The sequence below is a fragment of the Halorubrum orientale genome (genome assembly GCF_059623105.1).
This window is the reverse complement of the sequence record NZ_JBSPSR010000001.1, coordinates 281,094-334,525: the sequence shown is the minus strand read 5'-3', so window position 1 is coordinate 334,525 and position 53,432 is coordinate 281,094. Positions and strand designations below refer to the sequence as shown.

At 61.9% G+C, this 53,432-nt stretch carries 63 protein-coding genes (1 of these 63 only partly in view); 22 read left to right on the top strand and 41 right to left on the bottom strand.

The features are described 5' to 3' along the window. Nucleotides 1–397: 397 nt before the first annotated feature. Complete coding sequence (locus ACWUI7_RS01715; protein WP_496640434.1) at nucleotides 398–2,449, top strand: DUF7282 domain-containing protein; 2,052 nt, start codon at nucleotides 398–400, stop codon at nucleotides 2,447–2,449. Nucleotides 2,450–2,562: 113 nt separating this feature from the next. On the opposite strand, the gene ACWUI7_RS01710 is transcribed toward ACWUI7_RS01715, so the two are convergent. From ACWUI7_RS01710 to ACWUI7_RS01695, 4 genes are all read right to left on the bottom strand, one after another. Beyond that, nucleotides 2,563–2,727 carry a hypothetical protein gene (locus ACWUI7_RS01710; RefSeq protein WP_496640592.1) on the bottom strand — a complete coding sequence of 55 codons (165 nt, stop codon included), beginning with the start codon at nucleotides 2,725–2,727 and terminating at the stop codon, nucleotides 2,563–2,565. Further along, the gene (locus ACWUI7_RS01705; RefSeq protein WP_496640433.1) at nucleotides 2,700–3,077 is read right to left on the bottom strand and encodes a DUF7718 family protein; all 378 of its coding nucleotides are present in this window, start codon (nucleotides 3,075–3,077) and stop codon (nucleotides 2,700–2,702) included. Before ACWUI7_RS01705 ends, ACWUI7_RS01710 begins: the two co-directional genes overlap by 28 nt. Before the next feature lie 317 nt (nucleotides 3,078–3,394). Beyond that, entirely contained in the window at nucleotides 3,395–3,661 is a 267-nt protein-coding gene (locus ACWUI7_RS01700) for a type II toxin-antitoxin system HicB family antitoxin (protein ID WP_496640432.1), read from the bottom strand. A 57-nt stretch (nucleotides 3,662–3,718) separates the two neighbouring features. Further along, nucleotides 3,719–5,860, bottom strand: a complete 2,142-nt coding sequence (locus tag ACWUI7_RS01695; protein WP_496640431.1) for a bifunctional metallophosphatase/5'-nucleotidase — start codon at nucleotides 5,858–5,860, stop codon at nucleotides 3,719–3,721. Nucleotides 5,861–6,108: 248 nt separating this feature from the next. On the opposite strand from ACWUI7_RS01695, the gene ACWUI7_RS01690 reads away from it, so the two are divergent. Next, a complete protein-coding gene (locus ACWUI7_RS01690; protein WP_496640430.1) occupies nucleotides 6,109–6,282 on the top strand; it encodes a DUF8053 family protein in 174 nt (57 codons plus the stop codon). A 9-nt stretch (nucleotides 6,283–6,291) separates the two neighbouring features. On the opposite strand, the gene ACWUI7_RS01685 is transcribed toward ACWUI7_RS01690, so the two are convergent. Then, complete coding sequence (locus tag ACWUI7_RS01685; protein ID WP_496640429.1) at nucleotides 6,292–6,759, bottom strand: HVO_A0114 family putative DNA-binding protein; 468 nt, start codon at nucleotides 6,757–6,759, stop codon at nucleotides 6,292–6,294. Further along, nucleotides 6,740–7,048 carry a toxin-antitoxin system TumE family protein gene (locus ACWUI7_RS01680; protein ID WP_496640428.1) on the bottom strand — a complete coding sequence of 103 codons (309 nt, stop codon included), beginning with the start codon at nucleotides 7,046–7,048 and terminating at the stop codon, nucleotides 6,740–6,742. Before ACWUI7_RS01680 ends, ACWUI7_RS01685 begins: the two co-directional genes overlap by 20 nt. Before the next feature lie 469 nt (nucleotides 7,049–7,517). On the opposite strand from ACWUI7_RS01680, the gene ACWUI7_RS01675 reads away from it, so the two are divergent. Then, nucleotides 7,518–7,664 (top strand): hypothetical protein, encoded by a 147-nt coding sequence (locus ACWUI7_RS01675; protein WP_496640427.1) that lies wholly within the window; start codon nucleotides 7,518–7,520, stop codon nucleotides 7,662–7,664. Between the two features lie 50 nt (nucleotides 7,665–7,714). Further along, nucleotides 7,715–8,089, top strand: coding sequence for a DUF7718 family protein (locus ACWUI7_RS01670; protein ID WP_496640426.1), 375 nt, complete (start codon nucleotides 7,715–7,717; stop codon nucleotides 8,087–8,089). 465 nt (nucleotides 8,090–8,554) lie between these two features. Here the strand turns inward: ACWUI7_RS01670 and ACWUI7_RS01665 are convergent, their stop codons facing one another. The 9 genes from ACWUI7_RS01665 to ACWUI7_RS01625 all read right to left on the bottom strand — a co-directional run bounded on the left by ACWUI7_RS01665 (nucleotide 8,555) and on the right by ACWUI7_RS01625 (nucleotide 16,463). Then, nucleotides 8,555–9,142, bottom strand: coding sequence for a tyrosine-type recombinase/integrase (locus tag ACWUI7_RS01665; protein WP_496640425.1), 588 nt, complete (start codon nucleotides 9,140–9,142; stop codon nucleotides 8,555–8,557). Between the two features lie 225 nt (nucleotides 9,143–9,367). Beyond that, nucleotides 9,368–13,702, bottom strand: a complete 4,335-nt coding sequence (locus tag ACWUI7_RS01660; protein ID WP_496640423.1) for a beta strand repeat-containing protein — start codon at nucleotides 13,700–13,702, stop codon at nucleotides 9,368–9,370. A 113-nt stretch (nucleotides 13,703–13,815) separates the two neighbouring features. Continuing rightward, a complete protein-coding gene (locus ACWUI7_RS01655; RefSeq protein ID WP_496640422.1) occupies nucleotides 13,816–14,001 on the bottom strand; it encodes a hypothetical protein in 186 nt (61 codons plus the stop codon). A 377-nt stretch (nucleotides 14,002–14,378) separates the two neighbouring features. After that, a complete protein-coding gene (locus ACWUI7_RS01650) occupies nucleotides 14,379–14,927 on the bottom strand; it encodes a hypothetical protein (protein ID WP_496640421.1) in 549 nt (182 codons plus the stop codon). A gap of 133 nt (nucleotides 14,928–15,060) precedes the next feature. After that, nucleotides 15,061–15,336 carry a DUF7563 family protein gene (locus ACWUI7_RS01645; protein WP_496640420.1) on the bottom strand — a complete coding sequence of 92 codons (276 nt, stop codon included), beginning with the start codon at nucleotides 15,334–15,336 and terminating at the stop codon, nucleotides 15,061–15,063. Then, nucleotides 15,329–15,571, bottom strand: coding sequence for a hypothetical protein (locus ACWUI7_RS01640; RefSeq protein ID WP_496640419.1), 243 nt, complete (start codon nucleotides 15,569–15,571; stop codon nucleotides 15,329–15,331). The genes ACWUI7_RS01645 and ACWUI7_RS01640 overlap by 8 nt, the downstream gene beginning before the upstream one ends. Continuing rightward, nucleotides 15,564–16,088: a 3'-5' exonuclease gene (locus ACWUI7_RS01635; RefSeq protein WP_496640418.1), complete on the bottom strand. Its 525-nt coding sequence runs from the start codon at nucleotides 16,086–16,088 to the stop codon at nucleotides 15,564–15,566. The genes ACWUI7_RS01640 and ACWUI7_RS01635 overlap by 8 nt, the downstream gene beginning before the upstream one ends. Then, nucleotides 16,081–16,290: a hypothetical protein gene (locus ACWUI7_RS01630; protein WP_496640417.1), complete on the bottom strand. Its 210-nt coding sequence runs from the start codon at nucleotides 16,288–16,290 to the stop codon at nucleotides 16,081–16,083. The genes ACWUI7_RS01635 and ACWUI7_RS01630 overlap by 8 nt, the downstream gene beginning before the upstream one ends. Then, a complete protein-coding gene (locus ACWUI7_RS01625; protein WP_496640416.1) occupies nucleotides 16,287–16,463 on the bottom strand; it encodes a hypothetical protein in 177 nt (58 codons plus the stop codon). Before ACWUI7_RS01625 ends, ACWUI7_RS01630 begins: the two co-directional genes overlap by 4 nt. A gap of 313 nt (nucleotides 16,464–16,776) precedes the next feature. Here ACWUI7_RS01625 and ACWUI7_RS01620 point away from each other — a divergent pair, with 313 nt between their 5' ends. From ACWUI7_RS01620 to ACWUI7_RS01610, 3 genes are all read left to right on the top strand, one after another. Then, nucleotides 16,777–16,989 (top strand): winged helix-turn-helix transcriptional regulator, encoded by a 213-nt coding sequence (locus ACWUI7_RS01620; protein ID WP_496640414.1) that lies wholly within the window; start codon nucleotides 16,777–16,779, stop codon nucleotides 16,987–16,989. Nucleotides 16,990–17,088: 99 nt separating this feature from the next. After that, nucleotides 17,089–17,712, top strand: a complete 624-nt coding sequence (locus tag ACWUI7_RS01615) for a transcriptional regulator (protein ID WP_496640413.1) — start codon at nucleotides 17,089–17,091, stop codon at nucleotides 17,710–17,712. Between the two features lie 14 nt (nucleotides 17,713–17,726). Continuing rightward, nucleotides 17,727–18,284 carry a PIN domain-containing protein gene (locus tag ACWUI7_RS01610; protein ID WP_496640412.1) on the top strand — a complete coding sequence of 186 codons (558 nt, stop codon included), beginning with the start codon at nucleotides 17,727–17,729 and terminating at the stop codon, nucleotides 18,282–18,284. Between the two features lie 123 nt (nucleotides 18,285–18,407). Here ACWUI7_RS01610 and ACWUI7_RS01605 read toward each other — a convergent pair whose 3' ends face one another. From ACWUI7_RS01605 to ACWUI7_RS01585, 5 genes are all read right to left on the bottom strand, one after another. Then, nucleotides 18,408–20,513 (bottom strand): minichromosome maintenance protein MCM, encoded by a 2,106-nt coding sequence (locus ACWUI7_RS01605; protein ID WP_496640411.1) that lies wholly within the window; start codon nucleotides 20,511–20,513, stop codon nucleotides 18,408–18,410. A gap of 164 nt (nucleotides 20,514–20,677) precedes the next feature. Beyond that, nucleotides 20,678–21,262 (bottom strand): hypothetical protein, encoded by a 585-nt coding sequence (locus tag ACWUI7_RS01600; RefSeq protein ID WP_496640410.1) that lies wholly within the window; start codon nucleotides 21,260–21,262, stop codon nucleotides 20,678–20,680. Next, complete coding sequence (locus ACWUI7_RS01595) at nucleotides 21,255–21,395, bottom strand: hypothetical protein (protein ID WP_496640409.1); 141 nt, start codon at nucleotides 21,393–21,395, stop codon at nucleotides 21,255–21,257. The genes ACWUI7_RS01600 and ACWUI7_RS01595 overlap by 8 nt, the downstream gene beginning before the upstream one ends. Before the next feature lie 288 nt (nucleotides 21,396–21,683). Further along, nucleotides 21,684–21,890: a cold-shock protein gene (locus ACWUI7_RS01590; protein WP_004595330.1), complete on the bottom strand. Its 207-nt coding sequence runs from the start codon at nucleotides 21,888–21,890 to the stop codon at nucleotides 21,684–21,686. Between the two features lie 451 nt (nucleotides 21,891–22,341). Continuing rightward, nucleotides 22,342–23,253 (bottom strand): 1,4-dihydroxy-2-naphthoyl-CoA synthase, encoded by a 912-nt coding sequence (locus tag ACWUI7_RS01585; RefSeq protein ID WP_496640408.1) that lies wholly within the window; start codon nucleotides 23,251–23,253, stop codon nucleotides 22,342–22,344. A 268-nt stretch (nucleotides 23,254–23,521) separates the two neighbouring features. Here ACWUI7_RS01585 and ACWUI7_RS01580 point away from each other — a divergent pair, with 268 nt between their 5' ends. Genes ACWUI7_RS01580 through ACWUI7_RS01570 form a run of 3 tightly spaced genes read left to right on the top strand, consistent with a single transcriptional unit; the run spans nucleotide 23,522 to nucleotide 26,171 of the window. After that, a complete protein-coding gene (locus ACWUI7_RS01580) occupies nucleotides 23,522–24,544 on the top strand; it encodes an ABC transporter substrate-binding protein (protein ID WP_496640407.1) in 1,023 nt (340 codons plus the stop codon). Continuing rightward, nucleotides 24,544–25,371: an ABC transporter permease gene (locus ACWUI7_RS01575; RefSeq protein WP_496640406.1), complete on the top strand. Its 828-nt coding sequence runs from the start codon at nucleotides 24,544–24,546 to the stop codon at nucleotides 25,369–25,371. The genes ACWUI7_RS01580 and ACWUI7_RS01575 overlap by 1 nt, the downstream gene beginning before the upstream one ends. Beyond that, entirely contained in the window at nucleotides 25,359–26,171 is an 813-nt protein-coding gene (locus ACWUI7_RS01570; RefSeq protein WP_496640404.1) for an ABC transporter ATP-binding protein, read from the top strand. Before ACWUI7_RS01575 ends, ACWUI7_RS01570 begins: the two co-directional genes overlap by 13 nt. Before the next feature lie 3 nt (nucleotides 26,172–26,174). On the opposite strand, the gene ACWUI7_RS01565 is transcribed toward ACWUI7_RS01570, so the two are convergent. Continuing rightward, the gene (locus tag ACWUI7_RS01565; RefSeq protein WP_496640403.1) at nucleotides 26,175–26,330 is read right to left on the bottom strand and encodes a hypothetical protein; all 156 of its coding nucleotides are present in this window, start codon (nucleotides 26,328–26,330) and stop codon (nucleotides 26,175–26,177) included. Nucleotides 26,331–26,478: 148 nt separating this feature from the next. Between ACWUI7_RS01565 and ACWUI7_RS01560 the strand changes: the two genes are divergently transcribed. Continuing rightward, on the top strand, nucleotides 26,479–26,877 hold the full coding sequence (locus ACWUI7_RS01560; protein WP_496640402.1) for a helix-turn-helix domain-containing protein: 399 nt from the start codon (nucleotides 26,479–26,481) through the stop codon (nucleotides 26,875–26,877). A gap of 102 nt (nucleotides 26,878–26,979) precedes the next feature. Here the strand turns inward: ACWUI7_RS01560 and ACWUI7_RS01555 are convergent, their stop codons facing one another. Next, complete coding sequence (locus ACWUI7_RS01555; RefSeq protein WP_496640400.1) at nucleotides 26,980–27,204, bottom strand: hypothetical protein; 225 nt, start codon at nucleotides 27,202–27,204, stop codon at nucleotides 26,980–26,982. A 226-nt stretch (nucleotides 27,205–27,430) separates the two neighbouring features. On the opposite strand from ACWUI7_RS01555, the gene trxA reads away from it, so the two are divergent. The 3 genes from trxA to ACWUI7_RS01540 all read left to right on the top strand — a co-directional run bounded on the left by trxA (nucleotide 27,431) and on the right by ACWUI7_RS01540 (nucleotide 29,550). Continuing rightward, complete coding sequence (gene trxA / locus ACWUI7_RS01550) at nucleotides 27,431–27,775, top strand: thioredoxin (RefSeq protein WP_496640398.1); 345 nt, start codon at nucleotides 27,431–27,433, stop codon at nucleotides 27,773–27,775. Between the two features lie 28 nt (nucleotides 27,776–27,803). Continuing rightward, nucleotides 27,804–28,922 (top strand): aminotransferase class V-fold PLP-dependent enzyme, encoded by a 1,119-nt coding sequence (locus ACWUI7_RS01545; RefSeq protein ID WP_496640397.1) that lies wholly within the window; start codon nucleotides 27,804–27,806, stop codon nucleotides 28,920–28,922. A 70-nt stretch (nucleotides 28,923–28,992) separates the two neighbouring features. After that, the gene (locus ACWUI7_RS01540; RefSeq protein ID WP_496640396.1) at nucleotides 28,993–29,550 is read left to right on the top strand and encodes a class I SAM-dependent methyltransferase; all 558 of its coding nucleotides are present in this window, start codon (nucleotides 28,993–28,995) and stop codon (nucleotides 29,548–29,550) included. A gap of 62 nt (nucleotides 29,551–29,612) precedes the next feature. Here ACWUI7_RS01540 and ACWUI7_RS01535 read toward each other — a convergent pair whose 3' ends face one another. The 9 genes from ACWUI7_RS01535 to ACWUI7_RS01495 all read right to left on the bottom strand — a co-directional run bounded on the left by ACWUI7_RS01535 (nucleotide 29,613) and on the right by ACWUI7_RS01495 (nucleotide 35,505). Continuing rightward, a complete protein-coding gene (locus ACWUI7_RS01535) occupies nucleotides 29,613–29,981 on the bottom strand; it encodes a thioredoxin family protein (protein ID WP_496640395.1) in 369 nt (122 codons plus the stop codon). A gap of 90 nt (nucleotides 29,982–30,071) precedes the next feature. Beyond that, entirely contained in the window at nucleotides 30,072–30,530 is a 459-nt protein-coding gene (locus ACWUI7_RS01530; RefSeq protein WP_496640394.1) for a YeeE/YedE family protein, read from the bottom strand. Further along, nucleotides 30,527–31,039 carry a YeeE/YedE family protein gene (locus ACWUI7_RS01525; protein WP_496640393.1) on the bottom strand — a complete coding sequence of 171 codons (513 nt, stop codon included), beginning with the start codon at nucleotides 31,037–31,039 and terminating at the stop codon, nucleotides 30,527–30,529. Before ACWUI7_RS01525 ends, ACWUI7_RS01530 begins: the two co-directional genes overlap by 4 nt. Before the next feature lie 126 nt (nucleotides 31,040–31,165). Further along, entirely contained in the window at nucleotides 31,166–32,368 is a 1,203-nt protein-coding gene (locus ACWUI7_RS01520) for an MBL fold metallo-hydrolase (protein ID WP_496640392.1), read from the bottom strand. A 125-nt stretch (nucleotides 32,369–32,493) separates the two neighbouring features. Beyond that, complete coding sequence (locus ACWUI7_RS01515; RefSeq protein ID WP_496640391.1) at nucleotides 32,494–32,766, bottom strand: DUF7542 family protein; 273 nt, start codon at nucleotides 32,764–32,766, stop codon at nucleotides 32,494–32,496. A 26-nt stretch (nucleotides 32,767–32,792) separates the two neighbouring features. After that, nucleotides 32,793–33,008, bottom strand: coding sequence for a CbaC protein (locus tag ACWUI7_RS01510; protein WP_496640390.1), 216 nt, complete (start codon nucleotides 33,006–33,008; stop codon nucleotides 32,793–32,795). Continuing rightward, nucleotides 33,005–34,822 carry a b(o/a)3-type cytochrome-c oxidase subunit 1 gene (locus ACWUI7_RS01505; protein WP_496640389.1) on the bottom strand — a complete coding sequence of 606 codons (1,818 nt, stop codon included), beginning with the start codon at nucleotides 34,820–34,822 and terminating at the stop codon, nucleotides 33,005–33,007. The genes ACWUI7_RS01510 and ACWUI7_RS01505 overlap by 4 nt, the downstream gene beginning before the upstream one ends. Further along, nucleotides 34,819–35,325, bottom strand: coding sequence for a cytochrome c oxidase subunit II (locus ACWUI7_RS01500; RefSeq protein ID WP_496640388.1), 507 nt, complete (start codon nucleotides 35,323–35,325; stop codon nucleotides 34,819–34,821). Before ACWUI7_RS01500 ends, ACWUI7_RS01505 begins: the two co-directional genes overlap by 4 nt. Nucleotides 35,326–35,331: 6 nt before the next feature. Continuing rightward, nucleotides 35,332–35,505 (bottom strand): hypothetical protein, encoded by a 174-nt coding sequence (locus tag ACWUI7_RS01495; protein WP_496640387.1) that lies wholly within the window; start codon nucleotides 35,503–35,505, stop codon nucleotides 35,332–35,334. Nucleotides 35,506–35,603: 98 nt separating this feature from the next. On the opposite strand from ACWUI7_RS01495, the gene ACWUI7_RS01490 reads away from it, so the two are divergent. Both ACWUI7_RS01490 and ACWUI7_RS01485 read left to right on the top strand, forming a co-directional pair. Next, on the top strand, nucleotides 35,604–35,813 hold the full coding sequence (locus tag ACWUI7_RS01490; RefSeq protein WP_496640386.1) for a DUF8131 family protein: 210 nt from the start codon (nucleotides 35,604–35,606) through the stop codon (nucleotides 35,811–35,813). Between the two features lie 92 nt (nucleotides 35,814–35,905). After that, nucleotides 35,906–38,371, top strand: coding sequence for a heavy metal translocating P-type ATPase (locus ACWUI7_RS01485; protein ID WP_496640385.1), 2,466 nt, complete (start codon nucleotides 35,906–35,908; stop codon nucleotides 38,369–38,371). A gap of 11 nt (nucleotides 38,372–38,382) precedes the next feature. Here the strand turns inward: ACWUI7_RS01485 and ACWUI7_RS01480 are convergent, their stop codons facing one another. The 4 genes from ACWUI7_RS01480 to ACWUI7_RS01465 form a co-directional block, all read right to left on the bottom strand. After that, on the bottom strand, nucleotides 38,383–38,619 hold the full coding sequence (locus tag ACWUI7_RS01480) for an Rdx family protein (protein WP_496640384.1): 237 nt from the start codon (nucleotides 38,617–38,619) through the stop codon (nucleotides 38,383–38,385). A 39-nt stretch (nucleotides 38,620–38,658) separates the two neighbouring features. Next, nucleotides 38,659–40,083, bottom strand: a complete 1,425-nt coding sequence (gene cyoE, locus ACWUI7_RS01475) for a heme o synthase (protein ID WP_496640383.1) — start codon at nucleotides 40,081–40,083, stop codon at nucleotides 38,659–38,661. A gap of 90 nt (nucleotides 40,084–40,173) precedes the next feature. Next, nucleotides 40,174–40,602 carry an FAD synthase family protein gene (locus ACWUI7_RS01470; protein WP_496640382.1) on the bottom strand — a complete coding sequence of 143 codons (429 nt, stop codon included), beginning with the start codon at nucleotides 40,600–40,602 and terminating at the stop codon, nucleotides 40,174–40,176. Then, entirely contained in the window at nucleotides 40,599–41,117 is a 519-nt protein-coding gene (locus tag ACWUI7_RS01465; protein WP_496640380.1) for a Mov34/MPN/PAD-1 family protein, read from the bottom strand. Before ACWUI7_RS01465 ends, ACWUI7_RS01470 begins: the two co-directional genes overlap by 4 nt. A gap of 191 nt (nucleotides 41,118–41,308) precedes the next feature. Between ACWUI7_RS01465 and han the strand changes: the two genes are divergently transcribed. Further along, nucleotides 41,309–43,255, top strand: coding sequence for a Hef-associated nuclease (gene han / locus ACWUI7_RS01460; RefSeq protein WP_496640379.1), 1,947 nt, complete (start codon nucleotides 41,309–41,311; stop codon nucleotides 43,253–43,255). 45 nt (nucleotides 43,256–43,300) lie between these two features. On the opposite strand, the gene ACWUI7_RS01455 is transcribed toward han, so the two are convergent. Next, entirely contained in the window at nucleotides 43,301–44,998 is a 1,698-nt protein-coding gene (locus ACWUI7_RS01455) for a phospholipase D-like domain-containing protein (protein WP_496640588.1), read from the bottom strand. Nucleotides 44,999–45,119: 121 nt separating this feature from the next. After that, nucleotides 45,120–46,511: a HEAT repeat domain-containing protein gene (locus tag ACWUI7_RS01450; protein ID WP_496640378.1), complete on the bottom strand. Its 1,392-nt coding sequence runs from the start codon at nucleotides 46,509–46,511 to the stop codon at nucleotides 45,120–45,122. A gap of 188 nt (nucleotides 46,512–46,699) precedes the next feature. On the opposite strand from ACWUI7_RS01450, the gene dpsA reads away from it, so the two are divergent. Beyond that, complete coding sequence (gene dpsA, locus ACWUI7_RS01445; RefSeq protein ID WP_496640377.1) at nucleotides 46,700–47,248, top strand: DNA starvation/stationary phase protection protein DpsA; 549 nt, start codon at nucleotides 46,700–46,702, stop codon at nucleotides 47,246–47,248. Nucleotides 47,249–47,434: 186 nt separating this feature from the next. Further along, the gene (locus tag ACWUI7_RS01440) at nucleotides 47,435–48,547 is read left to right on the top strand and encodes an RNA-guided endonuclease InsQ/TnpB family protein (protein WP_496640376.1); all 1,113 of its coding nucleotides are present in this window, start codon (nucleotides 47,435–47,437) and stop codon (nucleotides 48,545–48,547) included. 118 nt (nucleotides 48,548–48,665) lie between these two features. Here the strand turns inward: ACWUI7_RS01440 and ACWUI7_RS01435 are convergent, their stop codons facing one another. After that, nucleotides 48,666–49,055 (bottom strand): CopG family ribbon-helix-helix protein, encoded by a 390-nt coding sequence (locus ACWUI7_RS01435; RefSeq protein ID WP_496640375.1) that lies wholly within the window; start codon nucleotides 49,053–49,055, stop codon nucleotides 48,666–48,668. A gap of 106 nt (nucleotides 49,056–49,161) precedes the next feature. Between ACWUI7_RS01435 and ACWUI7_RS01430 the strand changes: the two genes are divergently transcribed. Beyond that, entirely contained in the window at nucleotides 49,162–50,001 is an 840-nt protein-coding gene (locus ACWUI7_RS01430; protein ID WP_496640587.1) for a sulfite exporter TauE/SafE family protein, read from the top strand. 2 nt (nucleotides 50,002–50,003) lie between these two features. Here ACWUI7_RS01430 and ACWUI7_RS01425 read toward each other — a convergent pair whose 3' ends face one another. Next, complete coding sequence (locus ACWUI7_RS01425) at nucleotides 50,004–50,237, bottom strand: hypothetical protein (RefSeq protein WP_496640374.1); 234 nt, start codon at nucleotides 50,235–50,237, stop codon at nucleotides 50,004–50,006. Between the two features lie 128 nt (nucleotides 50,238–50,365). Between ACWUI7_RS01425 and ACWUI7_RS01420 the strand changes: the two genes are divergently transcribed. Further along, nucleotides 50,366–51,451 (top strand): NADH:flavin oxidoreductase/NADH oxidase, encoded by a 1,086-nt coding sequence (locus ACWUI7_RS01420; RefSeq protein WP_496640373.1) that lies wholly within the window; start codon nucleotides 50,366–50,368, stop codon nucleotides 51,449–51,451. A 42-nt stretch (nucleotides 51,452–51,493) separates the two neighbouring features. Next, nucleotides 51,494–52,417, top strand: coding sequence for a DUF7547 family protein (locus tag ACWUI7_RS01415; protein ID WP_496640372.1), 924 nt, complete (start codon nucleotides 51,494–51,496; stop codon nucleotides 52,415–52,417). Between the two features lie 36 nt (nucleotides 52,418–52,453). Here ACWUI7_RS01415 and ACWUI7_RS01410 read toward each other — a convergent pair whose 3' ends face one another. Together ACWUI7_RS01410 and ACWUI7_RS01405 are read right to left on the bottom strand one after the other, a co-directional pair. Next, complete coding sequence (locus ACWUI7_RS01410; protein WP_496640371.1) at nucleotides 52,454–53,203, bottom strand: sugar phosphate isomerase/epimerase family protein; 750 nt, start codon at nucleotides 53,201–53,203, stop codon at nucleotides 52,454–52,456. A 102-nt stretch (nucleotides 53,204–53,305) separates the two neighbouring features. Next, a protein-coding gene (locus tag ACWUI7_RS01405) for a methionine synthase (RefSeq protein ID WP_496640370.1) crosses the window boundary here: on the bottom strand, nucleotides 53,306–53,432 show its 3' portion. 947 nt of this gene lie beyond the right edge of the window; the window shows 127 of its 1,074 coding nt (coding positions 948–1,074); its start codon lies off the right edge, out of view — the gene reads right to left on this strand; it ends in the stop codon at nucleotides 53,306–53,308.

Below are 53,432 nucleotides of genomic sequence, written 5' to 3'. Positions count from 1 at the left end.
TCGCCGTCGTCAGTCTCGCCGATAGCGTCGCTCACGCGACTGCGACACCTCCGGCTGCGGACACACCGATCATGGTGTAGCTCGGCAGCCGTGTCCAGAGCCGCTAAACCCCCATTTTTGGGTAGATTGGGTAGATCGGGTAGACCGGGCTTTCATAAGGTGTTTAACACTTAAGGGGATTGACGTGTTAGGTACGAAGACTAATCATAAAGATGGGTAAAACCGTAGGTAATGTTGGATCAAACACTATTATTTGAAGTCAATAATCTTCTACTGGTGACTATGCAATCAGCAGTAGCAGATAGTCGTAGTATGTCATACAAATCACTGTGGAATAAAAACGAAGACAATCAGATAGGGCAGATAAATCGTAGACCTAGCGCGGAGGCGAGTTGACATGAGTCACCCATCTCGCAGTCGGATACGTACCGTTGCGGTCGGGGTCGGCATCGCTGTAGTGTGTCTTTGCCTCGTTGGAGCCAGTACTGTCACCGCGCAACAGGTTAATGTTGATGCCAACAACCTAGCAGGAAATGGAACAGCCGACGATCCATATCAGATCACAAACGCCTCAGAACTACAGGCTATGGAAGATGATCTGGACGCCCACTACGAGTTAACCACCGATATTGACGCGTCAGATACAGCACAGTGGAATGGCGGAAGCGGATTTGACCCGGTTGGCGATGGGGATGGCGATTTTAACGGCCATCTCGACGGGAACGGATTTCAGATTACGCAGTTAACGATTGATCGCAGTAACTCAAATGAAGAAGTCGGGCTTTTTGGAGAAGTTGATAGCGCAACTATTGAGTCGGTATATCTTGACTCCGTCACTATTGCTGGGAATAGGTCAGTAGGTGCACTCGCTGGATATCTTGAACAAGATACGACTGTGCGTCGTGCGTCAGCAAACGGATCGGTGAGTGGCGGAACTAACACTGGTGGTCTGATTGGCTCTATTGAGGACAGTAGCGTAGAAGTGACATCCACAAGAGGGTCCGTCACTGGCGAGAGCGACGTTGGTGGGCTCGCCGGGCAAAATGTTGGCGGTGTCATTACACAAAGTTTCTCACAAGCAACAGTAAATGCGACAGGTAAGGAACAAAACGGCCGGATTGTCGCCCGAGCTGGAGGCCTCACCGCCGGGAATTTTAATACTGGAATCATTAATCAGTCATATGCAACCGGCGACGTCAGCGGTGGAAAAGTTGGAGGGCTAGCTGGTGAAAACTACAATGGTAGCCAAGTGGTTAACACATATGCTGCAGGACGTGTCGATGGAAGGTTTAATGGCCCCACTGGCGGTGTCATAGGCGATGATTTGAGAACCTGCCCGTTCCAATCAGGGTGCGAGAGTTATCAAGCCACCAGTGTAAGTGATTCATATTGGGATGTAGAGACAGCTAGCCAGTCATCATCTTCAGGGAGCGCAACCGGTCTTACGACTGCTCAGATGACTGGTGAAGCTGCACAAGCAAACATGGACGGGCTTGATTTTGAGACTAAATGGACGACGACTGAGTCATATCCTACGCTCCGTGATCTTTCCAACCGACCTACTCAAGAGGCACAGTCAGTGGCTTCCGTCAGTGCCCCGCCTGACGACTCCTATAGCCCATCTTCTGCATTTACCATCGGAACCGCCCACAACGCTACGGGAACAATTGACAGTAACGACGTTGCAATTAGACTGATAAACGCCACCGCTGACAACGGAACTGTAATCGCACTCAACGATGCGGTGCCGATTGCCGGTCAAGTAAACACCACCATTCCAGCTGGCAGCCTATCAGGTGACATAACAATTGCTGTGCAGCTCTACAATCTCTCGAGTCAACAGGTAGTTGCAAGCGATACGGTTAATCTAACCGCTGAACCTAAGCCGTCGGTAACATTCGATGACCAGACGATTCCGAACGGCTCTAATACGGTAAGCATCGACTCAGCGACCCTCTCTAATGGCGGTTTCGTCGCCATTCGCTCAACGCCTGTCGTTCCCGACAACGGCACGGCCGCCGATAGTGTGGTCGGCGTCTCGGAGTACCTCGAGAGCGGCACCTCCGAGAACATCAGGGTCACGCTCAACGAACCCGTGACGAAGAACCAGACGTTGGTTGCGACGCCGCATTTCGACACTAACGGCGACGAAACGTACGACTTCGTCACGTCTGATCGTGAAGCTGACGGGCCGTACACCGTCAACGGTTCACCCGTGAGTGACACTGCGTCGATCACGGTTGAGCCTGCTTCGATAGACCCAACTGAGCGTGCGCTCCAGCGGTTTGATGATGATGGTGATGGTGATGACACGATCGACCGCGATGAGGCAGTTGGTGCGATTGTCGCGTACAATATCGGTAGCACGATCGGCGGCGAAGAAGTCACGCGGACCCAGGTCGTCCAAGCAATTGTCGCTTACAATACCGGTGAACCGATCGAGGCTTGATATCCACCCACGACTGAACTCCTGTCTTTTAGGCACAAATCATTGCTGTCGAGAGTGATTATCTCGACTGAAAGTACTGCTATTTACAGACTAAACGCAGGAATGGATGGAGTCTATTCCCCACCGTCCGGAACAGGCTTGTCAGCCTGGTAGTCCTCCGGATCACCGCCGAAATCTGCTGCAAGATCTTCACGCACCTCTTCCCGAACCTCTTCAATATCCTCTCGGAGCGTCTCGATCTCCTCACCGGTCATCGGTCGCGCTTGATCTCGTGCCATTCTTCGAATCTCCGTATGAACCCTTTGAGGTTGTTGAATAAATGGTCTTCGGCGCGGTCAAGGGCTCTTTTTGCAGGCATCGGCGGAGCGACGTACTCTGTTCTATGCTTTTCACCCGACCGGTATATGTCGATATGGACCCCTTCTTCGCTGACATCATGCCCGAAGTCACCTCCTGTGTCATGGTCATACCGAACAACGGAATGCCACTCATCATCGATTTTGTACTCTAGCTGGACGACAAAGCGTGTGAGTTCGTCTCTCGTCCGATTGTACCCTAGCCGCTTACGAGCGCAGTTCGAGATTGGTGTTTCGTATTCGCGATCATACTCTCGAGGGGAGTCCGACATCGCCTGTTCACCAATTTATAAGAACCAATCATAAGCCTACGGATTATCAAAAACAGTGAGGTCAGCCACGTCGTATATTTGCTTGAGCTTACGGGGAGTGTAATCCAGATAGTGTTTTTCTAGGACCGAATCTGGGACTCGATCAGCAAATGCGTCGATATAGCTTGAATCGACGCCTAAAGAAGCCATCTCGGAGGCGAACCACCGGCAGAGAGACTGGGGCGTAATCTTCACACGTAAACTACCCTACCCTACTTCGCCACAAATCAACCAGTGAAGCGATGATTTTCTTGCCCAGAAAACGCCTGCCCAACTATTTACCGCAGGAAGTCCGGAAGGCTCCTCTCGTCGCCGTTCGGGTCGATACCTACCTCGCCCAAAAACTCGGTAGGATCCTCGACAGGCTCGCCGTCGCCGGCTTCAACTGCGAGCACTTCTGTGAGCTGTGCGAGTGCCTCCGCACGGGTCTCTCCACCACGGGCAAGTTCTGTTTCGAGATCGCGAGCCGTCATGGTTCCGTCGTCTTCACGGATGAACTCAATCCCGTCAGGACCGTCATCTTCCCGGCGAGTCGCGCTTGCCATATTGCCTTCTAAGCGACTTATCGAAAAGAAACTGGAAGAGGTGTCGATGAGGGGTGGTTACGCGTTGATGGGTTCGCCGGTGTTGTAAGCGACGATCGCTTGGACGACCTGGGTCCGCGTGACTTCCTCACCCTCGATCGTGCTACCAGTGTTGTACGCGATAATTGCGCTGACTGCCTCATTGCGCTCGATCGTACCATCACCGTCATCAAACCGCTGGAGCGCACGCTCAGTCGAGACTGAGTCACCGGTGGCAGTGATGGGGTTCAGCACGGCCGAGTCAAAGTTCTCGTACTGGCTCGAATACACGCTATCGGTGTAGTCGATGTACAGATCAACACTCGAATCCGCTGCAGTCACCGGCGTTGCTAAGTCGTCGAGATCGCTCGCTGGCACCGAGACTGTGATCGTGTCGCTCGCGCCGTCGTAGGTGACGTCCGTCGTCTCGACGTACCCGCCGCTTCGGTCAGCGAAGACAGCGGTTCCGTCCACACCAGTCACACGCGAGGGCGCGTCAACGGTAACCGTCGTCTGGCCGTCGTTGGTCGTCACTTCGACGGCGTTGGCGTCGACCGTCGTGTCGACTCGCCGCATCCGGTCGTTTAGTTCGGTGTCAACTTCCGCAGCCGAGATGGTCGAGCGATTCTGCAGATAGCTGATAACGCCGTCAGCCATCGTCGTTTCGTTCAGGACCGCTACACGCGGCTTGTCGGCGAGCGGGAAGCCGCTACCGCCATCAGCAATGTAGGAGTTGGTCGCTATCGTGTAGGTCGCCGCGTCGTTAACGGGTTCGCCGTTAACCGTGAGGTCCTGAATCGTTGCGTCACCCTCGTCGGGTGATGAACTGTTACTGTGAGGTACCCACTCGAAGGTGACGCCGCTCAGCTGTTGTTGCGTCTGAGTCCCGAACTGATTGTCCATCTCCAGGGGCGTAATTTGACTCTTAACGACGTCGCGGAGTTCCGCGCCAGTCACCTCAACCACGACGATCTGATTGCCGAATGAGAGCGTTGAGGTCACCATGCCACGGGTGATATTGAACTCCTCGCCTGCGGCGTATTTGTCGCTCGGGTAGAGCGTGTCGCGGATGCCACCAGCGTTCGTCATGGCCACGTCGGCGTCGGTGTAGTTGCGGACGCCATCAGTGAGGAGATGGCCCGTCGCGGTGTCGTCGGTGTAGTCGGAGCCAACGCCCGCGTGTTCAGGCATGACCGCTGTCGCGAGCTCTGTGTTGAGATATTCTTCGCGGAGCGGGTCGATATACGTCTTCCACGAGCTGTTACGCGGTACGTCGGTCGTCACGTTGACGAGTTCCCCAGAAGCGTCCGTGACGCTTCCGCTATCGACGGTCAGTTCCATCGTGATGATGGCGTCTGCCGTTCCGGTCGTCTCGCCGATGAGAGCACCGTTCGTCGCCTGTGGCGAGTAGCGCTGTTGGTCGTCGCCTGAGATGAGTGCGTCGATGCCGTCAACGTTCTGTGCGAGGTCCTTCGAGTCTGGAATGCCGAGCGGGGCCAGCGCCACGACTACGTCCACGTTCTCCTCGTTGCGAAGCGTGTCGACGGTTTGTTGAGCGGCTGTGGTCGGGTCAAGGACGGTGTAGCCGTTGCGCTCGATGACGCCGTCGGTCTTTGAGTTGATGGCCTCGTCAGTTACACCGAAGAAGCCGACTGTGACGCCGCCACGCTCAACAATAGTGTAGTTCTGCGTTCCAGGGAGGTTCTCGCCCGTCTCCTCGTCAACGACGTTTGCGAGAAGCCACGGGTACGTCGACTGGTTGGAGAGGGCCTCGAAGACAGCAAAGTCGTTCGTCCCCGCGTCCTCATCGTAATCGAGTTCGTGATTCTGGACGACCTCGGCGTCAGGGTCGATGAGGTTCATCGCCGTCACTGGCGGCTCGTAGCCGTTCTCTAAGCCGTCGTAGTTGCGGAGGGCGTGCGGGCTGACTTCGTCACCACCACCGGCCACGAAGACGGGACCGGAGGCATTCGCGCGCTCGCGATTGATGAGCGTAATCATCCGGCCGAGTTTATCATCGCCAGAACCGGCCGCCGCCTTACCGATATCGTTGAACCCGACGAGTGTGATATTCGTTGCGTTCCCGCCGGCGGTGTCGGCCAGCTGGCCGTTTGAATCGAGTGCGTTTGCGTCTTCTCCCGCCGCGACGCCCGCCGCACCGGCGGGGACCGCCGCGGTCATGAGTACTAACGCCAGTAGCACCGGTATGATACGACTGAAAATTGGTTGTTCTGGTGCGTGCTGTTGCACAATTCGTCATACCGTAGCGGGTGTAATAACCGCTGATAATTGTGTTATGTAGGTGATAACACTTCGATAGAGAGGTCTATACGCCGTGGTAGGTCGCGGTACGCTATGGAAGCTAAGAACGCTCTCACAGGAGTCACAGCACCGAAAGTATAAGTGCGATAGACATGTCTGCCGGGTCGATGCATCAAATCCGGAAGGTGATCCAGACCGGCAATGGCAGCGTCCGCGTGACGATCCCCAAGTCGACGGCCCGAGAGTGGGGGCTCGTCGATGAAGACGGCGATCCAGACGCCACGTACCTGTTGTTTGAGACGACCGACGACGACGCCGTCCGCCTCGAGCCGATCAGCTAACTGGCCGTTTCAGGCCGATGCGGCCGACTCTGACCCTTCGCCGCGCGGTAGGCCGAACTCGACCTCGATCCGGACCGTGTCGTAGGGGACGTACGGCTTCTTCGCGCGACCGTCCTCTTCGAAGTGGATGATGTCGTACTCGGCCAGCAGGTGGAGATCGTCGTGCACGTCGTGCACGTCACGGTCGAGGCGGTCGGCCAGCGCGCGGATACTCTCAGGCGGGTGCTCCATCACCGCTTCGAGCAGCTCCATCCGCCGGTCGGTTAGCAGCTGGCGGAGTCGCGCACGGTCTTCGAAGTTGACGACGTGCGGGACTTCCTCGCCGTCCTCCCACTGTTCGGCGCGCTCGATGGCCGCCGCCTGCGCCTGCTCCGCCGGGAGCGACGTGATGCGGAGGGTCGAAGGGTACTCGACCTCGTCCGGGTCGGGCGTGAATTCGTCGTGCGTGGGTTCGGTGTCAGTCGGTTCGTTGCTCATAGATTTCGGTCACCTCGTTCTGGAAGTCCTCGATCAGGTCGGAGAGGCCTGTGAACTCCAGCTTCGTGATGTCGCCCTCGGGTGGGTGTCGATGATGCCGACCGACATCCAGGTGGTAGGGCGCGTTGTCGTACCGCAGGAGCGTGTCGCCGTCAGCGTCCATGTACTGGAAGCTGTACTTCAGCCCCTGCGGGAAGTCCTCGCTCACCGGGACCTGCCACGCGACCATCTCGTACCGACTCCCGTCCAGTTTCTCGTCTTCTTCCCGGTACACGACCGTCGCAGGCATCGTTCTCCTATGTTGGGACACAACCCCAACAAAAATAAATCTTATTGTTGGGGTCAAACCCCATCAAACAGATTCGCAGTCTTACCCCCTCGTCAGGGTCTTTTCTCTCACTGGTGCATATCGCACCGCCCTTTCCTTTGGACGATTTCGGCGATATTCAACACCGTCTCACGGACTGTGAGCGCCGGAGAGCCCGGTCGGGCTCATTTGAGACTATTTCGAATTGCTCGACGAGAATCCAGAATGGAGGTGCGCCGAAGAAATTGCTCGACCGGTGGGTGAACCTCCCGAAAACGGGGAGTACAGCTCAGAAGTACGGAGGGAGACCTACCCGAGGGTGCCGAACGTGGCCGACCACGAGAAGACGACGACGGCACGCTCGAGGTCCGGCGTGTCGAATAAACAGCGCCCGGCTCGAGGTAGTAGTAGACCATGTAGAGTAATGTGTATAGCGAAGCAAAACGCGGACATGGCCGAGCGCGGACTCCTAACGGACCGTGAACGAGAAATCATCAAAGGTGAAGCAGACGTATCAGACGAGTACCGGTATCGCGTAGCCAGTCGGATTCGGAACAAGATTGAGCGCATCGACGGCGATGTGTCCATCCTTGAATAGAATCGGGCTGATTTGCTCGCAGAGCTATGAGAGGTCGTGTGTGACGAGGAATGACGGACTACGAGGTGACGCCGCCACCAGATCGACTGGCCGACCGCGTGCAGCTGCGCACGGCATTCTCCACGGAGCGCGGCGAGGTGACGCGGTTTATGATCCAGTTGGAGCACTGGCTCGACGGCGACTGGCGCGAAGTGGTTCGGTACGATCACGACCGAGACGCCCCCGGTGGCCACGACGTGACCGAAGAGGGGTTGCACCGTGACGTGTACCGCGACGGCGAGAAATACGACACGAAAGATGTCTCGCCGCCGATCCCGGCGAATGAGGCCTTCGATCACGCCGAAGAAGATTTACGCGAGAACATCGAACGATTCATCAAGAGGGTTGAGAAATGGCACGGAGTGAAAGACAGGAGCGACCTGTGAGCGACGAAGAGTACGAGTCGATGCCTGAGCGCATCAGCAGCCACTTCGACCGGGTGCGCGACCTGGTGGAGCAGGAAACCGACGACTCCGACGCGTGACATCCTCCCACGACTGAAGTCGTGAGCTTCCCGAGGTTCTTATGTTGCTCCCGTCGATTCGGATGGGTGGGAATCTACGGTTTCTGGGCAGTCAGCCAGTGGCTCTGCCACGAAGCCGTTACTCGTACCCGCGGGGGGCTTCGAGCTACCTGATTGGTTACCGACTGTCGGCGTGGTCGGCTTACTTGTTTGGTTTCGGCTCTCGCCGTGGCAAACACCGAGTCAACTGCCAGTTTTTTACGCACGGTAACTTCTAAGATATAATTTGTTAAATATTATCGGGTTCATCCAACGATTAACGTCGTGGGTTTTCTCCTTGATCCTCTGTAAGAGAGAGTGTTGATACCGTCCGCCTCGAGCTGATCAGCTAGAGCCAGTCGACTTTGTCTCGCGCTCGGCGCTGGGCCGCGGGGCTGTGACTGCCCCGATAGTGGTCCAAAAACGTCTCGAGGTCACTCCAGCCACCCCAGTCGAGCACCAGCAGCGGGTCAACTTCGACGTCGGCGAGTGCGGTCGCCCACGTCCGCCGGAGATCATGCGTCGATAGTGAGTGCCAGCCGGCGTCGCCCGTCTCGTCAGCGAGCTGTTCGCGCGCGGTTTGCACCCAGCGTCGGAGCGACCGCGTCGACGAGATCGAGAGCACGGGTTCATCGGCCGGTTCGGGTCGAACATCACCGACCGTCTGGATACGCATCGCGAGTGTCTCGGGGATCGGTGTCTCGCGATATTTGTCGCCCTTTCCGTGATGCACTCGGAGCATCCAGCCGGCGTCCGTCTCGACGATGTCCTGGGGTGCGACCTCGAGGATCTCAGCCGAGCGGAGCCCGCACCGCACGCCGAGCTCGAAGGCGATCCGTTGTTCGGTGTCGGCCGCCGCGTCCTCGAGTGCGTCGACGTCGTCTCGGGAGAGCCACACCTTCTTGCCGTCACCGTCATCGTGCGGTCGGAGGTTCATCGTGTCCGGATGACTCGTCACCCGGTCAAAAAAGTAGCGTGTCGGCGAGATTTGGGCGTGATTCCGGGTCGATCACGGCGGTGATCGGCGTGGTCGTGTCCGACTCTGTGGGGATTCTCGGTCAGACTCAGGTGGGTGTAATGCGGGCAGTTCGAGGAGGCGCGAGGCTATGCAGTCGCTCTCGCGGTGAAAAAAGTGAAAAATCGGAGCCGCTCGGTGCGGTAGTTAGGCTGCGACGGTCTGGCCGGTATTGTAGGCGATAATCACCTGGACCGCCTGGTCCCGGGTGACTTCTTCGCCGCCAATCGTCCCACCAGTGTTGTACGCGACGATAGCGTCAACTGCTTCGTCACGGTCGATGATACCGTCACCGCCGTCGAAGCGAGCGAGCTCTTCGTCGGTACCTTCTCCGACTTCCACGGTCACCGTGACTGTGTCGTTAACGAAGGCCTTGCCAACCGCTGGGCGGTCAGGTTTCTCCGCAGTCACGGTGTAAGTGTCCGCTTCGTCGAACGTAACGGTTGCCGTCTGGTCGATAGCGACCTCGTCGACGACATCGCCGCTCGCGTTCGTAATCGTCAGGTTACCCGTGGTCTGCTGGTTGAAGTCTTCACGCACGAGCGTGAACTCAACGTCGTCACCCGGCTGAACGCTGGTTGCACTCGCATTCAGTGAGAGAGCAGCCTGCTCAAACACGTTCGTCTGGGCGATCTGGATCTCGTTATCGCCGTCGTCGATCAAGTCGACGTCGGTAGATCCAGTTTCCACAGCAGTGAACGTGATCGTGCCGGATTCACTCGTCGTAATATCGAAGTTCACGAACCCTTCGTCCGTGACCTTCGTACGCGTGCTACCGTCGAGGTCAGCACCACTGATCTCGACGCCCATGAGGTCGATCTGATCGCCGTTGGCGTCAACCGCGTTCAGAACGAGTGACTCAGTAGTCTCTGGACTGAGATTGTCCGGAGCACCCTCGAGAGTAATGTTGCCAGCATTGATAGCGACTTCACCGAACGTGCCACTGCCGGCTTCAAGACTCGTCGAGAGGTTCAGCGTCTGTGGTGCAGCCCCAGCAGATTCTGCCAGAGGCACGACTGCGATTGCTTTCGTCCCGTTTGCGTTGACAGTGACATCGGAGTCGAGTGTTCCTCCAAGGTTGACACTGTCATCACTGAGCTCGGTATCGGACTGGAAGGTCGCGTTGACAGCGTTGATATCGACAACTGCACTGTCGATACCAGTGTTGTCACGCGGGTCCTCCACAGTAACGTTCATCTCAGAGACGAGACCGAACGTTAGGTCACCACCGAGCGTGGTGGTGATCTCCGGCTCGACAACTTCAAGGGCCGCGGAGCCAGTCTGCGCGCCGTTCGGGTTGATCGAGATGTTCACCGCATCAGACGCGCTCTGGTCCGGAAGGACATCGACCTGGACGGTTTCGACGGTACCGTCATTGTCGAAGTCTTCGTAGGTCAGCCCAGACTCAGTAACGTCAGTTCCGTCCTGCTTGGCTGTAATCGTGAGACCCTGAAGGTCAGTGCCGTTGACCTCTGCACCATCCTGCGTGATAGTCAGGTTGTGGGTCTCAGTCTGACCAGCCAGGACCGGAGCGATGTCCGTCTGGACATCGTAGGATTCGACGCCCTGAACCGTGATGGGCGACACCTCAATCGTCTGAGTGTTGTCGGAGATGTCAGCTGGCGTGCCATCCGTTTGGTAGACATCGACATTAAGTTCTCCTGTCGATTCGAAGGAAACGTTCTCGGCGGTGTAGATGCCGTTGTTCGCACTGAATTGGTCGTTCAGCGTGAACCCGTCAGTGACATCATTGTCGCCTGCAGAATCGTCTCCGTAGACAACACCAGCAGATGCGTCAATGGCAATACGCTGTACCGTCTGGATATTGCCATTAGTCGTGTTGACATCGAAGTCGCCGTTGCTCAATACGACGATGCGGTTGTTGACCGCCGCTCCTTCACTATCAGTCACTTCGACAGTGACATCGCTGTTTGAGTTGAAATCGACGGTCGTCGGACTGACGCTGACGAGGTTGTCACCGGCAACGGAGAAATTCTCCGTGTAGGTGTACTGCTCGCCAGTGTCGTTGTTGGCAACGATTTCGATGGTTGCGGTGCCTGCTTCTTCGAAGGCCAGTCCACTGAACCGGAAGATGTCGGTTCCGCCGACGGTCGCTTCAGCGACTGAACCACCGTCTTCGGTGTTCGCGGTGAAGCCGCTGTCCATCGTCCCGTTAACCGTAACACCAGGACCATTCAGGACGACCGTCGCGTTGGACAGGTAGTTGCTACTTCCTTCGCCGTCAGGCGCGTTGGAGTCAGCACCGATGACGGTCACATCAAGCGAACTGTCCCCATCGACCGCGAGGCCAGCACCGGCATCAGTGTTGACGTTCACCCCTTCTGCTTGGCCCACGTCAACGCTGGCCGATCCGACGTAGTCCGGCTCAGCGGGCGAGTCAATAGTGTCCGAACCAGTGTTCTGCTCAACGCCAGCGTATGCATCGCTATCGCTGTTGTCGAGTTCCGCGGTAATGCTGTTGGCTTCAGACGGAGTTGCCGTGAACTTGATGTCCTCGTTCACGCCGTCCGAATCGAGATTGCCCGGCACGATGTGGAAGTACTCAACTGCTCCGGCGCTGTTGAGGTCGGTGCCATCACCGGTGGGGGAAGTAACCACAGCACCGTCAACGGGCTTGTAAGCGACTACGGTGAAGTCAGTGTCGTAGTCACCGTTGTTAATATTGACGCTACTGAACGGTCCAGTAACGTTCACGTAGTTGTCAGCGGTTGAGTCGACCCACGGGAGCACGGTCCCGTCAGTCTGCTTCGCACGGACGTGGTACGTGCTCTGGAAGTCAGCGAGGTTGTCACCGCTGGTCACGTCGAACGTGACGTTCGCGTCGTTGGATCCGACACTGATGCTCTGGTACACCGCGTTCTGGGCTGCGTCAGTGAGGTTCCACGTACCTGCGTCGTACAGGATCTTCGAGAACGCGAACTCACCAGTATTGCTGTTTGTCGTGGCAACTGGTTCAGTATTGACAGTTCCAGACGGATCGACAAGATCGAGGTCCTGCGAAGTAGGCACGTCACCGTTTGCGTCAACCAACTCGCCGTTGACGTTCACCGAATCACCGGAGACAGGTTCGGCGGGGTCAACGGTGATGTTTGCGTCGTAGAGCGACGTGATCGAAGCCGCTCCGTAGAGGTCAGTGTTGTCGGTATCCTCGACGAAGAGGTACCAAGTGCCGTCATCGTCGAACGTCTGGATCACGGAGAAGTCCGATGAGGTCGGACCATTACCCGGATCAACCGTGGTGAGGTCCGTGCCAGGGGTAACAACGGTGTACTCAACAGATTCCCCAGACGGAACCGTGAGGTCACCGTTGACGGTCACAGTATCCTGCGTGATGACTTCGTCCGGCGTCGCGGTGATATCCGGACCCAGGGTGAGATCGACGTTCGTGAGCGCTTCGCTGTTGTCGATCGTCACCACCTGGTAATCGGAGTAACCATCACTGGAGACAGACACGTTGTACGTTCCGTCATCCAGTGCAGTGAAGGAATAGCCTCCACTTCCACCGGTGGTTGCCGTAGTGACATCGTTACCGGTGTCCTCGTTATCAAGATCGATGGTAAACCCATCAAGCGCAATACCAGCAGGATTCGTGAGAGTCCCAGAGATATCGCCCAGATCAATAGTTAGCGGCGTTCCACTGGTGGCGGTGTTGGAATTACCAGCATTATCAGTAGCCGTAACAGTCAACGAGGGTGTGGTTCCGTCACTAGGACTACTATCACTGGCCACAGTGAATGTGGCGGTATACGTCGTCCCTTGGTCCAGCGAGAGAGTGACAGTTCCAGGTGCACCGAATGCGCTCGCGTCTGTCGTGACGGTATCAACGCCAGAGCCAGCGTCGGTCACATCCGCGGACACAGTCACTTCATCATCTTCTCCGACTGTTGAATCACCGTCAGTCGCGTCGGTAATCTGGACGTTGCTGACAGACGGGTTGGTGGTGTCAACGTAGTCAAAGGTGGTTGACTGAGAAGCTCCATTAGCCGAAGTCACCTCTAAGCTCTGGCCAGTCGCCTCACTACTCAGTCCGCTCGTATCGTAGGTGATGGTGACATCTAACGTGTCATCGGTGTCACCAGTGTTAGAATCCGTGACGCCGACAGTGACTTCGTTTGTGCCGTCACTATCAGTATCGGTGACCGAGGCGCTCGTAGTCACCGAAAGCGTTTCACCTCCATCGGTTTGTGCTGCGGCGCTCGCATCAGTTATTGATGCGCCCGATGGAACTGCTGGATCAACAGTAATAGTTCCTTCATTCGTGTCACTGGCTGTGACAGTGAATGATACTGTCTGTGTCGTAGACGACTGTCCGATTTCAACATTATCCGCTGAAGGCGTTCCTACACCGGACACTGCCGCCGCCGCACCTCCGGCAAATGCCGTCGTCATCGCGACGACTGACAGCACCATCAGCGCGGCCAGGACGACCGCACGTCCTTTCTCGCGATAGCCACTACTCATGCTGTCACCTCCTGCGGGAGAGCCGCTCCCGCGTATGATATGTTCTCTGTCATGCTATTCCTCCGTCGGTATACCCGGCTGATCCGGATGTGGTGTCTACCATTATGTTGTGATTATGCATCGTCATCGTCATCGTCAAGCTCGACGTGGTCCCGAAGGATCTCTTCGAGCTTTTCGGAGACGTTTTTCCCTTCACTCACAGCCTCTGCACGAACCTGCCGCCACACCTGACGGTCAACCTCGATTGTTGTTCGTGCAGTCGGGGCGTCATCGGCCCCGTTGCTATCCTCGTCTGTCATTGCCTTGCTCATACCACGATCATTTGGACATCATCTGTGACTTCATGCTCAATGTAGCTTTGACGCCCGCTACGATTCGAAGATCAAAGCGAACATAGTTAATGCTATCGGATGGTAAAGTGGCATCGTATCGAACGAAAATGTACGCGTAGAAGGTGGTGACGAGACCGATACCGAAGGTATAGGTGATTGAGGGGGCCGTTCAATGCCACCAGATCGGGGTACGACGAGCCACTCGCATATCGTCGGTGCCTAACGTCCAGTCACGCGATGGGGGTCACGTCGCACCCACGTAGAACTACCTGCGCAGAAGTGTACACCCTAGGTCATAGAAGGACCGAACCGTGTTAGAGCGCGCGAGACAGTCCGCCCCGCAGTCACAGTCGCTCTTCGAAGATACGCTGGGAGTCACTCCGCGGGCCGTGCTCGTCAGCCTCGGCCAATTGTGTGCGCCCGCGATCGGTGAGCCGCCATTGATTTGTGTTCTGGCTATCATCGCGGTCAACGACGCCCTCGTTGTAGAACCGACGCAACCGCTTACGAATGGTCGATTTTGCGTATGGAAGGGCGTCATACAGCGCGCTTGATGACACCCACTCGCCATCCTGAATCGCGATCTCGTGGAGAATCGTGTTGGGGTTGATACTCGTTGTCCGACCCGCGAAATACTCGTCGAGATCGACGCTCTCGATCGGCGGGAGGTCGGCATCCGCGACGAACTTACGCCCCGCGTCTGTGAGGCTCCACTCATACGTTTTCGTATTGATAGCGGTGTGTGTGACGTATGAGCCGTCGAAGCGTCGCAGACGCATGTACACGGCCTTATCAGAGGTCGGAAGATGCTCCGCGAGATCCGCGGTGAGCGTGGGCTCAACGGACTGTAACACCCAACAGAATTCTTCGTCCGTTACCAGCGAATATGACATTGGGCTGAATTAGCGTGCGGTACCTAAAAGAATGCTGGCCATATACCCCAGCTGTGTACTCTCGCGCGCGTATGTGCGCCTGAGAGTGTCGTTTTTGTCCCAGTAGCGACGCTTCGAGAGTCCCACGTCGGCTCTATCGGCCATCGGTCGCCTCGAGCACGGTCGTCGCGTTCGGTGCAGCCACCCGACGGCCACGGTTGCGATTCGCGTGTCCGTCACGCCGTGGGTCTGGCATCTCGAGTTCGAGTCCGGCCGCACTCCCCCGGCAGATGCGTCGGAAGCAATCACAGCCGAGACAGCGGTGTGCGACGTCGTCATCATCACCATGGACGCGGGCGAACGTCCGCGTGACGTGACGACCACAGTGACGGCACTCGCGGTCGTGATCGGTTGGTCGCCAGTTAGTCATCGCCCCGGCCCCCGTCGAACAGCGCCACCGTCCGCTCGAGGCGTGTCGGCACCGCTTCGAGAACGGCTTCGAGCTCGGCGTCAGCGATGCCAGCTGGCGCTTCCACCAGCACCGAGACGTCGCCCTGATCGACACGGGCGAGCACGCGGTCGCCTTCGAGGTCGACGTCGAGTACCGTCGGCGCGTCGGCCGCCGTGGTCGCTGCCGTGTGGGTGACTGGGCCGGTGTCACTCACGGCTCGTCACCGCCTGCTGGTGGTCAAGCGCCGCAGACGCGATTTCGGCCTGGTGGACCGCGTCGTCAAGCGCATCATGCCCAACCCCGTTGTGGTCCAGATCAGGTGCGATCTCGAGTGCGTTCAGCGTCCGGAAGTCGCGTTCCGCATAGAATCCCCACGGCGCGTCAAGACCGACCGCGTCGTAGGCGTGTTCGAGTATCTCACAGTCAAACGACGGTGAGTTCGCCCAGACCTCATCGGCGTCGCCGTACCACTCGGTGAAGGCTTCGAGCACGAGCTCAAGACGCGAGCCGCCCGTCAGTTGCGCTTGTGCGGACGCATTCTGTCCGAGCCACCAGTCGAGCGTCTCCGCGTCGATAGATAGCCCTGCGCGTTCACAGCTCGTCAATGAGACCGACCGCTGAAACGTGTCCCCGAGGCCACTCTCGGAAAACCGCACTGCACCGATCGCGACGATCGACGCACCGGGGTCGAGCCCGAGCGTCTCGATGTCGAGCATCACGCGGTCAGTCACGGCTCGTCACCTCGTGGATCGAGATCTCGACGTCGTTTCCGTGAAGCTGGTCGATCGCCTCGCTCTCGTGGTCTTTTCGGACGAATACGAATCTCTCTGAGTCCGTATCGACGACGGCGATGTCGTCGGTTTGGAGCTGTTCGAGTTGCGCTCGCGTGAGCGACAAGAGGTAGGCGTGCTTCTGGCCGGTCGTGTTACTCATGCGTGTGCTCCGTAGCTCGTCAGGTCCGTGTCGCCGGCGTTAGTCACCGGCTGGGTCGTTTCGACCGCCTCGAGGCGGGCGATCAGTGCCGTACACGTCTCGCAGGTGCACTGGCGGACGCGTCGCTCGTCGGCCCCGTCCGGCCACCAGTTGTGGTCGTGAGCTGTCATCATCGTCACCCACCTCTGGGGTGGAACGCTCACCGACCGATTCGATCGGTGCCGTCACGGCACACGGTGAGTGTGAGCACCGCGTCGCCAGCCCATACCAAGCGTACGCTACACCAATATCCGAGTCAGCGGTCTGAGACCAGAGGGGACTTCGCCCGTGGCGTGGGTTCTGGGGGGAATACGGCGGATGGCGGTGCTCTACCGCGATAATGCGGGGTAACGACGCTTAATACGCCCGTTGCGTAAGTTGGGTTACGCAAACTGGCGAGCCTACACGTCGTAAGAACCAATCCAGCCGGACGGATACGGCCGGGCGATGGATACATCTCACGCAGTCGTCGCGACGCCGACCGCGTTTACCGCCGCCGAGCGGGCGATTCTCTGGACGCTCGCGCAGGGCCGGTGTACGCCCTCGTATCTCGCCGCCCAGACCGGGCTGACCGCAGAATACTGCCGCGAGCGGCTGGCCGCGTTACGCGCAGACGAGTACGTCGAGCGCGTCCATCGCGGGCTGTACGCGCTCGCTTAGCGGTGGAAGAGGGCCACTGCGATCGAGCAGGGCACAGCCCATGACAACTCACTGCTACGGCAAACGTTTATAGTTTTTAGTTTCGTAACTCTATACAAGATGAGCTACGATACAGAACACGTACGAAACGCGGGTGACACGCCGGGAGTGAGCATCGGAATCCCCACATTCGCAGAATTACTTGAGAACCCGTCTCTGGCTAAACTCTATATATCAATGAGAGGCTCAGCGACTGCCACAGGTCCCGAACTCGTTGACTCAATAGCCGTCTCAAAAAAGACGGTATACGACTATCTGCACAAGTTGGAACAGGCGGGCCTGATCAGCAAGGTCGGTGACGATGGCGGAACCAACGTATACACTGCTGAAGAGTTCGAACTCACAGTGACGGTCCGCGAGACGGAAGTCTCGATCACGCCCGAGCTGGTCGAAGTAATCGCACACAAAAACGAGTATCCAGCAGTCGAGCGAGTGCTTGAAGCTCACGGCATCGTCACGTTCGCACTCGTGTACGATCTCGTGAAGGCACACAGTGAAGGAGAGGTCACGATCCGGCAGATCGCAGGCTTGACTCACCTTTCACCTGGGACTACGTATGACCTCATCGAAGCGCTCTATTCGATTCTTGATCTCGGTGAGGACGAGTCGAACCCGACGACGTACACACCAGATGATTTTGATGAGGACGAAGCCAATCTTCTCGAGGAGTACGCTCAGGAGTAGCCTGAGCATCGAGAATGTACACTGCGAATATTGCGGACACAGTGATGTTTCGGAACCTAGGAAAACACCCCAGCCCACATCTTCGATCGCTCAAGCGTGCCGTCAAGAAAGCTGGCACAGAAGTTTGGGTGCCAGCAGCGGTCTATCACGAGCTGTCGGATACCGGGAGTGCTAATTCACCGACGAACCCATATCTCGATAGAGCTGTCGAAGAAGGATGGATTCGGGTGGCCACACCGCTACTAGGTGACCGTACAGAGGAATTGGAAAGGACTGCTGGACCGGTCGAGAAAGCACGGATCGTTACAGACGAGTTTCTCAATCAGCAGAGCAAGTATCCGGAGACAAATAACTGGACGGATGCAACCCTGGTCGCGTTAGCAGTTCGATTATTTGATACGAATGCTCGAATTCGCGTAATTACACATACAGCCGATGATAATTTGGCAAAGGCATGCGCTCGTATCCCTCCTGAATTCGGGTACTACGAGATCAAGTCAAGATACTACAACCCACCCCAAACAGCAAAGCATGAGTTTCCAACTGTTGATCAGCTTACCTGGAGTGGATAGCGAATATCCCGGTGGTCAGACCAGTATTAGCGCAGACAGTCACGAAATCTGCCGTGAGCGACTGGCCGCATTACGCGCAGACGGCTACGTTGAGCGTGTCCATCGCGGCCTCTACGCGCTTGGTTAGCTCACCCGGAGGTGGCCCTGTGTCGGTTCGTAGATCTCACCTTTCTCACGCAACGTCTCGATCTCGGCGTCGATCTTGGTCGTCGGGATGTCGTGCCCGTCGGTGAGCGTGTCGATGACCTCCTCAAGCGGTGCGCCTTCGGCGTGTTCGAGCTCGATCTCCGAGATGATCGCTTTGACCGTCTTGATGCGGTCACGCTGTGTCTTCGAGGTGCCGGTCTCGACGACGTCGGCGTCGAACTCCCCGCTCTCGGGGTCGATACCGACGTCTTGGAGGCTGCGATTCAGCAACTCGATCGCCCGGTCGACGTCACGCGGCTCGACAGTCTCGGACAGCCGGATCCGAGCGGCCGCTTCCGACAGCCGGTGGAGTGCTTCGATCTTTCGCGGTGTGATCGGTACCGGTGTGTCCTCGTCGACACCCTTCGACCGAATGCTTAGGTAGAACTCTTTGATGCGCTCGCCAGCCGCGTCCGAAAGCACAGGGTGAACGTGTTCTTTGGCGTAGGCGACGTACGCACGCATGAGTTCTTCGTCGATCGCCGGTGCGACGTCGCTGTCGGCGTCGATCTCGTGGTCGCGACCGGCGGTGGCGAGCGAGCCAAGCCGAGCGTGTTCGTTCAGGTGGTCGGCCAGGCGGCTGTCCCGGTCGGTGTCGGGCGTGTCCTCGAGCGTGAAGATCAGATCGAAGCGGCTGATCAGCGTCGGCCCGATCTCGAGTTGCTCGCCGACGGGCTCGTATGGGTCAAAACGGCCGTACTTCGGGTTCGCGGCCGCGATGACGGTCGTCTTCGCGGGCAGCGTCACGTTCGTGATCCCCGCTTTCGACGGCGAGATCGTGCCGTTCGCGAGTGCTTCGTGGACACCCTCACGCTCTTCTTCGGGCATCTTATCGAACTCGTCGATCGCACACAGCCCGCGGTGGGCTTCGACGAGTGCGCCCGCCTCGAGCGTCCACCCACCGTCACCAAAGTCGGTCTGGGTGGCCGCACACGTCAGCCCAGCCGAGCTCGCGTTCTTCCCGCTCGTGTACACCGAGCGCGGGGCGAGCGTCGTCGCATACTCAAGCAGACCCGACTTATCGGTGCCGGGGTCGCCCACCAGTAACAAGTGTGACTGGCCGCGTTTCCGCGACCCGTCGGCGAGTTCTTTCTCGACGCCGCCGAACATCTGTAAGGCGATCGCCTCTTTGATGTGTGCATCGCCCATGTGCGTCGGCATGATCGAGTCGACGATCTGCTGATGGGGGTTGTTCGCGGCGATCGCCTCGATTTCGGCTTCGTACTCGGCGTAGGCGACGTCTTCGAAGTCGGTGTCGCGGTGTTCAACGTTCTGGGCCGCGCCCGCGATCTCGAAGGTGCCGTCGTCGTCGTTGATGTCACGCTCGAGGTGGGCGGCGACGTCGACCCGGTCGCCCGGTGAGACGGTGTTCGTGAGATCATCGGTCAGCGTGATGTCGATCGTATCTGGCTGTTGGCCACCCCGAGACTGCTCGGGCGGACGTTGCACACGGATCAGCTGGTAGTCCTCGCTTTTCGACTGGCTCTGGTTGACGCGAAACGGACCCTGGCGTTCACAGCCCTGACACTCGTGTGGCTCTTGGACGCTGTCGTCAATCTGGGGAATGTGCGTCATGGTCCCGCAGCGCTGACACTCGAAGGTGATCTCGGTGAAGCGGCCCTTCGCTTGGGCGACCTTCGACACCTGGCCCTGGATGACGCGCAGCTCGTCGACGTCGGCGTGTGGCGCATCGCTGTCGACGACGTAGTCGCCCACGTCGATACAGTAGGGCTCGACGACGTCCTCAAGGCCGCCGAGTCGGACGTTCGCCCCGCGGAGGTTCAGGTCGGCCGGCAGGTCGTATCTCGCGAGCGCGTCTTCAGCATACTCACGTAGTTGGTCTGGATCCGCGATCCAGTCGTCGGCGAGCTCACGGTCGAACCGATACAGGTCGTCGTAGTCGATGACGAGTGACTTCTGTTCTTTGGGATACGCTTGGGCGAGTTCGACGATCCGATTCCGGCCGCCGTCACGGTCGTCGTAGTAGCGCGAGTAGAACGTCTGGAACCGATCGACGAGATCGCTGCCGCCACTCGCGGTCATCGCAATCGCCCCCGCTCAGATTTGCGTAACCAACTTACTACGCAAACTAACGCCAGGGGGCCGTCCGTAACCCCCCCTCGAGGAGCACCGAGACGGCACTCTCTACGACACACCCGTTGCTGGTCGCACTGCGTACGTGTCGGTTTCATGAGTGGTATCGTGTCTTAGTCGTCGGTTGGAGCCGTCTCAGCAGGTGGTTCGACCCCGGCGTGACCGGCCGGAGCGTGATTTTGCGTAGTAAGTTGGTTACGCGGCAGTTCACCCGGTAAGTCGGTTACGCGCAGCCGAATCGCTTTCACCGTCTTCGTCCGGTCGTTCTCGACGACGACCTTCTCGGTCGTGTCGAAGCCGTCACTCGCAGCGGCATCGTCCATGGCGGCGTAGTAGGTTGGCTTCGAGAAGCCGTCGTGACCAAGCGTCGAGAGATGGTCACGGACGTCTTTCCACCACCACGTGAGGCCGGCACGGTCGCTCCCCGAGTTCCTGAGGGATCGGATCATCGCGCCGCGGAGATCGCGTTCACGACCGTCAGGCGTGGAGTCCTGCTCGTCATCCACGCCGAGTATCGCCTCGAGCTCGGTCTCAAGCGCAGTGATCTGTTGGTCGTGGTGTGCGACCGTCGTCTCGAGTGCGGCAATCTGTCGGTCTTTCTCGTCGAGTTTCGACTCAAGCACGTGGTCTTTCCAGTCTTCGAGCCGGTTGAGCCGGTTCCGCAGGCGCTCAACTTCCTCCAAGTCGCACTCAGACATCTTCGAGCACCTCCTGGTCGACCGCACACACACGACAGACGGGCCGTGGTCCCGCCGGCGTCTGGACGATGATGACCGCGGCACTGCGACAGCTGAGCGCCGTACAGAACGGCCCGCTCGAGACGACGCTCATGCGGCCACCTCAGCCCGGATTACGGTAGGATCTGCGTCAATCCGCCCGGGACTATTCTGTGACGAGTATCATCGCGAGCCGTGGGGGTATCTAGCGGCGAGTGTTCTCGCGGGCTGCAAGTGCCCGCAGAGATGACTGAGCTGGAGTCTGAAGCAACTGACAGACAGCGGCCGTGCTGTACGCGTCAGTACTCGGTGGTTCACAGACAAAGAGAGGTAGCTACGCGGTGAGATAGTATGAACGAACTAGGTGCCGCCCGTCGCTACAAACGACAGCCGGAAGTAGTCGTTAGTTGCGGACGAGGTTCGTCGCGCGGGGTCCCTTCGGGGATGATTCGATATCGAATTCGACCTCCTGACCTTCTTCGAGATCCGGACCGCCAACGTCCTCCATGTGGAAGAACACGTCTTCGTCGTCGTCGAGATCGCCGTCGTCAGTCGAAATGAAACCGTAGCCGCCAGTGTCGTTGAAGAAATCAACCTTTCCGTTTGCCATTGCAAATAGATCTGGCCCCCGTGGAGGGATATACCTTCCGAGAGTCGCGGTACCACGACCCTTGATTCATCACACCGGTGAGACGGGCGATATGACACACCCATGGTTCAGATTGTTGGGGAACCCTGAATTGCGTGCTGTCAGCTGCTACAGACCGTATCTACGGAGAAACGATTGGCAGTGATGCGCTTAGCGGATGGAGGGAGACGGCAAACGGAGTCACCAGACAGGGACAGCAGACGGAGTCACCAGACAGGGACAGCAGACGGAGTCGCCGGACAGGGACAGCAAACGGAGTCGCCGGACACACTATGACCGCACCTCAATCCTCCCCAGCCTCGGCTGCGGCGACCCGCTGGCAGTCCGGCGGGTCGCCACAGCCTCCCTCGCGCTCCCGGTCGCGCCGCGGGCGCGAGCCGTGGAGCGCGCCACCCGCGAGAGGTCGGCGGGGTCAGTAGTGCCAGGGGTAGTCGCGGAATTGTGGGTCCCGCCCCTCGAGGAAGGCGTCTCGGCCCTCCTGTGCCTCGTCAGTCATGTATGCTAGACGGGTCGCCTCGCCGGCGAACACCTGCTGGCCGACCAACCCGTCGTCTGCGAGGTTGAACGCGTACTTCAACATCCGCATGGCGGTGGGCGACTTACGCGTCATTTCGTCGGCCCACTCGAGTGCGACCGTTTCGAGGTCGTCGTGGGCGACGACTTCGTTTACCATACCCATGTCGGCCGCCTCGGTGGCCGAGTACGTCTTTCCGCGGAAGAACACCTCGCGGGCCCGCTTCTGGCCGATTTGTTTTGCGAGATACGCGGAGCCGAACCCGCCATCGAAGGAGGCGACATCCGGGTCGGTCTGCAGGAACTTCGCATGCTCCTCGCTCGCAAGTGTGAGGTCACAGACGACGTGTAGTGAGTGCCCGCCGCCGACTGCCCACCCGGGGACGACGGCAACGACCGGCTTTGGCATGAACCGGATCAGCCGCTGTACTTCGAGGATGTGGAGGCGCCCGGCACGCGCCTCACGGACCAGCGGGTCGTCCGACACATCGGCATCGTCGCCCTCGCGGTACTCGTATCCCGACTCCCCGCGCACCGACTGGTCGCCCCCGGCGCTGAACGCCCAGCCGCCGTCCGACGCGGCGGGGCCGTTGCCAGTGAGTAGGACACAGCCCACGTCGGCCTGCTTACGGGCGTGGTCGAGCGCAGCGTAGAGTTCGTCGACCGTCCCCGGTCGAAACGCGTTCCGCACGTCCGGCCGATCGAACGCGATCCGAACCGCCGGCACGTCGACGGCGCGGTGGTACGTCACATCGTCGAACTCGTCGGTGACGGACTCCCACGCCGACGCATCGAATATCTCCGAGACCATACGCGAGCGTCGGCCGCGAGCGGTATAAACGGCCGCGGGTCAGGGATTGACCGACCAAGGGTCGAACCGGGCGACGGATGGGGCTGAACGCAGCGCTACACTGCTGGCAAATATTGCACACACCAGTGACGCCAGTCTGTACCGGTTTCGAGCCGTTCAGTCGTCTCGCGGCGATTATCGCCGGATCCCGCCACAGCGCGCCGTCATCGGTACGACTGGTCGTTGCTGGTGACGCGAAGATATTGCTCCCGGATCCCGTACCGTTTGTATGACACACCGATCACCGCTGGCGTCGCGGCGGGCCGTCCTCGCGGCCGGGGGCGGTGCGGCGACGCTTGGCCTCGCCGGCTGCCTCGGCGGGGGCGGCGGACTCGACGAATTGACTGTCGCACACATGCCGATCTACCCCGATCTTCAGTGGTACGTGATGGAACAGGAGGGGTACCTTGAGGAGATCGACGCGACGATCACGGGCCGGGAGTTCACCGACGGGCCGTCGATCGTCCAGGCGCTCGGTGGTGGCGACATCGACGTCGCGATGTTCGGCATCGTACCGGCGATGATCGCCATCGACCGCGGCATCTCGGCGAAGGTCACCGCCGCAAACATCCGCGAGCCGATGGGGATCATGGCCGAGTCGTCGTTCCACCCTATCTTCGAATCAGAGGGGGCGACAGCCTTCGAGACGTGGGCGGCCGAGCGCGGTCGGCCGTTCCGTTTCGGGACGTTCCCACAGGGGAGCGTCCCGGACGTGCTGCTCCGATACTGGCTCACGGACGTCGGGGTCGACCCCGAAGCGACCGACGCCGTCGAGATCGTCGAGATCAACGGTGCAAGCGCCGTGTGGCAGGCGATCGCGAACGACGAGATAGACGGCACCTCGATCATGGAGCCTGTCCCGACGATAGCTGCCGAAGAAGACTCGTCGGTGACGATGCTCCGGACGGCAGCAGACGTCCTCCCCGGACAGCCGGCCGCGGTCACGTTGATGAGCGACGCGGTGCGTGAGAGCCCGATCGCGGGTGCGTTCCTTGAAGCGCACGTACGTGCCACCGAATTCATCGACGCGAACCCCGACACAACCGCAGAGCACGTCGAGGCAGGAATCGGGATGCCGGCCGACAGAGCTCGAGAGGCACTCGACTCGCCGCTGTCGAACTTCGTCACCGACCCCGAGACGATCACAGAGGCGACTCCGGTGTTCGCCGAGTTCGCGGCCGCAAACGGCCAGATAGAGGAAGCACTCTCGAACGAGACGATCTTCGATCACACCGTTTACGACTCGCTGTGATGGCGACCGACACCCGCGAGCGGTTCGACGGAAACACCGACGATGACGTGAGCGACGGGCAGCTCCTCGGCGGAGTTGGTATCGACGACCCGCGCCGGCTGATACGCGGGGCCAGTGGACTTCTCGCGTTCCTCGCGCTCTGGCACCTCGCGTCGCTCACACAGCCGGCGTACGTCCTCCCGTCGCCAGCAGCCGTTGGCGTTCGGTTCGTTGAGGAGGCAGCGTCGGGGACAATGCTTGACGCGCTCACCTCGAGTGTTCGCCACTGGATTCCCGGCACCGTCGTCGGGACGGCTCTCGGCGTGGGCGCCGGAGTCGCCCTCGGGTGGAGCGACGCGCTCGACGATGTGACCGCGCCACTCGTGCGCGTGCTCAGACCGGTGCCGCCGCTCGCGCTCATTGGCTTCGCAATCGCGTGGTTCGGCATCAACGACGCCGGAGCCGCATTCATCATCGCGGTCGGGGCGTTCTGGATCAACTTTTATGCGGCGTTTGGCGCCGTCGAAGGTGTCTCTGAGGAGCTGCTCGACGTCGGTCGAACGCTCGGGGTGCACAGCGACCTCGACATGATTCGGTCGATCGTGATTCCGGCAGCACTCCCAGAGATCACGACCGGTATCCGAACCGGACTGGGCCGGTGTTGGATGCTGGTCGTTGCCGCCGAGATATTCGGCGTTCCGGGGATCGGCCGGGAGATACTTAGAGCGAGCAACAACCTCCTCGTCGACAAGGTGATCGCGTACATTCTCGTGTTGAGCCTGCTGTATCTCGTCGTCGACGTGGCGTTCCGCGCGGTCCAACGGCGGGTGTTAGTGTGGCGGGCGTGAACGATTTGCCCGTGACTGATCGCGATGAGCCGGAAACGGATGCACACGCCACTTCAGAGGTTGTCGTCGACGGCGTCGGAAAAACATATTCGGGCGAGAGCGACCCAGTCCGCGCGCTTGAGGACGTTTCGTTCGCGGTCGACAGCGGAGAGTTCGTCTGTCTCGTCGGCCCATCCGGTTGTGGAAAGACGACATTGTTTCGGGTCGTCGCTGGGCTCACCGAGGCGACAGACGGCACAGTCCGTCTCGGTGGGACCCCCGTGACTGGGCCGACGACCGACATGGGAGTGGTGTTTCAAGAGTACCACTTGTTTCCGTGGCTCACCGTGGAAGAGAACGTCGGATTCGGACTGGAGCGCAGCGGGTACCCCGCGGCCGACCGTGACCGTCGAGTCGACGAGATGCTCGCGCTCGTCGGCCTCTCTGAGTTCCGCGACGCCTACCCGAAGTCGCTCTCCGGAGGAATGAAACAGCGCGTCGCTATCGCGCGGGCACTCGCAGTTGACCCCGCGCTCCTCTTGATGGACGAGCCGTTCGGTGCGGTAGACGCCCAGACCAGAGAGATGCTCCAGCGCGAACTACTTGAGGTGTGGGCGTCGACGGGCAAGACCGTGTGCTTTGTCACCCACGATGTTGCCGAGGCCGTGACGCTTGCTGACCGCATCGTGGTGATGGCAGCCGACCCCGGTCGCGTCAAGTCGATCGTCGACGTGGACGTTGACCGGCCGCGTGAACGCGACGACCCAGCGTTCGGCGACCACGTCGCCCGTGTGCGGGAAATGATCGGCGCGGCGCCGTAAGCGTCACTCAGGGTCGAACGCCCGCAGTTGGTCGACGTGCCGCCGCAAGACGGCGATCGTTGCGTCGGCGTCTGCGTACCCCTGATCGTATTCCTCGAAGGCCGCGTCTGCCCGGTCGAGAAACTGTGCGACTGCTGGCGACTGCTCATCGTCGGACATCGACTGCGGGTCATCGTGCCACGTTCCTGAATCCTGTGGCTGGGATACCCAGCTGCCTTACGTGTTGGTACAGCGGAAGGTCTACACAGAATTGTACACATCCTACACAAGCCTTTTACCCACTAGGAGCGAAGTCGAATACAATACTATGCCAGACTCGTTGGCCGAACAGCTCCGAAGCGACATGGAGTGTGAGGGACTACTGGAGTGCTTCCACGGGCTCAAACCACTCGATAAGGCGTGTTTCAGGGTACTTGTCGAGAGTGAAGATCCACTGACGGTAGACGAGATCGCCGAGGCGGTCGACCGTGAGCGATCGACTGCGTACCGGGCGGTACAACGGTTGCTCCAGACCGGGTTCATCAACAAAGAGCAGATCAACTACGACCAGGGCGGGTACTATCACGTGTACCAGCCCACCGACCCAGCGAAGATCTCAGGAGAGATGCAGCGGATGTTGAACGACTGGTACGCGAAGATGGGCCAGCTTATCCAAGAGTTCGAAGACAAGTATCAAGACGCCGGGTCGATTACGGCGTCAAACTGAGCACACAAGCGTCGAGCACAGCGGTGACTGACTGACACTACGGTGGAGACGAGGTCGGCACGGGTTTTTGTTCGTTCATTCAGCGAATCGAGGTATTCGGTATTATCCGCGGCGGAGCGCGTACGCCGCGTAACCGACTGCCGCGAGCAGACCAGTGAACAAAAGACTGCCCGCCACCGCCGGCGTCGCCGTGATGTAGTCGGCAAACGGGTTGGTCACGACGATGACGCCGACGGTGAGGACGACACCGATGAGGATCGTCACCGCGCCGAACGCTTTGAACGCCGCATCAAGGCTGATGCGTGAAGACTGCGTTGAGTGGCTCATATACGAGTATACGGACATCTACGGTAAATACCAGCGTGAGGATTCCCAAGAGGCTAAAACGGTACACAAGACGGCGGCGTGTGTGCTGGCCCGGGAGAACGAGCCAACGACGATTCGGCCCGGAGATCCCACAGACTCTACCGATGCTCGGATCCCATCGATTAATCGGTAGTATTGTACTAATATTCCAAAACCGTTATGACGGCGGGCCGCATACTGGCAGGTGATGACACAAGCCAGCGAACCCGCACCCGGTGAGCCGATCAGCCTCAAGGAAAAAGCCGCCTTCGACGAGCACGTAGCCGAATACGACGTCGTCCTCGTCGACTTCTACGCCGACTGGTGTGGTCCGTGCCGGATGATGGAGCCAGCAGTCGAGTCGCTCGCATCCGACACCGACACCGCAGTACTCAAGGTCGACGTCGACCAGTTCCAGGGACTCGCCGCCGAGTACGGTGTCCAAGGTATCCCGACGCTCCTCGTGTTCGAGGGCGGCGAGATGGCCGATCAGATGGTCGGTGCACAGACCGAGGACGCGCTCCGAGAGGCCGTCACGAGCCGACTCAACTGATGGCCGTGGCGATCGACGAGGTGGTCGCGTGACGCCCCGCGAGCTCCGGGCAGACATTCCCGCACTGACCGACGAGACGGCGTACCTCAACTACGGCGCACACGGTCCGAGTCCGGAGTACGTGGTCGACGAGGCGGCGTCGTTCCTCGAGTCCCACGAGTACGGCGTCGCCGAGACAGACCCGTACGAGCGGGCCTACGAGACGTACGAGACCGTCCGTGAGCGCGTCGCTGCGCTGCTCGGTGCCGACCCCGAAGAAATCGCGCTCACCGAGAGCACGACCGACGGCATCGCACGGATCGCCGCGGCGATCGACTGGGAGCCGGGCGACGTCGTCGTGCGGACCGACCTCGAGCACCCGGCTGGGACGCTTCCGTGGCAGCAGCTCGAAGAGACGGTCGGCGTCGACGTTCGCGTCGTCGAGACGACCGACGGCCGACTGGACCGCGACGCGTTCGCCGAGGCGGTCACTGACGCTCGTCTCGTCTGTTTCAGCGCGATAACGTGGACACACGGGACGCGGCTACCGGTCCGTGAGCTCGTCGAGATCGCGAACGATGCCGGGGCGTTCACCCTCGTCGACGCCGTCCAATCGCCCGGACAGATGCCCGTGGACGTCCACGAGTGGGGCGCCGACGCGGTTGCGGCTGCCGGGCACAAGTGGCTGCTCGGCCCGTGGGGTGCCGGGTTCCTGTACGTGAAGCGGGCGACTGCTGAGTCACTGACGCCCGGATCGGTGGGGTACCGCGGCGTGGCGTCCGCAGACGGTGACGCGATCGAGTACGCCGCCGGCGCGACGCGATTCGAGGTCGGAACGACGACGCCCGCGGCACACGTGGGGTTACTCGAAGGGATCGACGCGATCGAGTCGGTCGGCGTCGATGCCGTCCAGGACCGGATCGGGACACTTACCGACCGATTCAAGCGCCGAGTCGGCGAGGAGCGACTCCTCAGCCCGATAGCGTTCGGGTCTGGGCTCGTCACGGTTGACGTCGCCGACCCGGCGGCGACCGTCAAGCGGCTCGGCGAGCGTGGGATCGTGATCCGCGACCTTCCACACCCAGATGGTGTCCGGGTGTCGATCCATGCGGTTTCGACCGAACGAGAGATCGATGCCGCCGCAGACGCGCTCCGCGAGGAGCCGTAACGAGGCGTCAGTAGTCGACCGCCGGCAGCGACATCGACCGATTTTTGCGCGGGCGGCACAAGACAGCCGTATGGGATTTCACACGTTCGACGCCGACCGTGCGCGCCAGCTCGAAGACGAGGCGCGGTACGCCTGGATATCTCGTGAGGAGCTGATCGACGCGGTCGACCCGACCGCCGACGCAGTCGTCGCCGACCTCGGAAGCGGGACGGGGTTCTACACGGACGATATGGCGCCACACGCCGGGCGAGTCTACGGCGTCGACGTGCAGCCCGAGATGCACGAAATATACCGCGACAAGGGACTTCCGGAGAACGTCAAGTTGGTCGAAGGCGACGTCGGTGATCTGCCCTTCGATGTGGGGGAACTCGACGCCGCCTACTCGACGGCGACGTTCCACGAATTTGGCGACGCAGACGCGGTCACAGAGCTCGCGCGTGTACTCGCATCGGGCGGTCGACTCGCAATCTTCGATTGGTCTGGTGACGGTGACGGCGATGCCGGACCGCCGTGTGCAGAGCGGTATCGTCTCGACGAGGCGGTCGAGATGGTGACGAACGCGGGGTTTTCCGTCCGGCAGGCGCGGAATCGAACCGAAACGTTTGTCATCGTTGCTCGGGCGCCATAGGCCGGCCGGCGACGACCGCATCCGCTCGGGCGCCGTAGGCCGGTCAGCGACGATCGTGATCGCTACTGGCTTCGACCGCTCTTCGACGCGACCCACTCGGCGAGCTCGTCGCCTGAGATGAACCCGTCCGCGCGCCGGGCAACCGGCTCGCCGTCGACGAAACAAACGAAAAGCGGGACGCTCCGAACGTCGAATCGCTCGACCAACGGGGGGTCGTCGCGTGGATTCACCGTGCCGACCGCGAAGTCAGGCGTTCGGGCGACACCGCCGAGAACCGGTTCCATACTCGCACAGATCCCACACCCTTCGGTGTAGAACTCGACGAGTGCGACTCGGTGATCGGAAACGAACGCGTCGAGTGCCGACTCATCTGCGAGTGCGATCGGGCGGTCCGGCGTGGAGGAATCGTCTGATGCAGTCGAGTGATCCATGACTGAAGAATCGGGTGCGACGCGACAAAAACACTCGTCTGGGCGGTACCTGTCGTCTGGCGGGGTCATAACAGATCGACAAAGAGACGATCAGTCGTCGGCTGGTGCGGTCACAGACGTCGCGGTCGAGTCGCGGCTCCGCCACACGCCGTGGGCGTACGCACCCACGAACATCCCGCCGATAGCGTAGAGGATGGGCCAGTTGCCAACGCCGAGGCTGGCGTACGCCGCACCGGGGCAGACGCCGGAGAGCCCCCACCCGACGCCGAAAATCGCGCCGCCGACGAGGACGGTCCGGTCGAACGATTTCAGTCGTCGGCCGTACGGACGTCCCGTCAGTGGGGCCGTCTCGCGGAACCGCGGGACGACCCAAAAGGTGAGACCGGCGACGAGTGAACCGCCGAACATCACGAACAACAGGCCGAAGTCTTCGAACGTCAGGAAGTCAAGCACGACCTCCGGCCGTGCCATATTGCTGAGCCCGAGCCCAAAGCCGAAGAACAGCCCGCCGACCAACACGAGCGGCAGAAACGCCGGATGACGACTCACGGCACCACCCCGAGCGCGGCGACGACGTTCGCGGTCACAATCGCAACGACGAGGAAGGTTGCGACGCCGACGAGAGAGGTACGCGAGACTGACCCGACACCACAGATCCCGTGCCCGGAGGTACATCCTTTTCCAAGTCGGGTGCCGACACCGACGAGCACTCCGCCGACGAACAGCCGCCACGGCGCCACCGCCGTCGTCCAGCCGCTTCCCGCGAGCGACCGCGACTGACCCTGAAAGCCAACCGCGTACACGGCCGCCCCGAGGACGATCCCGACCGTGAACACGACTCGCCAGTCGCGCGAGGCGCGGTACGTCGCGAAGCGGGACTGTCCCGAGACGTACGACAGCGTCGATTCGAGAAACGTGCTCGCGCCGGCGGTGATCCCCGTCCCGAGGTAGATGGCCACGACACCGAATCCGACGAGCACGCCACCGAGCGCGTATCGCGCGATACCATTCGGGAAGGCCGCCTCAAGGAGGCCACCTCCGACGATAGACGCGATCACGACCGCGCCTCCGTGGCGTCGCCCAGCGATAGGACCCCGGAATCTGCGTCCGCCGAGATCGGGACCGCTGCACCCGCTGAACAGACACACGTCGGGTACATTACAACCGGTGTGTCCTCTATGGTCTCAGTTGCTGCTCGTGAGTGCATCGGTGCTCGCCGCGCAGTTGTTCGGGCCGAGCTCGAGGGTAAACGCCTCCTCGTCGTCGGCCGTGTATGTGCCGAGATTCGTCGCAATGATCGTCTCGTAGTTGGCCGGCTGCGGCGGCATGTTCTCGAGGATGCGCTCGACGAAGGCTTCTCGGTCGAGCGACAGCGTGTCCATGCGCTCACGCAGCTCGCCGCTCGGCGCGGTGAACGTGCCATCTGGTGCCGGTTCAGCCGCCGCGCTGGCGTGTGCACCGCCGACGAGGACATCGTCGTCGAACGTCAGCACGCGGTCCTGTAGGGAGTCGTACAGCGTATGTGCAGCAGCCGGTGCACCCGCGTCTCCCGACTCGAGGTCGGGACGGGCGACGCTCTCGATGAACAGGCCGTCGCCGGTCGCGAGGAACGACCCACCGAGCAGATACGAGGTCATCCCGGTGGTGTGGCCGGGCGTCGCTACTGCCTCGATCGTCGCATCACCGATACCAAAGGTGTCGCCGTCAGCAGCCAGCGTCACCGCGTCGGCGTACGTCACGCCGCGGTCGGCCGCTCGCTGTGGGAGGACTGCTTCGACACCGACAGCGGCGAGTTCGCGCAGTCCCGAGATGTGGTCGGCATGAATGTGTGTGTCGAAGGCGTATCGAAGCTCGGCGCCGCGATCAGCCGCATCGGCGAGGTACCGGTCGGTGAACGCCCGAAGCGGGTCGATGACCACAGCCTCATCATCATCGACGAGCAGGTACGCGAGACAGCCGCTGGAGGGACGCTGATACTGTGTGAGGGTACCTGGTCCGTCGTAGCCGGTCACCTCGTGGGCCTCGTACAGCCGGGACCACCCGGCCATTCCCTCGGCCATGTGGTCGACGTCGTACCCGCGGGCGGCGAGTTCGCCGGCGACAAACTCGCTCGCAAGCCCCTTTGCACAGACGACGGTGACGTGTTCGTCGGCCGGAATCCGATCGAGCACTGCCTTCTCGATCGTGTCACCGGTAAACCGGTCGTACGGCGCATGAATCGACTCGACAGCATTGCCCTCGATGTGCCACCGCTGGTACGCCTCTGGCATGCGAACGTCGAGGAGGACTACCCGGTCGGTCTCGTCGAGACGCTGCTTGACAGTCTCGGGGTCGACCGGCGGGACCTCGACCGCCGGCTCGGGGAACTGCATCTCGTTTCCACCCATACATCCCGCGGTACCAGAGCGACCATCTTAACGTTTCTCATAGGAATGTTTCGAAAGTGCGAGAATCGGTTCCAGGGCGTGAAAGACACGGGAACGACCACGAGTGACACACTCCGATGAGACAATCACTCGGTATCCGTTGAATGGGAGTCACCGGACGCTTGACTACCGGACTGAACGAGAGGTGAGTCGGCCGCACTCGATCCCGGAATCCCGCATACGCCGGCATCCTCGCCCGCCCGCTCGATGCCCGGCGAGAGCGAGTCGATCGTCCAGTCGGCAGTGTGGCCAGTCGCGCGCTCATGATCCGCGAGCGCGGCACGGGCAGCCGAGAGCCGGCTGAACGTCGTCTCGAACGAACAATCGGTACAGGTCACAGTGATTTGGGTGTCTGTCATGAAAACGGCTGCCGTGTACTGGGGGGTTAACTCGACTTCTTCGAGCCCGGTTCGGTCTGCCACCCGCCGTTGACGACGAGCAGCCAGATCGCGACGCCGGCGAGCACGAACACACCGGTCAAATACGGCACGATCGGGAGATCAATACCGATGAATCCGACGACAGTTCGGAGTTCGTATACGATTACCCCGAACACCGCGAGGCCGACGAGGAGGCCACCGCGGCTGACGTTGAGGTTCACGGCGCCACCCCAGAGAGTGTGTCGGCGACGTGTGCGCCGAGGACGGTCAGTGAGTCGACGAGCATCCAGCCTGCTGTCGTCGCCGTCTCGGTGAGCGCGTGAACGGTTCCATCGAGCCAGACCGGGTAGGTGCCGACACCTGGACCGAGGAGGCCACCGTCACTGATTATCGCCGCGAGCGGCAGCGCGTACGCGAGCACGACGAGGACGAGCGCGATGCTCACCCATACCCGAAGGTTATCGAGCACCTGCGGCGCGTCGGTCGGTCCCGAGAGCGCGGGGCGGATCGACTCGGCGATGCCAGAGACCTTCGGGTTCCCCATGGTGAGCACGATATTTCCGAGGAACAACACCGTTGAGAGGAACAACAACGTCCCGCCGATCGCGATCTGGAGGTTGAGCTCCTCGAAGCCACCGAACGCGGTTGGGTAGTCGAAGCCCGAGTACTCCGGCTCTGCGGTTCGGCGCGGGACGCCGAGCATCCCCTGTGCGTGCATCGCGTTCGACATCAGCGCCATCCCGATGAACCAGAGCACGACCTGGAAGAGCCCGATCTGGAGGCTGTAGATCGGCTTGTTCGTGATCTGCGGCCAGAGCCAGTAGGTGGCGGCCATGAACGTGAGCCCGACCGCGGTTCCCACGGTGAGGTGGAAGTGGCCCGGGACCCACAGGGTGTTGTGGATCATGTAGTTGATGTTCATCCCGGCGTTCACCATCCCAGAGAACCCGCCGGCGGCGAACATCAGCCCGGCGAGCATCATGCCGGTGAACGCGGGGTCACGCCACGGCAACGCGCGAAGCCAGCCGAACAGGCCGGTGCCGCCGCGGCGGCGGGCACCGTACTCGACGCTCGCCACGACCGTGAACGCCGTGAGCAGGCTCGGCAGGAGCAGAAACATCGTGTTGGTCATCGAGATGAACTTGAACCCCTCCGCGATGCCGGGATCGAGGTACTGGTGGTGGATACCGACCGGGGTCGACAGTAACACGAAGAGGACAAACACGACACGCGCAAGCGGGTCACTGAACAGCCGGCCGCCGGCGATGGACGGGAGCACCGTGTACCAAAGCAAGTACGCAGGCATCAACCAGAAGTAGACGACTGGGTGGCCGAAGAACCAGAACAGCGTTCGGGTGAGTGTCGGATTCACCGACGGGATTAGGCCGAGCGACCACGGGAGCAAGAACAGCAGGATCGACGCGGCGATCGCCGTCGTGGCGATGTACCACATGATCATCGTGGTCAACACCATGAACGTCTGCAGCGGGATTCGCTCACCGCGGTTGTCGCGCTTCCACGCGAGGTACGTGCGGAACCAGTCTGCGCCGGCGAGCCACGTGCCGACGATGAAGACGGTAAGTCCGGCGTAGTAGAGCGGGTGCGCCTGCAGCGGGGCGTAAAACGTATAGAGCACGTCAGCACTCACCGGAATCGCATTGGTGAACCCGGCGAGGATCGAAAAGCCGGCCATCGTCATGCCGGCAGCCATGAGCCCGTACCACGTCCACGTGATCTTGATGTTCACGAGCGGCCGGTCGAGACTACGAGTTACCGCCCAGGTGAACAACCCGACGAGAAAAAAGATAGTGAAGCTGAGCACCATGAATACCCCGTGGGCGGTGAGGACGGTGTAGTAGTCGGTCGATGCGATGAATCCGCGGAAGATCCCGGTTCGGTGGAGCGTCTGGATGATTCCGAAGACGGCGCCCAAAAAGAGCGCAAAGAACGACCCGAGGAACGCTGCACGGACGACCTTCGCCTCGTTGGGGAACTTGTCGGCGAACGTCTGTTCAGCACTCAACGCCTCACTCACGCGTCCTCACCTCGGTTCTCGAACTCCGACTGGGAGACGACGTGAAGTTTCCCCTCCATCGTGTGGTGAGCGGCCCCACAGTACTCGTTACAGACGACGCCGTACTCGCCCGGCTCGTCGACGTCGAACGAGATCTGTGCGACTTCTCCGGGGACGACCATCGTGTTGGCGTTCGTCCCGACGACCTCGAAGCCGTGGACGACGTCACGAGAGGTGACGTACAGCGTCACCCGGCTGTCTTCGGGGACGACGATCGGACTGGGCTCGAACGCGAACTGGTAGGCGACGACGTACGCCTCGTAGTGGTTCTCACCGACCTGCTCGACGCGCGGCTCCGAGAACCGCTCGTCTTCGTCCAGCCCTCCCGCGTCGATCTGGTTCTCGCTGTCGGTGACCATCGCGACTCCTGGGCCCACGGCGCCGTAGGTGACGGAGCCGATGAGCAACAAGATAAGCGCAATCGCGGCCGCGAGCCAGAGCTTCTCGTAGGCGTGAATGTGCATCGCGTGTCACCCCACCACGACCAGGTCCCGGCCGAGGAACTCGATGTAGTAGATGTACACCCACGCGAGTACGAGGATAGCGAAGTATACCGCGATGAGCGCGAGCGTGCCGACGGGATCGAACTCCTCGTCGTCGATCGCCTCATCGATAGGCGCCTGTGTCGTCTCCGTTCGACTCATAGGAGTGGTTACAGGGATACCGATATATAATACCTATCCGTTCTAAGAACCTGAAAATCCGGTGGTGATATATGCTCGCAGGGAGCTACTATAGCGGTATGAACTTCTCACTGCAGCAGGCCGTGCTCTTGGTGCTCGGCGGGCTGATACCGGCGGTGACGTTCGTCCTCACGCGGGCCGAGTACGTCGCGTTGATAACCCTGGTGAACGTGCTGCTCATCTGGGTGAGCTTACGTCTCGCTACCGGCGGGAGCATCGGTCCGGCCACGCCCGGCGCGCCGGAGGCGAACGAGCCGCAGGACGCGTGAGCACGTTCTGATGGGTCACGACGGTGCTCGGGAGCGGGTGGCGCCACCGCTGCCGCTGAGAGTGCCGCTTCAGACGCTACCCGAGGAGACGCATGGCTAACTGCACACTCTGTGATCTTCCGACGGGAGCCGACCCGCACACCGCAGCCGACGTCGACGGCGAGTACTGCTGTCGTGGGTGTCTCACCGTCGCCCGGTCGCTCGACGACGTCGACGACGTCGCTGACCTCGAGGCGCAGACACCCGGGTCGACGACAGACGAGTCGTTCGACGGCGAGACCACGTTTCTCCACGTCGACGGAATGCACTGTGCGACGTGTGAGTCGTTCCTCGAGTTGACGGCCGGTGAACAGACCGGCGTTGAGGCAGCCGAGGCGAGCTACGCCACGGACACGATCCGTGTCGAGTACGACCCCGACACGGTGACCGCAGAGGCGCTTCCGGACGCGCTCTCGGTGGCGGGGTACACCGCGAGTGATCGCGCCGACCCGAAGTCTGAGGGCGACGACGTCGCGGTCGTCCGCTTCCTGATCGGCGGTGGCTTCTTCGGGATGATGGCGATGTTGTGGTACGTCCTCTTTTTGTACCCGACGTACTTCGGCTACGAGCCACTGTTAGATCTTGGGGGGGTAAGCGGGCTGTACCTCTTTGCGAACGTCTGGTTGTTCACCTCTATCGTGCTGTTTTACACCGGCTATCCGATACTACGTGGTGCGTACGTGAGCCTCAGGGCCGGCCAGCCGAACATGGACCTGCTCGTCTCGCTCGCGGCGACGAGCTCGTACGCATATAGTACGCTCGCGATGCTGCTCGGCCGGACCGACCTCTACTTCGACGTGACGATCGCGGTCATTCTCGTCGTCACCGCCGGCAACGAGTACGAGTCACAGATCAAACGCCGCGCGACCGGGATGCTCTCCGAGCTGACCACCGCCGCAGAGACCGAGGTGCGACGGGCGTCTGGAGAGACCGTCCCGACCGAGGCCGTCAAGCCCGGCGACCACCTGCTCGTCCGGCCGGGCGAGCGCATCCCGTTCGACGGAACCGTCGTGGAGGGGACGGCTGCGGTCGACGAGGCGCTCGTGACCGGCGAGTCGCTTCCGGCGACGAAACGCCCCGACGACGCGGTTCGCGGCGGCACCGTCGTCACCGACGCGCCCGTCGTCGTCGCGGTCGGCGAGAACGCGACCAGTACGCTCGACACGCTCGTCAGGCTGCTGTGGGAGATACAGAGCTCGCGGTCGGGGATCCAGCGGCTCGTCGACCGACTCGCGACGATCTTCGTCCCGCTCGTAATCACCGTTGCGACCGTGGTGGGCGCGGTGACGCTCGCGACTGGGGGCTCACCGACGACGGCCGCGCTCGTCGCACTCACCGTCCTCATCGTCTCGTGTCCGTGTGCGCTCGGGCTCGCGACGCCACTCGCCATCGCAGCCGGGATCCGTGACGCCGCCCGGCGTGGAATCGTGATCGTCTCGGACGCCGTGTTCGAGTCCGCCGCCGACGTCGACGCGGTCGTCCTCGACAAGACGGGGACGCTCACCGACGGGGAGATGCGGCTGCTCGAGACGGAGACCGACGACCAGACCACCGCCGAGTCGATTGTCGGCCGGGCGGCCGCGCTCGAGCGGGCCTCCGCCCACCCGATAGCAGAGGCGATCGTCGAGGCCGCCGGCGTCGGCGACGAAGGCGAGGATCGGCCCGGGGGCGTCGACGAAGGCGGTCCCACGGCCGTCGCCGATGGTGGGACCGAGCCGGCCGGAGACGATCCCCGGCACGTCCACGAGGCGCCCACGGCGACGCCCGACTTCGGCGTCGACACCGCGGCCGTCACCGTCACCGACCGCGGCGTCGAGGGAACGATCGACGACGAGCGCGTCGTCGTGGGGCACCGGTCGCTGTTCGCCGGGGCGGCGTGGACGCTCCCCAACCGACTCCACGACGCCGGGGAGGCGGCCGTAGCCGACGGCAACGTCCCAGTGTACGTCGGATGGGATAATCGAGTGCGGGGGGTGCTCGTCGTCGGTGACGAGGTCCGTGACGGCTGGGACGACCTTGTGTCCGATCTCGACGACCGCGGAAAACGCGTCGTCGTCCTCACTGGCGACTCGCGCGCCGCGGCGCGGCGATTCGAGGCGCACCCCGCAGTCGACGAGGTGTTCGCCGAGGTGCCGCCGGAGGCGAAAGCCGAGACCGTTCGTCGACTCGGCGGCCGCGAGCGGGTCGCGATGGTCGGCGACGGGAGCAACGACGCGCCGGCGCTCGCGGCTGCAGACCTCGGCGTCTCCGTCGCCAGCGGGACCGACCTCGCCGCCGACGCCGCCGACGCAGTCCTCTTGGAAGACCGCCTGAGCGCGATCCCCGAACTGTTCGCGGTGACGCGCGGAACGAACCGGCGGATCAGAGAGAACCTCGGGTGGGCGTTCGCGTACAACGCGGTCGCCATCCCGCTGGCTATCACGGGCGTGTTGAATCCGCTTCTCGCCGCGATCGCCATGGGAACGAGCAGTATCCTCGTCGTGAGCAACTCCTCGCGGGCGGTGTTCGATGCAGAGTGAACAGACGGCCCCTACAGCGAGATATGCGGTCGCACCGCGCGAACGATCGCGTCGACGTCGTAGGTGTCCTCACTCAGGTCGAAGACGACGGTGCCGTCGACGCGCACGACGAAGATCCCGTCGTCGCCGGTCACGAGTGTGACCGCATCCACCGACTCGCCGAACTGGGTGAGTATCGCACGCGAGACGTCGAGTGCTCTGTTCAACATTCCACACGGGACACAGTACTCGATCTCGACGGCACTCATACCGGCTGTCCGGTCGCCAGCCAATTCAACCGCTCGCTCTCAGACGACGAGTGCGTCGAAGACGACGGCGAACAAGAGGAGGCCGAGGTAGGCGTTCGACGCGTGAAACGCCCGGAACGCGGCCGACTCGGTCTGCTCGTAGTGGAGCCGAACGACGGCCCAGAGGAACACTGCGCCGAGGACGACGCCGACGAGGGCGTAGAGGCCGCCGAGCGGCTCGGCGACGAGCGCGAGCACCGCCGCGGCCACGAACGTGGCGCCGAGGTACCAGAGGATGTGTCGACGGGTGGCCGTCTCGCCGTGGACGACCGGCATCATCGGGAAGCCTCCGCGCTCGTAGTCGTCTTTATACGCCAGCGCGAGGTTGTAAAAGTGCGCCGGCGTCCAGAGGAAGATCACCGTCGCGAGCAGCAGACCGCCACCGCCGACCTCGCCGGTGACCGCTGCCCAGCCGATCATCGCAGGGAGCGCACCGGCGGCCCCACCGAGCACGGTGTTTTGCACCGTGTTCGGCTTCAAGATCAGCGTGTACACGACGCTGTAGAACAGGATCGCTACCAGGCCGAGTACGGCCGTGAGCGGGTTCACGCTCCAGAACAGCCCGAGCGAGACGACCGTCAGGAGGCCGCCGAACGCGAGCGCACGGGGAACCGGGACGAGGTCGGTCGCCAGCGGGCGGTCGCTCGTCCGCTGCATCCGCTTATCCACGTCGCGCTCGAGCACGTGGTTGAACGTGCCGGAGGCACCGATAGAGAGTGCGCCACCGGCGAGGGTCGCAGCAACGGTTTGCGGGGTGAAGCCAGGACCACCAGCGAGCGCCATGCCCGCGGCGGCGACAAGACAGAGCAGCCACATCAGCCGTGGCTTCATCAGCCGGAAGTACGCGGCTGCGGTCGCTCGAAGCCGCGGGATAGCCGCCTCTGGAATCGACGGCTCTGGGGCTGCCGTCGCTGGCGGGAGGTCGGACTGGTCGGGCTCGAACGTCGACGGTGCATCGGACGGATCGCCGGTCTCGGCCTCGAGCCACCACGTGAGCGCGGCGAGGACGCTCCCGAAGATGGCGAGTCCGAGAACGAGGTGAACGAGCCCGACGGAGACCGTCACTCCCGACACCGATAGCGACTCCGTCCCGAGTGCAACGAGCGCTCCGAGGCCAGCCTGTGCCGGAAAGAGCAGCAGTGCGAGGAGGATCGACCCACGAACGCGCGGGTCCGTGCGCTGGCGCCACGCAAGCACCGCGGCAGCAAGGACCGCGACCCCGACGACAGCCGCGAGTACTCGGTGTCCGAGTGCGATCCAGCCGCTCGCGTCGGCTGGAAGCGCCGTCCCGCCGCCACACGCGGGCCAGCCACGACAGGCCGCTGCGGCATCTGTCAGCGACGTCGTCGCGCCCACGACGACGAGGAGATAGACGCCGATGGCCGTCGTACCGAGGAGCACGGGGAAGCGGTCGGAAATCGTCACTGCGAGTGAGTTGGGTGTGCGATCATATATTTCCCGCGCTTCACAGAATCGAGATCGGTCGACGACGGCACGGGCGGTTCGGGAGAAGACTCACCCGCGGCGCTCGAGGACCCGATCAATGATGTCGCCGGTTGAGAGAAGCTCGTCGTCGTGGCGGGGTGGCCGAGCGGAGGCGCGCTCGACGCGACACTCGAGACCTCGCGCCTCGAGCGCGGCGGCGATCGCCGACTCGTCGTGGTGTTGGTCAAAGCCGAGTACGATGACGTCCGGGTCGATCTTCTCGATGGGAACGAAGATGTCATCGGGGTGGCCGAGGTGGGCCCGATCCACGGCAGCGAGCGCCGCGACCATGTCGCGTCGCTGGCGGTCGGCGAGGATCGGACTCGGCTTGTGTGTGACGTTCTCGCGGCGGGCGACGATAACGTGGAGTTCGTCGCCGTACTCGGCCGCGTCTTCGAGATAGTGGATGTGCCCGGGGTGAAGCAGGTCGAACGTGCCCTGTGCGACGACCCGCGTCATCGGAGCCACGACAAAAAGCCGCCGCGGTTGGTTTCCTCGTCGAGCTCACGGTCGATGTCGGCTTGCGTGAAATCGAAGAAGTGCTCGTCGGCCATCTCGACATCGAGTACCTCAAGCGATCGCTGGGCGCCCCCGGCGTCGAACGCCTTCCAGTCGCCCCAGCCGTACGGGGCACCGAGAATGATATGGACTGATCCCTGCCCGAACGTCGCGAGGTCGGCATCGCTTGGACGAAGCGCCCCATTCGGGTGCGAGTGGACGGATCCGACGGCGCGAAGATCGTTCGGCTTCATGTGCGTCCGAACAGACGCGCTTCGCGGAGTTGACTCCGTCCCGGGAATAACGAGGACGTCTGTGATCACCTGCCCCGCCCGGTCGAGCCCAACCGTCTCGGCGTCGTCGGCGCGGAGGAATCCCATGTACTCGTCCGGATGGGATTCCGCGGCGGCCTCAAGGACGAACTCCATCGTCTCCCGGGCTATCCCGAGGAGCTCGTCCGACCGGAAGAGTCGCATGTGAGACGGAACTCGCCGTCGACTCATATGGGTTCCGGACCGTCGACCCGGTAACGACGTAGGGCCACCAGCTCAGCCAGCTGTCAGACAACAACGTCGCCTATGCTGACAGAGCACCCACATGATCGAGGTCCCGACTCGGATGCGACGAAGATAACAAGGTTAACACCGAGTGCTGTCGAATGTCGTGTATGAGCGACAACATTGCCGGGGATTCCGGCACGCGGGACGATTCGAGTCCCGAGCCCGACGCAGCAGGTGCGGAGGGGACGACAGACGACCGCCTAGTCGTCTACGACCTCGCACCAGACTGCACGCTTGAAGACGTCGAGACCGAGGCACTCTACCACGCTGTCGTCAACGGAGTCGTTGAGTACGGCATCTTTGTGGACGTCTCCGACGGGGTCTCAGGACTGGTTCACGAGTCGAATCTTGACGGACAGTACACCGTGGGCGACCAGTTGATCGTCCAGCTGACCGACGTGCGCGAGAACGGGGACGTGGCGTTCGGCGAGGCAGATCTAGCGGAGTACAGCACAGAGACCGTGGCGCACGAACCCACCATCTCTCGGGTACAGGGGCTCGTCGCCGGCGATCAGGTGACTGTCGAAGGAGAAGTCGTTCAGGCGAAACAGACGGGTGGCCCGACCGTCTTCGGCGTGGCCGACGCCTCTGGTGTCGTCTCGTGTGCCGCCTTCGAGGAGGCAGGCGTGCGGGCGTATCCGTCGATATCCGTCGGCGACATGGTCCACGTCACCGGAACCGTCGAGACCCGCGAAGGGGGACGCCAACTTGAGGTTGAGTCGCTGACGGCGCTCGCTGGTGACCGCGCCGAGACAGCCCGTGAGCGATTCGAGTCGGCACTCGACGACGCGGCGGCGCCCGAAGCCATCGATCCCCTCGTCGAGTGGGAAGCATTCGAGTCGATTCACGACGACCTCCACGCGCTCGCCGAGCGGCTCCGCCGGGCGGTGCTCACTGGCCGGCCGATCCGCGTGCGACACCACGCCGACGGGGATGGGATGTGCGCTGCGATTCCTCTCCAGCTGGCGCTCGAGCGCTTCGTTCGCGACGTTCACGAGGACCCCGACGCCGCCAGACACCTTTTTAAACGCCTCCCGAGCAAGGCGCCCTACTACGAGATGGAAGACGTCACGCGGGACCTCACCTACGCGCTTGAGGGGCGCTCGCGACACGGACGAAAGCTCCCGTTGTTGCTCATGCTCGACAACGGCTCAACCGAAGAGGACGTGCCAGCGTACCAGAATCTCGCTCACTACGACATTCCGATCGCGGTAGTCGATCACCACCACCCTGACCCGGATGCGGTCGCACCGCTGCTCGACGCCCACGTTAACCCCTACCTCCACGGCGAGGACTACCGAATCACGACTGGGATGATGTGCGTCGAGCTCGCCCGGCTCGTCGATCCATCGATCACCGACGAGCTCAGACACGTCCCAGCTGTCGCCGGGCTCTCCGATCGGTCGAGAGCCGAGGTGATGGGTGCGTACGAGGAGCTGGCCGCAGACGCTGGCTACGACCGTGAGGACCTCCTCAACGTCGGCGAGGCACTCGACTACGCCGCCCACTGGCTCCGGTACGCCGAGGGGAAGACACTCGTCAACGACGCGCTCAACGTCGGCTGTGACGACGACACACGCCACGAGGAGCTCGTCACGTTTCTCGCCGAGCGATCCGAGCGAGACGTCGACCGGCAGCTCGAGGCGGTCGACGAGCACGTCGAACACGAACAGCTCGCCTCCGGTGTACACCTCTACCGGATCGACGTCGACGAGTACGCACACCGTTTCACCTACCCTGCGCCCGGAAAGACGACCGGCGAGCTCCACGACGCGAAAGTCGAAGCGACCGGAGACCCGGTCATCACCATCGGGTACGGCCCAGACTTCGCGGTGCTTCGCTCGGACGGCGTCAGACTCGACATTCCGACGATGGTGACAGAGCTCGACGAGGAGCTACCCGAGGCGGGCGTCTCCGGTGGCGGCCACCTCGTCGTCGGCTCGATCAAGTTCGTGAAGGGGCGGCGAGAGGCGGTTATCGACGCGCTTATCGGGAAGATGGCGAATGCGGAGATCGACGAGGCGCTCTCGGCGGCGGCGGTCCCCGAGAGATGAGCGGCCAGCGAGGCCTCGACCGTTGGCGCGGTCGACACCGGTCACTCACGCGAACGCAACCTCCCGGCGCGTGACGACGACGGCGACGCCGAGAGTTACTGAGAGCCCGGCAAGCATCCCGACGGGAAGGTGGACGCCGCCACCGCGCCAGTCGGCTGCGTACGTCCGAGCGTAGAAGTCGGCGACCTCCGCGTCTTCGACTGCGAGAAGCACCTCTCGGTTTCGTGTCGTGGCACCCTCGTTCCAGTTGAGGCTCCCAACGATCGCAGAGTCGTCGATCACGAGGCCTTTAGCGTGGACCTTCTCGTACCGGCTCCGTGGCTCCGCGATGGCGACTGCGATGGGCTCGTCCGACAGCGTTTCCAGGAGCGCCCGATTTCGATCGCGGTCGTACCAGGCGTTCGAGAGGAGCAGGTGGACGTCCACACCCCGGTTGGCTGCCCTGCGGAGCGCCCGAACGATTCGGCCGTCCGGCCCACCGGTGCGGGGGACCACGGCGAGGACGCGCTCGTCTGCCGCGTCGACCCGCGCGACGATGCGGTCGCCGGCGTTGTCGGGTGCGGTGAGGAGCTCGACGTCTGCGGTGGTCGCCGGAGGCGGCGAGAATCGTGCCGGGTACGGCTGACCGGAGGTGAGGATGCCACCCTGATCACGGAGAGCCGGGTGTGCGGGACCATGGACAGACGTCGTCGCCCGAAAGGACGTCCACGGCAGGGTGTCAGCGCCTCCGGTATCGTTTGTGAACAATGAAGCGAGGTCGTCGGCGACGTGTCGGTCGTCGACCACCACGCCCCAGCCGCGGCTTGAGTTCCCGCCGGTGCCCGACCGTTTCCAGTTCTCTGTGAGCACAACTGCGCTGTCGTCGACGACGGCGTACTTCGCGTGGTGAAAGCGGAATCGTCTCGGAGTACCATCGAACACGCGGACGGATATTCCGGCGGCGACAAGTCGGTCTGCGACGCGGGCGCCGCACGCGGGAAACCCACCAACAGGCGTTCCCTCCACGAGGACGCGCACGTCAACCCCACGGGCTGCCGCCTCGATGAGGTGGTCGGCGACGCGTTCGGACTCGATGGTGTACCCGGCGAGGTAGAGCCGGTCCGACGCGGTCGTGAGCACCTCGACCGGGACGTGCGGCGAATCCGGGAGCACGAACGGCCTCACGGTGGCGCCCCCTACGCGCTTTGGACCGCGGGGCTCGTAGCCGTCTGGTCGCCACTCGTTCCACGCGGCGCGCCACCGGTACCCCTCGCGAGCACGATCGTACGCCACGACGTCCACGGCGACACCGTCACGGCGGAGCACGATCCGCTCGTCCGTTGTGGCGAGCGGGAAGTACGAATCGGGTCGAACCACCTCGAGAGACCGACCCGCGAGGTGGGGCCTCGTGTCGGCGGGGTGCATGGAGATGGCAACGACCCCACTGACGGTCGACGGTATCGCCGTCGTGAAGTAGCCGTCCGTGAGCGACCAGTTGCCCGGCGTGGGAAGCCGAACGATCAGGTACTCGCCCCGGTCCTCGTGTGTAACCGGGTTCGGGTACAGCTCGAGGATGCGCGGGATGGGGCCGGTCGTGCCCGCTGTTGGATCGTCACCGTCGTCGGACACGTCGGTGAGCTCGTCAGCTGCTCGCTCGGAGGCCGTCGCGTCGGCTATCGCGGTAGCACCGACAGCCGGCACAATCGTCGCGAGCACGAGACTGGCGACGAAGAGTGCGCTGAGCGCGGGGCGGAATCGAACCAGGTGCAGCACACGGGTGGTGGCCGCGGTTTCACAGATAAACGCTCGGATCGGGACCGGTGTGAGACACAGGCCGAATCGCGAAGGAGAACAAACCGCTCGGGTGCGGTCGAGGCGTCAGCTCTCAGGCCGTCTGTGCCGCCGCGTCGAGCGTCGCCTGCGCCTTTTCAGCCTCGGTCTGGACGACGAAGGAGTGCTCGTCGGCGTATTCGGCGACCATCTCAAGGGCGTCACGGGTCCCAATCTGGCGGAGGGCCCAGCCGGCGGCGGCACGAACGTCGTCGTCGGGGTCCCTCGCGAGGGTCTCAGCGAGCGGGTCGACGGCGCGGGCATCACCGATCATCCCGAGTGCACGGGCCGCGTATGGGCGGACATGGTCGTCATCCATGAAGAGCTTCGCCGCGAGCGGGGCGACGGCGTCGGTCGAGCCAATCTCACCGAGCGCCCTGAAGGTAGCCTTCTGGAGCTGCGGGTTCGAGTCCTCGTCGACGTATTCGACGAGCGTCTCGACGGCCTCCGTGGCCGCCATCTTGCCGAGGATGCGGATCGCCGTCTCGTCGCGCTTTCCAGCTCGTCCGAGTAGCTCTTCTACCGACTCGGGCGTCTTACCGCGCTTGCCCATTCGCTCGAGCGACTCGAGACAGTGATCTTCCATGAACTCCGAGCCGAGGGCGTCGAGCGCGAGGAGGATCATGTCGACGTTGCCGCGGGTCTCGTGTTCTTTCAACGCGGCCCACTCGACCGGGAAGTCCTTGTAGTGGCCGAGCACGTCGTAGTAGCCCTGCGCACGGAGCTGTTCGTGTGTCTCGAGGTCGTCCCACTCTTCGGCGTCGTCAAGCGCCGTCTCGAGGGAATCTGCTGCATCGACGAGCGCCGCGATGGTCGCCGCGTCGTCATCCGGGTCAAGCCCGGCGTCCGCAACCGCCTCGGCGGCCGTGTCGAGGGCAGCCGTTAGCCCAGCGACTACATCAGCGGGTTCGACGTCCTCGGTGTCGGCTGTGATCACCGCGTCGTCTGTAGCCGCTTTGTCGTTGACGGGGTCGGTGTCCAGTGCTGCTGTCGCGTCGGCGAGGAACGTCTCGACTGCTGCCGACGCATCGGTGCGACCGGCCGCGGTCCACTCGGTGTCGTCGAGTGTTTCGACCGCGGTGTCGATCGAGGCGATAACGTCGGCCGCGTAGGGGCCGCGGACCGCCTCAACGTCGGTGCGAATCGACTCGATCGCTGTTTCGAGCTCGTCACGAGGAGCGTCAGCGTCCTCGTCGTCCTCGTCAGGTTCGGGGAGGTCGGCGTCCGCAACCGCATCAGCCGCGTCGTCAAGGAGGGCGTCGACGTCATCGAGAGCGGGTTCAGTCTCGGCGTCCTCAAGAACCGCCGCGATCTCCGCGAGGTATTCGGTTAGCGATTCCTCGGTCGCCTCGTCGGGGAGCGCCGGGGCAGTCGTGTCGGGCTCGTCGGTCACCGCGTCGTCGGCGGTAACCGCATCGTCGGCCGGCTTGTCGTCGCCGTTGCTCATATACCCGTACGGTGCGCGCGTCGCGCATTAAGCCGTTTCCCTTCCCGTCGCGCCTGAATCCGCTGACGATGACGGCGGTAACGATAGCAAGTAATCGCGATAATCTGAAAACAAAATTTTCGCTTGTGAAAACCTGAGTTCACATAGTGGAAAAGACTAAGTGGGTGGCGCTCCTTTGTTGGGATGTCATGAGCACGCAAAAGCAGGCCCGCCAGCCGTACGGTGAGGTCCACGAGAGCGAGGCGCTCCGGATTCCCGAGGAGAAAGCCGAGCAGTTGGTCGATGCACTGAACACCGACCTCGCGGCCACCTACGTACTGTACCACCAGGTCAAAAAGCATCACTGGCTCGTTGAGGGGGCCGAGTTCCTCGGTATTCACGAGTTCCTCGGAGAGGTTGCCGAGGATCTCGAAGAGAACGCCGACGAGCTCGCCGAGCGGGCACAGGCGATCGGCGGGGTCCCGCTCTCAGGGGGGGCAAACTACGAGGAGCACGCCCCGGTGACGCCTGAGGACGCCGACGCGTACGACATCCGGCCGTCGCTTGAGAACGACCTCGAGCTGTTCGGCGAGGTAACCGAGATGCTTCGCGAGCACGTCCAGCTGGCGCGGAGTCTCGGCGATTACGGCACCGAAGAGGTGTTCCGTGAGGTCCTCGAAGACGTCGAAGAACACGGCCACCACATCGAGCACTACCTCGAAGACGACACGCTCGTCACCCAAGCCTCGCTCGAGTAATCGGTCGACCCCGGCGTCCAGCATTCTACGCTTTTTCACCCGACGAGCAACAGCGCTGGCTTGTGGTATCACCGACCACCGAGCGCGACGGACCGACACGGTCGTGAGTACTAGCCGACGACTCCACAGAGCGGAGCAATCGCCGACGAGGGTGAACACCTGAGTAGAGCAACACGCAACGAGGCGGTGGCGCGCGCCTCGCGAGCCGCAAAGCGTGCTCGCGAGCGCGTGCGAGGGATGAGCGAGTCGGTCACGGAGCACCCTGCCCCGCCCGGATTCCGTGGGAACAAAGATGACGGACGTGTCCTCAAAGGACTCATCCGAAAAGACGCATACAGCGTCGAGTGGGGCACACGATCCCGACTTGAGATCGTCGTCGGAGAAAACCTCCGAGACAGACACAACAGCCCGAAGACCCGCCTCCGTCTTGAGATCGTCGGTGAGCCGAACTGGCCTGACTACGAGGACCAAAGCCGGTTAGAACTGTGGTACGACGACACTGATGACACATTCAGAGCTTCACAGCCCGTGACGATTCCTGACGACACACGGGCAACTCCACTAGCCGATGACACGGCCGCTCTGGATGTTGGTGCCAACAACCTCGTCGCGTGTACCACCACGACCGGCGACCAATATCTGTACGATGGCTCGAGTCCGTTTGACCAGTTCCGTGAAACAACCGAACGGATCGCGGAACTTCAATCGAAACTCGACGACCAACAACAGTCGAGTACGCAAGTCGACCGCCTGTCCAAGGGGAAGTACGGCCGACGCGATCACGCACAAGACGCACTGGTCCGTGACCTCGTCGAACGGTTGTATGAGGAAGGCGTGTCGACTGTGTATGTCGGTGATCTCAAAGACGTGCTCTCGACACATTGGAAGCCGGAGGTGAACGCGAAGACGCACAACTTCTGGGCGTTTCGGCGGTTCATCGATCGGCTAGAGTATGTCTGTGAGGAGTACGGCATCGAGGTCGTGGAGGAGTCTGAGTCGTGGACAACCCAAGAGTGTCCAGAGTGCGGTGCGCGTGAAGAGACAGCGCGGAACGGTGACCTGTTCCGTTGCGTGTGTGGGTTTGAGGGACATGCTGATCTCAAGGCGAGTCAGCTGTTCCTTGAACGCGAGACTGGTACGGACGTGGGGCTGATGGCTCAGCCCGTGTGCCTTGAGTGGGACGACCACGAGTGGTCGGAGACACCAGACTCTCCCGAGAGGGAAAGTCCCAAAGAGGAGCGCACAGACCGGATTACCCGCCGAACAGTGGGGAATGTTGCCTCTGTGGAATCGGCATAGTCCGACATCCCAACAGAGGAATCCCACGACTTCAGTCGTGGGAGGAAGTCAAGCAGTGTACGCATGCTATCGTTCCACGATCGACAGCAACGTGCCTACCTGGTCGGGAGCGTCGCGCTCAGGTATCTCGAATCACCATTACCTTCACCCGATTCACGCCGTCGAAGTCACGAAGACGGTAGGTCAACTCCCGAACGCGTTCACCGGAACCCTGACAGAACAATGACTCGAGACACCACTCCCCTTGGTGCGTGTGGCCCGTGCTGAGGATCACGTCTTGATACTCGTGTTGAACCCCGTGGAGTTCCTCGATTACCTCGTGATGGCGGTAGTCGAAGGCGACGAGCGCGATAACGTCCCCGCAGAGGTCTTCGAGCCGAGAATGCGACTCGATGTACTCTTGCATCGCTTCGCGGACGGCCCGGGATCGGTTATCCAACTCTTCGTCCTGCCAGACCTGATCGAACTCGTCGACCACTGCGTCGGGGATATTGAAACTCGTTCGCATACACCCGCACTTGGGATCCACACACAAGAGCCCCAAGTATGATGATTCCCCCAATCAGGTATTAACAACCGTTATTCGGCATTCGTGTCGAGTGCAGAGTATGACGATGATACCTAGCGACATGGTCGGCCTCTTGCTTGGGGCGGTCGCACTTGGGGCCGTCCACGGAGTCGAGCCTGGACACGGATGGCCCGTCGCCGCCTCGTACGCGTTGGATCAGACGAACAAGTGGCTCTATGGACTCATAGCGGGACTCATCATTGGTATTGGCCACCTCGTCAGCAGTCTCACGATGGTGGGCGTGTTCTTCTACGCGAAGTCCTATTTCAGTCTCACCCAGGTGAACGAGCCACTCACGATCCTCAATGGGGTTCAGATCGGTGGCCCAGTCAGTGTCGTTGCGGGCGTGCTGTTAATCGGTCTCGGGGTCCGAGAGTACCGTCACGACCACTCACACGGTAGTCACGAAGGCGACCACGCTCACTCACACAATCGTCACGACCACGAGTCGACGAATCACTCCAACCACGGCGACAGCCACGATGATGTGCACGTCCACCCGGACGCACAAGACGGAGAGGAGATCGGGTCTCGGCTGAGACGGATCGTGCCGTTCTTCGGTGGGCACTCACACACGGATGGTGACTCCAGTGAGATTGCAGAGCGGGGATTGTTTGGAATCGCGTGGTTCGCCTTCTTGCTCGGATTCGCTCACGAGGAGGAGTTCGAAATCATCGCGCTCTGTGCCGGGTCAAGCTACTGTCTTGAGTTGATGAGTGTATACGCGAGTACGGTGATCGTCGGCATCGTCGGACTAACGATGCTACTAGTCGCAGGCTATCAGCATCACAAAGAAACCGTCACCAAGTATACACCGTATCTACCAGCCTTCTCCGCTGCGATCCTCATCCTCATGGGCGTCGGGTTCATCTTCGGGGTGTTCTGACGTCAATGATCTAGCTCGACGGTCAGGTCCGTCGCGATCCACGCGTCGGTGTTCCCCTCTTCGGTGAACACCGTCCGATCGGGAGACGTACAGCTCATCGCCACAGTCGGGCGATCCTCGACCGACTCATCAGGTACGTCTGTGACCGACTCACCACGCGCGTCTTCAACCGAGTCGTTGGATGCGTCTTTGGACGGCTCGTCGGATGCGTCTTCGACCGGATTCCCACGCTCCATACCGACCGGGTCGGCGTCGGTGAGGGTTATAGGTTTCGGTAGGCCTAAAAATGGTGCACGCAGTCGATACCCGGCGATCCGTGCCGGAGACCGGAGGGCATTAGCCCGCCGACACCGACCTCTCGTCGATGACCGACGCACTGTTCAATCCGTTCACGCTCCGGGAGACGACGATACCGAATCGGATCGCGCTCTCACCGATGTGTCAGTATTCGGCCAAAGAGGGGATAGCGACCGACTGGCACCGCGTGCACCTCGGCACACGCGCGGTCGGTGGTACCGGACTCGTGATGACGGAAGCAACCGCCGTTGAGCCGCGCGGCCGGATCACACCCGACTGTCTCGGCATCTGGTCGAACGAACACGCTGCTGCCCTCGAACCGATCGTCTCGTTCGTCAAGTCACAGGGTGCCGTTCCGGCTATCCAACTGGCACACGCCGGCCGCAAGGGATCACACGCTCCGCCTTCAGCAGGCGGGCACGCGCTCCCGGCGGATCACAAGGACGGCTGGGAGACCTACTCGGCCACCGACGAGCCGTACCCGGGCGAGGAGACAGCCGCAACCAGCCGGATGGACGAAGAAGACATTGCCGCCGTGATCGAGGCGTTCACCGACGCCGCGATGCGCTCGCTCGAGGCGGGCTTCGAGGTCGCCGAGGTACACGCCGCACATGGCTACCTGCTCCACCAGTTCCTCTCACCGGTCACGAACGACCGCGACGACGACTACGGCGGGAGTTTTGAGAACCGGACTCGAATCGTGTGTGAGGTTGTTGAAGCCGTACGAGCAGTGTGGCCCGACGACAAGCCGGTGTTCGTGCGAATCTCGGCGACGGACTGGCTCCCCGACCGCGAGTCGTGGGACGTCGACGACTCCGTCCGACTCGCACCGCTGCTTGCCGAGGCCGGCACAGACCTGATCGACGTCTCTGGGGGCGGCATCCACCCCGACCAGCAGCTCCCGAACGCCGGCCCGGGATACCAGGTGCCGTACGCCGAGGCGATCCGCGAGGCCACCGACATCCCGGTCGCGGCCGTCGGGAAGGTGACCGAACCGGCCCATGCGGACGCGCTGGTACGTAATGGTCGTACCGACCTCGTCGCACTTGGTCGCGAGCTGCTCCGAAATCCCTACTGGCCACTTGAGGCTGCCCACGAGCTCGGTGTCGACGTCGAGTGGCCCGTACAGTATCGTCGCGGCCGGTTTGAGTGATCCCCTGACGGGTTTTTACGCCATCACGACCAACGAGTGGTCATGAGCCAGCGCGACAACCCACGAGACGATGATATCGCGGCGCGGCTTGACGAGCTCGCGGTGATTCTCGACGACCTCCGCGAGGACCTTCGCGAGAGCGATCGTCGGACGCCACCGCGTCCCCCACGGCTCACGGAGCTGCTACGGTTCACCGAGCAGTACACCATCCCAACCGTGATCGCCCTTCTTGAGACGACGATCACGTCGCTGGAGCTAGTGCGGGGGGCCCTGCGACTCGTCGACCCTGAGGGACGCCTTGGCGACGAGCAACGACGCGCTCGCGACGACACCGGCACCTCCGGCACCCCCCTCGGCGCCGTCAGAGACGGCGCACGGACCGGCCTCGCACGGTCGCTCTCAGAACTGCAGCGAGCCCTCGAGGAGGCAGACCTCCCCGAGGAGGCGGTCTCACGAACCATCCTCGAGGAGGCGCGCGACCTCTCCGCGGAGGTGGAAGCCGCCATCCAGGGAGCCGAGGCCGACGCGGACGCGAGCCGACGATCTGACTCACAGGAGTCGCAGACGGGCCGTCGTGAGTCGACGGAGGATCGTCGTGAGTCGACGCCAGATCGCACGTCGGCCGAGAGACCCGACGCGGTCCACATCGACGTGACCGGACCGAGTGCAGACACGAGCGACCGAGCGTCTGAGGACCGCACCCACGAGACCGAGGACGCGGCGAACGACGAGTCGACCGAGTCGCCCGATGAGTCGGCCCGGCCGGCAGTCGACGTCGAGTCCGAGTTAGAATCGATCAAACGACAGGTGGGCGACGATGGAGTTGACGACCAGCACGGCGGGGGAGTCGACGACCAGCACGACGAGGAGGAGGCCGCCGAGTCTCGCGACGACGACGTGGACGAGAGCGACGACGCGGGCGAGAGCGACGACGCGGGCGACGACGGGTCGTCGAAAGACGCCTGAGCGAGTCGGACGCCTACGACCGCCACGACTACTGGCTCACCACTCGGCACCGAGGTGGTCGGCGACACGTGCCGCCGAGTCACATAAGAGCGCGTCGTCATCGGTGAACACCTCGAGAGCGACTGTCCCGTCGAAGTCGTTGAGGCCGTTGCTCACGACACCGTAGTCAACCTCGCCGGCACCCACGGGCATGTGCGTATCACCGCGCCGGCGAACGTCGTGACAGTGAAGATGTGAGACCTGGTCCTCGTGACGACGGAGGAACCGTCGGATCGCATCATTACCGCCTTCCATGTAGGCGTGGCCCACGTCGAAACATACCGACGCGCCGGTCTCGTCTGCGATGTCGCCAAGAATTGACAGCTGGATGCCGCGGTGCTGATGGCCGACGTTCTCGACAACCACCTCGACGCCAGCCTCGTGACCCACCGCCACGATACGTCGAACCTGCTCAACCGCTGTCTCGCGAAACGCCACGTCGTCACGGTCAGCAGAGGTGGCGTGGAGGACGGCCTTCGTCGCGCCGAGTGCGCCTACCGACTCGAGTAGTCGACGCTGATAGGCCAGGATGGCGTCGTTGACTTCGGGTGCGTAGCTCGTGAGGAGCTGGCTGTACGGAAGGTGGACGACGAGGTCACGGTCGGCGAGCCCGCGTTCGAGCCGGGCAGGGTCGATCTCCGCCGGCGGGAGACTACCCGCGCCGACGCCGAGCTCGACGAAGTCGAACGCCGCCGGCGATGCCGCCAGCCGGTCAAGATCGTCACCGACGGTCACACCGATATCCATGCCGGGCCGTCGGGTCGGCGTGTACTTAACGGCGACTGCTCAGTCGTACAGTCGAGCGCCTGCAGTGAGCGACCACGAGCGCGATTCACAACGGCAGTCTTCTCAGTCGCTCATTGCCGGCGCGTCGAGGTCGATTTCGCCCGCGTCGATCGCGGCTTCGACTTCACGGGCGGCCGTGACCATGTTCTCGGTCTTTCCGTACGCGATCTCTCGCGGTAGCAGCTTCAGC

Coding starts and splice junctions, on each gene's coding strand:
- ACWUI7_RS01715 (WP_496640434.1), top strand. CDS start 398: ATGAGTCACCCATCTCGCAGTCGGATACGTACCGTTGCGGTCGGGGTC.
- ACWUI7_RS01710 (WP_496640592.1), bottom strand. CDS start 2,727: ATGGCACGAGATCAAGCGCGACCGATGACCGGTGAGGAGATCGAGACG.
- ACWUI7_RS01705 (WP_496640433.1), bottom strand. CDS start 3,077: ATGTCGGACTCCCCTCGAGAGTATGATCGCGAATACGAAACACCAATC.
- ACWUI7_RS01700 (WP_496640432.1), bottom strand. CDS start 3,661: ATGGCAAGCGCGACTCGCCGGGAAGATGACGGTCCTGACGGGATTGAG.
- ACWUI7_RS01695 (WP_496640431.1), bottom strand. CDS start 5,860: ATGACCGCGGCGGTCCCCGCCGGTGCGGCGGGCGTCGCGGCGGGAGAA.
- ACWUI7_RS01690 (WP_496640430.1), top strand. CDS start 6,109: ATGCATCAAATCCGGAAGGTGATCCAGACCGGCAATGGCAGCGTCCGC.
- ACWUI7_RS01685 (WP_496640429.1), bottom strand. CDS start 6,759: ATGAGCAACGAACCGACTGACACCGAACCCACGCACGACGAATTCACG.
- ACWUI7_RS01680 (WP_496640428.1), bottom strand. CDS start 7,048: ATGCCTGCGACGGTCGTGTACCGGGAAGAAGACGAGAAACTGGACGGG.
- ACWUI7_RS01675 (WP_496640427.1), top strand. CDS start 7,518: ATGGCCGAGCGCGGACTCCTAACGGACCGTGAACGAGAAATCATCAAA.
- ACWUI7_RS01670 (WP_496640426.1), top strand. CDS start 7,715: ATGACGGACTACGAGGTGACGCCGCCACCAGATCGACTGGCCGACCGC.
- ACWUI7_RS01665 (WP_496640425.1), bottom strand. CDS start 9,142: ATGAACCTCCGACCGCACGATGACGGTGACGGCAAGAAGGTGTGGCTC.
- ACWUI7_RS01660 (WP_496640423.1), bottom strand. CDS start 13,702: ATGAGTAGTGGCTATCGCGAGAAAGGACGTGCGGTCGTCCTGGCCGCG.
- ACWUI7_RS01655 (WP_496640422.1), bottom strand. CDS start 14,001: ATGACAGACGAGGATAGCAACGGGGCCGATGACGCCCCGACTGCACGA.
- ACWUI7_RS01650 (WP_496640421.1), bottom strand. CDS start 14,927: ATGTCATATTCGCTGGTAACGGACGAAGAATTCTGTTGGGTGTTACAG.
- ACWUI7_RS01645 (WP_496640420.1), bottom strand. CDS start 15,336: ATGACTAACTGGCGACCAACCGATCACGACCGCGAGTGCCGTCACTGT.
- ACWUI7_RS01630 (WP_496640417.1), bottom strand. CDS start 16,290: ATGAGTAACACGACCGGCCAGAAGCACGCCTACCTCTTGTCGCTCACG.
- ACWUI7_RS01625 (WP_496640416.1), bottom strand. CDS start 16,463: ATGATGACAGCTCACGACCACAACTGGTGGCCGGACGGGGCCGACGAG.
- ACWUI7_RS01620 (WP_496640414.1), top strand. CDS start 16,777: ATGGATACATCTCACGCAGTCGTCGCGACGCCGACCGCGTTTACCGCC.
- ACWUI7_RS01615 (WP_496640413.1), top strand. CDS start 17,089: ATGAGCTACGATACAGAACACGTACGAAACGCGGGTGACACGCCGGGA.
- ACWUI7_RS01610 (WP_496640412.1), top strand. CDS start 17,727: ATGTACACTGCGAATATTGCGGACACAGTGATGTTTCGGAACCTAGGA.
- ACWUI7_RS01605 (WP_496640411.1), bottom strand. CDS start 20,513: ATGACCGCGAGTGGCGGCAGCGATCTCGTCGATCGGTTCCAGACGTTC.
- ACWUI7_RS01600 (WP_496640410.1), bottom strand. CDS start 21,262: ATGTCTGAGTGCGACTTGGAGGAAGTTGAGCGCCTGCGGAACCGGCTC.
- ACWUI7_RS01595 (WP_496640409.1), bottom strand. CDS start 21,395: ATGAGCGTCGTCTCGAGCGGGCCGTTCTGTACGGCGCTCAGCTGTCGC.
- ACWUI7_RS01590 (WP_004595330.1), bottom strand. CDS start 21,890: ATGGCAAACGGAAAGGTTGATTTCTTCAACGACACTGGCGGCTACGGT.
- ACWUI7_RS01585 (WP_496640408.1), bottom strand. CDS start 23,253: ATGGTCTCGGAGATATTCGATGCGTCGGCGTGGGAGTCCGTCACCGAC.
- ACWUI7_RS01580 (WP_496640407.1), top strand. CDS start 23,522: ATGACACACCGATCACCGCTGGCGTCGCGGCGGGCCGTCCTCGCGGCC.
- ACWUI7_RS01575 (WP_496640406.1), top strand. CDS start 24,544: ATGGCGACCGACACCCGCGAGCGGTTCGACGGAAACACCGACGATGAC.
- ACWUI7_RS01565 (WP_496640403.1), bottom strand. CDS start 26,330: ATGTCCGACGATGAGCAGTCGCCAGCAGTCGCACAGTTTCTCGACCGG.
- ACWUI7_RS01560 (WP_496640402.1), top strand. CDS start 26,479: ATGCCAGACTCGTTGGCCGAACAGCTCCGAAGCGACATGGAGTGTGAG.
- ACWUI7_RS01555 (WP_496640400.1), bottom strand. CDS start 27,204: ATGAGCCACTCAACGCAGTCTTCACGCATCAGCCTTGATGCGGCGTTC.
- trxA (WP_496640398.1), top strand. CDS start 27,431: ATGACACAAGCCAGCGAACCCGCACCCGGTGAGCCGATCAGCCTCAAG.
- ACWUI7_RS01540 (WP_496640396.1), top strand. CDS start 28,993: ATGGGATTTCACACGTTCGACGCCGACCGTGCGCGCCAGCTCGAAGAC.
- ACWUI7_RS01535 (WP_496640395.1), bottom strand. CDS start 29,981: ATGGATCACTCGACTGCATCAGACGATTCCTCCACGCCGGACCGCCCG.
- ACWUI7_RS01520 (WP_496640392.1), bottom strand. CDS start 32,368: ATGGGTGGAAACGAGATGCAGTTCCCCGAGCCGGCGGTCGAGGTCCCG.
- ACWUI7_RS01515 (WP_496640391.1), bottom strand. CDS start 32,766: ATGACAGACACCCAAATCACTGTGACCTGTACCGATTGTTCGTTCGAG.
- ACWUI7_RS01500 (WP_496640388.1), bottom strand. CDS start 35,325: ATGCACATTCACGCCTACGAGAAGCTCTGGCTCGCGGCCGCGATTGCG.
- ACWUI7_RS01495 (WP_496640387.1), bottom strand. CDS start 35,505: ATGAGTCGAACGGAGACGACACAGGCGCCTATCGATGAGGCGATCGAC.
- ACWUI7_RS01490 (WP_496640386.1), top strand. CDS start 35,604: ATGAACTTCTCACTGCAGCAGGCCGTGCTCTTGGTGCTCGGCGGGCTG.
- ACWUI7_RS01485 (WP_496640385.1), top strand. CDS start 35,906: ATGGCTAACTGCACACTCTGTGATCTTCCGACGGGAGCCGACCCGCAC.
- ACWUI7_RS01480 (WP_496640384.1), bottom strand. CDS start 38,619: ATGAGTGCCGTCGAGATCGAGTACTGTGTCCCGTGTGGAATGTTGAAC.
- ACWUI7_RS01470 (WP_496640382.1), bottom strand. CDS start 40,602: ATGACGCGGGTCGTCGCACAGGGCACGTTCGACCTGCTTCACCCCGGG.
- ACWUI7_RS01465 (WP_496640380.1), bottom strand. CDS start 41,117: ATGCGACTCTTCCGGTCGGACGAGCTCCTCGGGATAGCCCGGGAGACG.
- han (WP_496640379.1), top strand. CDS start 41,309: ATGAGCGACAACATTGCCGGGGATTCCGGCACGCGGGACGATTCGAGT.
- ACWUI7_RS01450 (WP_496640378.1), bottom strand. CDS start 46,511: ATGAGCAACGGCGACGACAAGCCGGCCGACGATGCGGTTACCGCCGAC.
- dpsA (WP_496640377.1), top strand. CDS start 46,700: ATGAGCACGCAAAAGCAGGCCCGCCAGCCGTACGGTGAGGTCCACGAG.
- ACWUI7_RS01435 (WP_496640375.1), bottom strand. CDS start 49,055: ATGCGAACGAGTTTCAATATCCCCGACGCAGTGGTCGACGAGTTCGAT.
- ACWUI7_RS01430 (WP_496640587.1), top strand. CDS start 49,162: ATGATACCTAGCGACATGGTCGGCCTCTTGCTTGGGGCGGTCGCACTT.
- ACWUI7_RS01425 (WP_496640374.1), bottom strand. CDS start 50,237: ATGGAGCGTGGGAATCCGGTCGAAGACGCATCCGACGAGCCGTCCAAA.
- ACWUI7_RS01420 (WP_496640373.1), top strand. CDS start 50,366: ATGACCGACGCACTGTTCAATCCGTTCACGCTCCGGGAGACGACGATA.
- ACWUI7_RS01415 (WP_496640372.1), top strand. CDS start 51,494: ATGAGCCAGCGCGACAACCCACGAGACGATGATATCGCGGCGCGGCTT.
- ACWUI7_RS01410 (WP_496640371.1), bottom strand. CDS start 53,203: ATGGATATCGGTGTGACCGTCGGTGACGATCTTGACCGGCTGGCGGCA.